Below are 57,671 nucleotides of genomic sequence, written 5' to 3'. Positions count from 1 at the left end.
TGGGGCAAATACATAGTTGTCTGAATAAATCTCTGGAAGCCGCGGGAGCGGACTTCGTTCAGGAGTATTGCCAGAATGATCGGTGCAGGAAAAGCAAAGATCAGCTGGTACATGTTCAGAAGGAGCGTATTTTTAAGGAGACGGTAAAAGTCGCTGCTATGAAACAATTCCTGAAAGTGTTGGAAGCCCACCCAGGGACTTCCCCATATTCCATCCACAACCCGGAAATCCTTGAAGGCAATGATCACGCCGTAGAGCGGACCATATTTAAAGATGACGAAGAAGATAAAGGCAAACAGAAACAAAGCCATTAGTTCTCCATGCTTTCTTATGGTTTTCATACTGCACTCCCCTGAAACCCCGACCGGCCATTCCGCAAGAACCTTTTTTTGCACTTGCGGAATCACCGTAACCGGATTTATTTATTTTTTAAATTGAGCCTGGTACATCGCATTAGCTTCTTTAGTCAACTCATCGCCGCCTCTGGATTTCCACTCTGTAACGAACTTATCGAAGTCATCGAGTGGAATTTCACCGCTGATGATTTGGGCGAAATATTTTTGCATCAGCGAAGTCAGGTCGTTCTTGTATTTGCCATCGGAAGGCAGCGCCGAGAAGAGCAGCGCATCCGTCATATTTGGAGCGGAGGAGTAGGTTTTGATAGCTTCATTCAAATCCGGATTAGAGTATTTCTCACGGTAAGCCTGCGTCGTGATGTTACCGAAAGAGAAGAGCCTAACGCCGATCTGATCGCGTGCTTCCTGCTTCTCGAAGCCAGTCAGGAACGTAGTGGCTCCAGAGGTGGCTCCGCTCTCAACGAAGTCCCAATGAGTACCCTTCACCCCGAGGCTGGTCATGTTGATGGTTTCTTCGTCACTGCTTTCTGCTCTCAGTATTTCGAACAGCTTCTCAAGCTTTTCCGGTTGATCCTTCACTTTGTTGCTGATGACGACAAAGTTGCTCTTCACTCCCCAGTCCCAAGAACCGTCACCGCCGGGTCCCTTAGGATTCTTAGCGAAGACCAGCTCCGAATTAGGATTCAAAGACTTCATTTCCGTCACAGTTCCCGAAGTCGGGAGCGCACCTTTGGCAATCTGCTCCTCAATGACACCAATCCGGTTATTGTAAAGCTTCTTGCGGTAGGAATCCTGTGTATCCGTGATAAACTCAGGGTCAATGACCCCGTCGGCATACCACTGCCGAAGTTTGGCCAGCGCTTCCTTCGTTTCCGGCATCACGGAGCCGTTCATCAGTTCTCCGTTCTTCTCGTGCCACATGGTCGGTTCCACGCCGAACGCACCGAAGATAGAATAGAAGCCGGATGACCAGGTGGAAGTCGCCGTACCCGTCAAGCCGTAGGTATCTTTTTTGCCATTTCCGTCCGGATCCTTCTCAGCAAATGCATAGACTGCCTTCTCGAACTCCTCCAGTGTCTCCGGAGCCTTTGTGATGCCTACCTTATCCAGCCAATCCTTGCGCCAAAGCATCGCCAGATCATATGGCTTCAGATCAATAAACATTGGGATGGCCCATAACTTGTCGTCTACAGTAACGGTTTGAAACAGCGCGTTATTTTTTTCAATATCTTTGGAATACTCCGGCATTTTTTCCTTCAGCATGTTCGGATCAATGTCCATTAGAACACCCTGATTCATATACGCCGTCACGTTGGAGGGATCGCCAAGCATGAAGATGTCAGGAATCTCTCCGGATGCGATGCTGGCATCGGTCACTTTCACCGGTTTGATCTTTACATTAAATTTCTCTTCAAGCCACTTCTGAACAGCGGAGTCCTCTACAACTCCCTGAGCCTGGAAGTGGATACCCCATGTAATCTCCACCGGCTTTGCCGCCGCTTTTTCGGTATTTGCGGTGTTTGTGCTCTTGCTTGCTTCTGGCGAAGCCGCGTTCTTTCCGTTGTTTGCGCTGTTCCCGTTATCTCCGCCATTGCCGCACCCGGCAAGCAAGCCTGCCACAACGATCACCGGCATCATGACATTGCCTAGTTTCTTAAGTTTTGTCTGCACATGAATGTCCCCCTAATCGAAACTGTATTGGACCGCATCCTGACGATAGCTCCCGGCCGGGGTTATGGTAGCGGTTACAACATTTACGATAGCCTGCTCTGACCAAGTACACAATCCTCTCTTTCGCTTCTTTTTATGTTTTTGGCCATTTCTGTCCCAGAAAGCGGATTATGTTTTTCTTTTTTTTATATGTTTTTCGGTCTTCCCCTTGCCGGAAAACCCATCTGTGATATAATCCCCCTGTACCTCGCTGAGTTGCTGGTTAAATATGTAAGCGTAATCATCTTAGAGAAGTGGAGTGAGTGCCTTGCTGAGAAACCGCTCGATCAAACATAATACGATGTTCGTCAAGCTGCTTCTATCCTTCACTGCTATTGCCGTGATCACCGTCATTCTCATTTCCACCATTACTTACTCCATTTCAGCGGACAATAACATTCAGAACGCCATTGCGTACAACGAATCCATATTGACACAGCAGCAGGAGCTCATCCACAAGGAACTGACCGCCATCAAATATGCCGCCACCGGCATGATTACGACCCAATCCTACCTGTATCATACGAACGGCAGCAAGTTAAGCGTCAGCTCCCTCATTGATCTCACCGGCTTCGTGGAAGAACAGAAGAAGGTCAGCCCCTACATCGATTCCATCTATTTATATTACGCCCCCTTGGAGCTTATCCTGACCTCGCGTCCCGAGATCAAGGCATCACCCATCTCCACCTTCGTGGACACCTCTTGGATTGAGGTCTGGAATAAGCCTTCTGACAGCCGCACAATCTGGGTTACCGGCCGGCAAGACGGCTTCTCCCCGGATCACCCTGCCGCCAGCCTGCTTCAAAAAATGCCTTTAATCGGTCAAGTGAACGGTGCCATCGTCATGAATTTGAAGCTTCAACTGCTATTCGACGATTATTTAAGCCATTATCATAATAAAAAAGGCAACACCCTTGTCTTAGGGCCGGATTCCGAGCTGCTCTATTCCGATGCTGCTGCCGGGGAATCCCTGCTTCAACAGCTGGACCCCGACAGGCTGACCGGGGCAAGCGGCTTCTACATTGATGATTCCGACCGGATCGTCTCCTACACAACCTCGGAGCTGACCGGCTGGAGATTCGTGGACATTACCAAACGTTCCGCTCTTCTGCAGGGGATGGACCGGATCAAGGTCATTGTCATCACGGTTGCAGCGGCATACCTTATAGCCGCGTTCACCTTATCCTTTTTCCTGTCCAGAAGATTGTATCGGCCGCTCCAAAGTGTAATTTCCTATATCGGCGGCTCCCAAGCCAGTCAGAAGGACGGAGAATCCCCCCAACTGCCTGCCGGTGACGAAGCCGGCTTCATCCGTCATATCTTTGATCAGCTGGCCCGCAACTGGGAGACGCTGATGACGGAGAAGGGGAAGGTCGATTCCCTTCTTACCGATAACCGGACAGCGATCAAGGAGAAGTATTTGAACGACCTCATCCAGGGAGGCAGTACAGATCAGGCGGCAGAGCTGCTGGGGCTCCGGCTGGACTTCACCCGGTTTGCCGTGCTGACCCTTGAGCTGGAGGAGCCTTATCCGTTGAACGGACCGGATGGTAACCTCCAATTCCACCTGTTCCGCTACGGGCTGATGGAAGAGCTGGGAGGCGATATCAATGGTGAAATCTTCGCCAAGGATGAGAAGCGGACGGTGATTCTCCTGACTGTTCCTCCGGGCGACGACGAATTCCCGCTGGAGCAAGCCAAGAAGCTGAAGCAGCTTCTGCTGAGCCGGTACAGCATGAACGCGACCTTCGCCGTCAGTCCAATTTACAAGGGAGAAGAAAAGGTCCGTTTGGCATACGAGAATACTTTGGAAGCTCTGAATCTGAAAATGTACATCGGCAAAGGCGAAATACTGTCCTATGACATTCTCGCCGACTGGAAATCAGAAGAAGAGGCTTATTATTATCCCTACGAGCTGGAAACAAAACTGCTGCAGGCGCTGCTGCAGACGGATAAAGAGGAATGCTTCAATGCCGTTCGGCAGATCACCCGGACCGTGATTGACAAGAAGCTGGGGAAGGCCAATATCCAGCAGCTGTTCTTCCAGCTGAGCGGGGAAATTATGAAGACACTTGTCCAGACCCGGGGCGATATGTCCGCAGTGTTCGGGGACAGACCGGCTTACGCAGATGTACTGGCGCGTGCCGAGACCCTGTCCGATATGGAAGAGTGCCTGCTGGACATGTGCGGCAGGATCATCACCTACCACAAGGAGAAACGTTCCAAGATGACGGATGTGACCCTGCAGCTGGCAACAGACTATATGGATGCGAACTTCAATAATAATATTTCTGTGGACACGGTAGCCGAATATGTTCAGCGCAGCTCATCCTACTTAAGCCGTATCTTCAAGGAGTCCACAGGGATGACCGTCAACGATTATTTGATCCAGCTTCGCATGAAGCGGGCTATGGAGCTATTGAAGCAGCTCGACCTTTCTATTGAGGAGATCTGCCGGGAAATCGGATATGCGAACGTAAGCTATTTCAATAAGATGTTTAAGAGCCGGACGGGGCTGACTCCCGGACAATACCGGCAGCAGCAGGCGGCCGATAAGCTTCTCGCTCAAGGGAAGGAAAAGGCGGAATAATCCGGCAAAAAGCCGCCGGGAAAATTCCCAGCGGCTTTATTTGCAGATCAGGCTATTTATGCATTGTGTGATTATCGCCACGGACTCCTACTTCAAATCAATCGTCTCATTGAGATTCGATTGCTCCGTATCCTGCTTCGTTAGCCGTTTAAACAGGTAAGTCACTTTCTCAGCCAGATTGCCGCTCTTCCAATATTCAGCCGCTTCAGCTTGGACCCGGATCAGAATCACGTCGGGGTCATCATAGCTGGTTTGGAGAAAAGCATCGTAGCCTGGATTCCAAAATTCTTTTTTCTTCTCCACATCCTGCACGAGCTTGGCTGTTCCACGGATGGAGACATAGGATTTATCAGCGTATATGACATTAACCCTCGGGTCATGAAGAATTTCCTCGAATTTGCTGGTATCCTTCTTGGTAAGAAACCATAAATCTCCATCGAACTCGACTTCCTGTGTCTTCATGGGACGGGATACCAGTCCTTCGGCCGATATCGTTGTTAACATGGCCGTATCAATGCCTTTGATCAAATCTCTAACCGTCTCGACAGCTTCCTGATGACTGTTGTTCAAATTAGACATGCTTATCGCCTCATTTCTTCCGGGTTATGGATAGGTTATCCAAATGCATATCAATTATTACCCAGAAAGCGCAAAACATTACCTGTTCATTTCAGCTCTGCGGCGTGATGGGTGTGTACATGCTAACCTATAACCGAGCCTGCTTCTTGTATTCTGTCGGGTAGCAGCCTTCGGATTCTATAAATAATTTGACGAAATGCCTGGTGCTGTAATATCCCACTTGCAGGGCGATATCTTTTACCGGAAGGTTGGTCGTACTTAAAAGCTCCTTGGCCCGGTGAATCCGCAGACGAGTCAAATATTTCGTAAATGTGGTCCCTGTCTTCTTGTGGAAGGTAGAGCTCAGATAATTAGGTGTGATTCTTAGCCTCTCCGCCAACTGGGCAATGGAGATATCGCTGGCATAATGTTGTTCAATAGAATAGATCACTTCTGAGATCATATCCGGAGGCTCGCCCTCCAGTTTTTTCTTGTCCGTTAACAGCTTATCCGCATGGCGGGTAAGCAGGGCCGTCAGCTCAACAGTTTCAAGCTCAGCACTATCATTCATTCCATATTGAATAAAACTCCGCATATGCTTTATTTGTTGCTTGGAGTGTTGTTCCGTCCTTAACAGGGTCGTAATTTCTTCCAGCTCCCAACAGTAATCCATATAGAGATGGTGATGATAATCATCGACCAGCTTGGTTAATACAAGTCCCATATGAGCTGCTGCAGGAGGCTGCTTCTGAAGTTCTTCAAGCGAAAATCTGTGGTTAATTCCTATGACGGCACGCAGCGGCAGCAACCGGCGAATGTCCTGCAGACCTGCCAGCATGCCGCCAATATTTGCATATATGCTGCTATCAACCTGAGTATAGGCAATTCTTTGGTCTGTCAGACGGTTTATTCGGTGATATATGCTGTCAGTAATCGCTTCCATCTTCACGCCGTCTTTAGGATTCCCCTCCTGCCAACACATCGCCACCGCCGTTTCCCCGCTAGTCAGCGTAAATATTGCCACACGGCAAGTTAAAGTGGACCATCCACTGACTGTCTCCTGAATTGCACTGTATAAACGGCGCTTGGCTTGTTCCATTTGTCCCGGGAACGCATGGGTATCTGTCGCAATCAGTAACACTTTATATTTCGTATAACGGGCTTCGGAGATGAATTCTGCCAAGCCGGGGGACTGCCCGTTAGTCAAAGCTGCCAGCAGGTAATGCTCAAATTCGTCGTCAAGCCTTTGGTAGGTCTGATCAAGCTTAGTAAAAAGTGAATCCAGGACCGATCCCAGCTCCTCCATCCCCAGAGGCTTTAATAAATACATAAAGGCTCCCAGGCTAAGCGCCTTGCGGGCATAATCAAACTCGGAGAAACCCGACAAAATGACCCATTGGGTATGGGGTGAAAGCTTGCGGCCGTGTTCAATCGCTTCCAGTCCGTTCATTTTGGGCATTCGGATATCGACAAAAGCTACATCGGGCTGCATTTTTGACAAAGCATTCAGCAGGTCCTCCCCGTTGGTTGCCTCACCGGCAATTGAAATGTCGCGCTCCGATTCCTCCAGCATGCTGATCAATGAGACTCTGGATAGCTTCTCATCATCTGCAACAAGCACTCTCATTTCTCCACATCCTTAAGCGGTATTCGAATGGTCACGGTGGTCCCCATTCCGGGCGAGCTGTGAATATCAAAGGCAGCGGACGGATAAGCAAATTTCAAACGCTCCTGCACATTACGCAGTCCAATGCTATCCTCTAATTCAGCGGCTGGTTCCAGGAACCCCACTCCGCTATCTTCTATTTTTATGATTAGGCAATCTTCGCCCTCCTGCTCCAGACCCGCATTGACAACAAGGCGGCAGGGCATGGCTGAAGGTTCAATCCCGTGAATAATCGCATTCTCGACCAGTGGCTGAAGCAGCAGTTTCGGAATCTTGAATTCTGAAATCCGCGGATCGAACTGCAGGCTGAACTCCAGACGTTCATCAAAGCGCAATTTCTGCAAGCCGCAATATTTGTGCAGAAAAGTAAAGGTTTCCCCTATGGTAGTCCAATTTTCCTGAACAAGCGTATATCGCAGCAGCGAGCTGAGAGAAAGGATGGCCTCCTCCAGTTTTTTCTTCTCGCCGATCCTGTTCAGCGCGAAAAATCCATTTAACGTATTGAACAGAAAATGCGGCTCAATCTGGGCTTGCAACGCCCGGAATCTCATCTCCTTTTCATTCAAGACGGCGACGTATTCTTTTTGGATCAGCTCGTTAATGGTGTCAATCATATGGTTAAAGGAGTATCCCAGACTGGCGATTTCGTCTTTGCCGACGGGCTCCAGCCGGACCTGGAAATCCCCTCTTTCCACCTGCTTCATCGCCTGTTTCATTTGAAGAAAGGGACCCACAATCCAGCGCGAAACATAACGAAGCAGCAGCAATGTGAGCAGCAGGCCGATAAAGGCGAATAGCAGCCCTACAATATACATCCATTCCACCTTTTCCCTCAGCTCTGATTTCGAAAGCAGGGCAACCATTTTCCAATTGGCCTGGCGAATCGGTTTGGAGATGACGACATAAGATTCTCCGGAATCTTTAACCTGAGATACCCCTGCACTGGAGATCTCCTGGAGAATGTGCTCTGACAAAGGGGCCGTGGAATAAAAGACCTCTCCCTTTTCATTAAGAATGGCACTAATGGACCGCACGCCAAAATCCTTGATCACAATCTCGTCCAGCAAGCTTGTCTCCGCATCAGCCATAATGACAGCCAGCGGACGAAGGGATTCAGGATCTTTAATAACGCGGGCTACGGAAAATACACGTTTGGTCAGCGGGGCTGTAAAATAATCCTGATGGTGGGTGCTAATAAAGGTTGCTTTGCCATCCGCCTGTACCGTTTGAAGATACCACGGCTGATCAAAAAACGGATAATCTTCAACAACATCCGACAGACCGTTGGTCTGGCTGTAGACGTCACCATTCTGAGTCAGCAGCAAGGCGGCTGATAAATTGTTGCCGTAGGTCAGCAGAAATGCCGGCAGGAAGGTATTTAAGGATAGCTCCACCGGGTATTTGACGGAATCGGTATTGGAAGAATAATCAGAAGTATTCTTAGTAATCAATGCTTGCATTAATTCCGGGCTAAAATAGGGAAGATAAGTGATTTGCTCTAACTGTTCCAGATAGGTCACAATATGTTCAGTCATGGAGGTAAGCGTGTTCCGCGTCAGCGCTTCGGTCTCCCGTTCCAATAGGTACTGATAATAAGCCGGCATGCAAACCATGATAATCGCCACGGGGATGGCAATGATCAACGCGTAAGAAAGGGTTAATTTGGATCGCAGCGTATGCAGTTTCATGGAAAGCCCCTCCTTTACTACAACAAGAATAAGGAAAGTACAACAAGAAGTCAATTCGAGAAATGAGCGCATAAATCGTAGAATGGTGTCATTTGTTAGCGCTTTTATAAATGCTATTCTTTTGTATGTAAGCGCGTTAATTAATAATTGGGGGATGAAAAAAATGAAGAAGAAATATCTAAGTTCTGTACTGGCCGCCGGTCTCTGTCTCGGACTAGCTGCCTGCAGCAATAACGAAAACAAGAATGTGGAAGGTGCAGCAGAAAACGTCAAGCTGACCATGATGCTGACCGTAGGTGAACAGGGTGTGCGGGATGTCATCCAGGAAATTGTAGCGAACTATCAAACGGAACATCCGGAGACACAAATTGAGGTTCAATTTCCAGGCTCCAACTATGAAAGTATTATGAAAATGAAAATGGCCTCCAACGAATTGCCGGATATTTTCGATACCCATGGCTGGGCCAAGCTCCGTTACGGGGATTACACCATGGATCTTAAAAACGAACCTTGGGCAGCAAAAATGACAGATACGATCAAACCCACGCTTACGGATGAAAGCGGTAAAGTCTACGCGCTGCCGCTCAACGAAGCGAAAGACGGCCTTTTCTATAATGTTAATGTACTTGAGAAATACGGTGTGACGCCGCCGGCTACCCTGGATGAGCTGCTGGCTTCCGCTGAAAAAATCAAAACAGAAAGCAAAGGCGAAGTCATTCCGATGTTCTTCTCCGGGCTTGATCCTTGGACCATCGGCCAGTTCTTTGATATGATGGCAAATCCGCTTCTGATTACTCCGCCGCAGAATGAAGCCCAGGCACTTCTTGACGGCACCTTCGACTGGAATAAATGGACCTATCTGCCTGAGAAATTCAAGGAAATATATGACAAGGGCTATACGAACAACGACTTGCTGACGGCAAAATATGCGGATGAAGCCCGCCTTTTCGCTGAAGACAAGCTGGCATTTGCGTTCCACACTCCTTCGTCCTATGCAGATATCCAAAAGATCAATCCTGATGTGAAAATGGGAATCGCTCCGCTGCCGGCTATTGCTGCAGGCGACGAGCCTACCTTTGCCGGAGGCGAGCGCCTTGCACTGGGGGCATGGAAGGACACCAATTATCCAGAGCAAACGAAAGATTTCCTGAATTATATGGCACAGCCGGACAATGTCAAGAAAGTATCTGATGCCACCCTTTCTCCAGCCGCCCTCAAGGATGTATCCGGCGGTGGCGCTTTCAGTGATTACTATGATCAATATAAAGACACTAAAGTACTGCCTTATTTTGACCGGATCTACCTTCCTAACGGCATGTGGGATGTAATGATTACGAACGCCCAGGAATTGTTGGCCGGAAATATCACCGCTAAGAAATACAGCGAGAATATGAAGTCAGAAGTAGAACGGCTAAAAGCTCAGCAGAAATAGATATAGAGCAGGAACAGAGAGTCCTCACTGAAGAGAGGGCTCTCTATTCCTCATAGAGGAGGGAATTGTGTGAAGAAATCATTACTCGGAATCAATATGATGTACGTGCCGGCATTGATTTTGTTTGCTGCATTTATTTTTTACCCGTTTATGAACGGCATACGGATCTCTTTTACAAACTGGGACGGCTATTCGCAAAATTCCGCCTGGGTTGGCTTAGCCAACTATAAACGCTTATTTACAGATCCGAATATAGGAACGGTTGTCAAAAATACATTAACCTACGGTTTGGGCAGCACAATTCTGCAAAACTTGTTTGGCTTGCTGTACGCGCTTTTGCTGAACCAGAGCATTAAAGGCAGAGGGATCGTTAGAACAATCATCTATTTGCCGGTCATTATCAGCCCTTTGATCATGGGTTACATTTGGTATTTTATCTTCCAGATGAACGGCGGCGCCTTGAACGATCTGGTTAAGCTATTTGGCGAAGATCCGGTTAATTTCCTGGCCAATCCGCAGCTGAATGTCTGGCTGATTACACTGGTCAACACTTTTCAATTTGTCGGTACGGCCATGATTATTTATTTGGCAGGCCTGCAGTCCATTTCTCCCGATTATTATGAAGCAGCTTCATTGGACGGCGCATCCGCTTGGCAGCGTTTCAAGAATGTCACCTTCCCCCTGCTAGCCCCGTCAATTACTATCAATGTGGTCATTAATATCATTGGCGGACTGAAGCTGTTTGACGTAATCATCGCTCTAACCAACGGAGGTCCCGGCTACGCCTCACAGTCTCTGTCGACGATGATGTACCAAATGTATTTTGCCAGACAGGACGCTGGATACGCGGCATCTATGGGTAACTTAATGTTCTTTATTACTAGCATTATCGGCATAGCTGCATTGATTCTGCTGCGGAGAAAGGAGAATGCATAATAATGGCAACCCCCAAAATAAATAAGTGGCAAATCGCGTTGATGGCGCTGATTGGCGTAGTTCATATTGTTCCGCTGTACCTATTAGTCAGCACCGCATTCAAAAAGGAAAGTGATTTAAGTTCGAAGTGGGTTCTTCCGGGTTATTTCAATCTGGACAATTTCAAGAATGCTTGGCAATATGCCAATCTGGACCGTGCCTTTATTAATAATATAATCATCACGTTTTTTGCAGTTCTCATTATTCTGGTTGTCGGTTCGCTTGCCTCCTACCCGTTGTCCCGTTTTCAGACACGCTTGAATAAATTCGTTTATATTCTGTTCATTTCCGCGCTGATCGTCCCCCCCTTGACCGTGTTAGTGCCGCTATACCAGTTCATCGTGGACTTGAATGGTCTAAATACGTATTGGGGTGTGATCCTGCTCAATGTAACCTTCAATCTTCCGATGACCATTTTCTTGTACACCGGTTTTATCAGCACCATCCCCAAAGAATTGGATGAAGCCGGGATGATTGACGGAACCTCCAGAGTAGGACTATTTTTCAAAATCATTTTGCCGCTGCTGCAGCCCGTAACGGTGACGGCGATTATTTTATCAGGGGTTTCGATCTGGAATGACTATCAATTCTCTCTTTTCTTCCTGCAATCGTCCAGCATGCATACACTGACAGTGGCCTTATCCGCATTTTTCTCCCAGTTTACCAGCAATCTGAGCTGGGTAGCCGCCGGATCTCTGATGTCCATGCTGCCGCTTACGCTGTTGTATCTTTTCCTCCAGCGTTTTTTCATTGCCGGCTTATCCGCCGGGGCTGTAAAAAGCTGAACCTCGTTAATTAACCGTTAAAGGAGTGAGCCCAGATGAGTATACAATTCGATGCCGAATCCCGTACGTTCCATTTAACAGCGGCTGAGACCAGCTATATACTGCGAATTATTGATGGGGGCTATCTGGCCCATCTCTATTGGGGCAAACGTCTGCGCCGATATGATGGCAGCAATGCGCTGCAATATTTGGACCGGGGATTCTCCCCTAACCCCAACCCGGATGACCGCACGTTCTCCCTTGACACACTTCCGCAGGAATATCCGGCTTACGGAGGCACTGATTTCCGCAATCCGGCCTATCAAATTCAGGGCATGGATGGTACAACCGTCTCCGATCTGCGGGTGATCTCCTATCAGATTATACAGGGAAAACCGTCCTTAGACGGTCTTCCCGCTACTTATGTGGAAGACGAAGATGAAGCGCAGACCCTGCAAATCCATCTGCTGGATCCTATCCTTGATCTCTCCGTTACGTTGTCTTATACCGTTTACGAAAGACGAAATGTAATTGCCCGCTCCGTCCGGCTGCTGAATAAAGGAGCAGAACCCTTGCAGGTCCTGCGGGCTTTCAGCGCCAATGTCGATTTCCGCGATGACCATTTTGACATGGTACATCTTCCCGGCGCCTGGGCCAGAGAACGGCATATTGAACGACAACCGCTGCATAAGGGAATCCAGTCTATTGAGAGCCGCCGGGGCGCCAGCAGCCACCAGCATAATCCCTTTCTTGCCTTGGCACGAAAAGGAGCTACAGAAGCATGCGGTGAGATCTTTGCATTCAGTCTGGTGTACAGCGGAAGCTTTACAGCCTCAGCGGAAGTGGATCAGTTCTCGACCACGAGGGTCTCTATGGGGATCAATGATTTTGACTTCAGCTGGAGACTTGAGCCTGGCGGGACATTTCAATGTCCTGAAGCGATCCTTGTCTACTCGGCGAATGGGTTGGGAGAAATGTCCCGGACGTTTCATGGTTTGTTCAGAGAACGTTTATGCCGCGGGGAATACCGCGACCAGGTCCGCCCCATTCTGATTAACAACTGGGAAGGAACCTACTTTGACTTTACTGCAGACAGTATTGAACGGATCGCAGAAGCCGGCAGCTCACTTGGCATGGAGCTGTTTGTCTTGGATGACGGCTGGTTTGGCAAACGCGATGATGATAAGTCTTCCCTCGGAGACTGGTTTGTCAATGAGAACAAGCTGGAGGGCGGATTGAACAGGCTGGCCGGGCGAATCGTGGACAAGGATATGCAATTCGGCTTATGGTTCGAGCCGGAAATGGTCTCACAGGAAAGTGAGCTGTACCGCATGCATCCTGATTGGTGTCTGCATGTTCCCGGCCGCAACCGTTCAGAGGGACGCAACCAGCTGGTTCTTGACTTCTCGCGGACGGAAGTATGCGACGAAATCATCTCCATGGTTTCGGGCATCCTGTCGTCCGCCCCGATTACCTATGTCAAATGGGACATGAATAGACATATGACAGAGATCGGCTCGGCGACCCTTCCGCCGGTAAGACAACGCGAAACCGCTCACCGCTATATCCTTGGCTTGTATAGAGTAATGGAGGAACTGACGGCAACATTCCCGCATGTCCTATTCGAAAGCTGTTCAGGCGGAGGCGGGCGTTTTGATCCAGGCATGCTGTATTATATGCCTCAGACCTGGACAAGCGATAACACAGATGCCGTGTCCCGCTTGAAGATTCAATATGGAACAAGCCTTGTCTATCCGATTATCTCCATGGGTGCCCATGTCTCCGCGGTTCCGAATCATCAAGTCCACCGCAGCACTTCACTGGACATCCGCGGGCATGTCGCCATGAGCGGGAACTTCGGATACGAGCTTGACGTAACCGTGTTAAGCGAAGAAGAAAAAGCTGAGATTCGGAGGCAAATTGAGCTGTATAAAACAAACCGGATGTTAATCCAATTTGGCGGTTTTTACCGGCTGCTCAGCCCGTTTGAAGGGAATGAAACGTCATGGATGTTTGTTTCCGCCGACCAAAGCGAAGCGCTAGTCTTTTATTTCAGAACCGGAGCGGAGGCAAACAGCCGGGTGAGCTCGGTTCGATTGCAAGGTCTGGATGAGAGCAGCGATTACTCCTGCAACAAAGGCGGCGTCTATGGCGCGGATGAACTGATGAACAGCGGGCTTGCTATTCCCGCATTATGGAATGACGATTATGAAAGCATCATGTGGAAATTAACACGAGAAACGAACATCACCCGCTAACAAAACTTACAGGGCAGAGAGGAACATTTTATTATGCAAATCAAAAATGAAGCTATGCTGATCACCTATGCCGATAGCTTGGGACGCAATTTACAAGAATTGAATGAAATATTAGACGAGCATTTGAAAGGAGTGGTCGGCGGGGTCCATTTACTGCCCTTCTATCCTTCGTCCGGCGACCGCGGATTTGCACCCATGGATTATACCCAAGTGGATGAAGCCTTTGGATCATGGTCTGAGGTTGAAGAGATGAGCGGGAAATTCTATATGATGTACGACTTTATGATCAATCACATTTCCAGACAGTCGCCTTATTTCCGGGATTTTCTGGATAAAAAGGAGGATTCGGAATATGCTGATCTGTTCATCCGCTATAAGGACTTCTGGCCCGGCGGCGAACCCACAGATGCGGATGTCGATCTGATCTATAAACGCAAGCCCCGTGCTCCGTACGTTGAAGTCACATTTAAAGACGGCACTACGGAGAAAGTCTGGTGTACCTTTGATGAGCAGCAAATTGATCTGGATGTGACAACAGAAACCACGAAGAAGTTTGTCCGGGACAATCTGACTTTTCTCGCCGGAAAGGGAGCCTCAATTATCCGCTTAGATGCTTTTGCTTATGCTAACAAAAAGATTGGAACGAACTGCTTTTTTGTAGAGCCGGAGATCTGGGAAATGCTCAAGTATTCCGAAGATATTGTAAATCCAACCGGTATCACCGTGCTGCCGGAAATTCACGAGCATTACAGCATTCAGCTGAAGATTGCCGAGCAGGGTTATTATGTCTACGATTTTGCGCTCCCGATGCTTGTGCTGCATGCGCTGTTCAGCGGGAATGTCCATCGTCTGGCCCACTGGCTGCAGATTTGTCCGCGCAAACAATTCACCACCCTGGATACTCATGACGGTATCGGAGTCGTTGATGTGAAGGACTTATTATCGGATGAGGAAGCGGAAATGACCCGTGAACATCTCTACAGCCAAGGCGCCAATGTTAAGAAAATTTACAGTACGGAAGCATACAACAATCTCGATATTTATCAGATTAATTGCACTTATTATTCTGCACTCGGAAACGACGATCAGGCCTATCTGCTGGCGAGGGCTCTTCAGTGTTTTGCACCGGGTATCCCGCAAATCTATTATGTAGGCTTGCTGGCCGGAGAGAATGATATTGAACTGCTGGAGAGCACGAAGGAAGGACGCAATATTAACCGGCACTATTATACCAAAGAGGAAATTGAAGTTGAGACCAAACGCCCCGTTGTTCAAAAGTTGTTCCAGTTGCTGAAATTCAGAAACAGCTGCCCTGCCTTCAGTGGCGATATTGCCATTCAAGAGAAAAGCAGTCATGAGCTGGAAATCACGTGGAAACATCAAGCTAGTGAGGCAAAGCTTGCAGCGAATCTTCTGACCAAGCAATTTACCATTCTGGCTAGAGAACAGGCAGCAGAGTGGACTGAGGTATTTGTGTAGGGTAGAATATAAATAACCAGCGCGCACGGATGCAACCCGTGCGCGCTGGTTCATTTTTTGTATCCGATAAAATAAAATCAGCTATCATACATCATGGAGCAGATGATAGAACGTTGAAGATCTAATTCTCTTTTTACAATCTTATAAACTTCTTCCAGCGATGAGGCAAACACTAAATCTTCTTGAGCGAAATAAGCTAGTGTTACTGCTATACTCTCTTCATACGTTATAAAATAAGGACTATCCTTACTTTGCAGGGTCTCTCGTGCCATTTCAATTAAGTCTATGTAATCCGCATATAGGCGCTCTCGGATGGATACTGCATCTGCACTTAAGGGACTCCAAGAATAAGCTCCTCCTTCAACAACTGCAGTTGAACCTTCAAGAAAAGTTAATCCCGAATATTTGTTAATAAGTTCTGCATAACGTTTTTCAATCCCCAAATATGTCTGTACAAGGATGCTCACAGTGCTCAAACAAACTTGCCTCCTATCTTAATAATTAATATGAAGACAAGATTCTATTTCTTTTTTCAAAAATGATCTCAAGAGCTTCATTTTAGCTGACTCAAGTATATATGTATTTAAAGTTTCTGTACATATATATGAATATTTTAATATTTGAAAAATAAGCTTTTTTTTAAACTCCAATATACGAAGAAACACGCATACGGCGGACCATCGTGGAAGAACGCTCAAATCATTTATAACTGAGGATAAGATCAGCGCTCCTGGATTTTGGAGAGCTCCTTTTTCGTTTACTGGTTGGGATTGTATAACATATTTGTAACATTAATCTCAAATAATGTTAATATAATGAGGGTCAGCATCATGAACGCTCCGCGCTGCTATGCTTATCATCAAGCCGGCATGCTGCATGGGATTAAGCTGCCCGTCTCCCTGAAATAGCCGGAGAACAGAAGGTTCAGGCAACAAAAAAAATCGAAACAAAAAGAGATCAACGGAGTAATACCATTGATCTCTTTTCTGTTTAATTAGAGCAATTACAATTTCAAGTACATTTTTAGAGGAGAATCATATTGTCACGTCGAATGAGAGGTTCATTATGAAGAAAACTAAAATATGGCTAATATCTATAATATTCATGGCCATCTTAACCGGCTTACGTTTGGAATGGCTGCAATTTAATCTGGCTGCAAACTATCCTGTTGCGGAACAAGGAGTACTGGATCTGCGGGGATGGGATTCTCTGACCGAACACTCTCTTCCGCTGAATGGCGAATGGGAATTCTATCCCGGTGTGCTCCCTTTCAGGAATGGCAGTTCATTGTCTCAACCTCAACCACCAAGCCAATGGATCCAAGTTCCGGCCTCTTGGAATTTAGAGGATGATTTATATGGCAAGGACAAATATGGGTCCGGCACTTACCGCTTGAGGATTCGAGTAGACCCAGACAAGGGAAAGTCTTATGGCGTCCACATCACTAGGATAAAAAGTTCGTCAGAAGTATACATAAACCGGCAGCTGCTAGGTCACTCAGGACAGCCGGGAATGACCAAAGACAACTACATACCACTAGAAAAACCCTACACAATGTATTTTTCATTAAAAGATGAGACAGAAATTGAACTTATCATACAAGTCTCCAATTTTGAAGAAATTCGTAGTGGAGGGATTGTTCATTCCGTTGAATTCGGACTGGAAAACGCACTTAGAAAAAACTTGAAAATAGAAGAAAATGTACTTTGGATCGCCTGTGTGGCTTATGCCCTTCATGCCCTTTACGGACTTATATTATATATTTTAGGAGCCCGGAACAAGCAATTGATTTCTTTCTCAATGATGATAGTTTGTATTATTTTCGCTACGTTACTAACCGATGCAAGGTTATTGTATAAGTGGCTTCCCTTCACCTATATCTGGGGACAAAAAATTGTTTATATCGTCATGCTGGCAGGTGCATTTTTTTTGCAGCAATTGATTAAGGACAAGCTTCCTTCCTGGGTACCCCTCCGGGCGGTTCGACTCTACAATCTTCTGTGCTGTGTTGCAATCCTGGCAGTGTGCCTTCTGCCTCTACATCTTGTGAAGGATCATGAAATACTGTATTTCGCTCTTATGTTCATTCCTTGTCTGCTTACACCTTATGTGATGTACAGATTGACGGTTAAACAGGTTTCAGATAATATTTTTCTGTTCCTAGCGGCTCTTGCTGCTATCAGCAGTATGATTTGGCTTCTTATTTATGAAAAAGCCCGGATTGAGGTACCTTCATACCCGTTCGACCTTGTCATTGCGATGATTTGTATTGCAGCCTTTTGGTTCAAGCGCTTTATCGGGGTGTCACGGGACGCTCAGGAGCTGGCAGGTATACTGCAAAAGGCAGACAAACAAAAGGACGAGTTTCTGTTTACTGTGGCCCATGAACTACGTAATCCACTGCACGGTATGATTAACCTCTCAGAGTCGGTATTCGACAGAGAACAGAACAAGCTGGGGATAAACAGTGCTAACGACCTTCATTTGCTGGTCAAGGTTGGCCGGCGTATGTCTTATATGCTGAACGATCTGCTGGATATCGCCAGACTTAAGGAAAATCAGATTCATTTAAACTTTGAGGCTATCTCCGTACATGGCGTTGCTTCAACTGTTCTCGATATGCTTCGCTTTATGATAGAGGGCAAGCCTATTCAGTTGGTTAATTGTATACCGGCAGATTTCCCGCCAGTATTTGCTGATGAGTATAGATTGAATCAAATTCTGTTCAATCTTTTACATAACGCTATAAAGTACTCCGAAGCAGGCGAGGTTTCAGTGTATGCCGAAATTAAAGGCGAATGGGCGAGCATTTCGGTTGCAGATCCGGGGATGGGGATGGATTCGGAAACAATGAGCAGAGTATTCGAGGCGTACGTTCAGGCACCTTTAGACTCGACTTCATTCAGGGGGGGAGTTGGCCTGGGGCTTAACATATGTAAGCAGCTTGTTGAAATGCATGGTGGAACGATAGAGGTACGGTCGGAGAGCAATATCGGCTCAATTTTCACTTTCACATTAAAGCTTGCTACAGATGGAGCTGCTGGAAAGCTTACTGCACGGGTACCTGAAGCTCCAGAAAATAGTACTGTAAGCAATGATGTTAGAGCTTCTCTTGATGCGAAACCTCCTTACACAGAGCTAAATCCCCTTTCGTCTACTGATAGGATACAATTGATGATTGTTGATGATGATCCTGTTAATCTAAATGTGCTTAAATCAATTTTCGTGAATGAGCATTATGATCTGTTTTCAGCAAACAACGGCGCGGAAGCATTAGTGCTGCTGGAAACAGGCGTATGGGACCTAATCATTTCCGATGTAACCATGCCGATAATGTCCGGCTACGAACTGACTGCGCGGATTCGCGAACGTTTTTCTATTGCAGAGCTTCCAGTCCTTCTCTTAACAGCCAGTAATCGAGAAAAGGATATTGAAACGGGATTCCGGTCCGGGGCAAATGATTATGTAACCAAACCAGTGAATGCAACCGAACTGAAATCCAGAGTAAGATCGCTGACAAATCTCAAAAAATCGGTAAATGAAGGACTGCGGATGGAAGCTGCATTGCTGCAGGCTCAAATCAAACCTCATTTCCTGATTAATACGTTTAATGCTGTATCTGCTCTCAGTAAGATCGATCGGGGAAAAATGGATGATTTAATCGATGAACTCACCAACTATTTCAGGCTTGGCATAGATTTCCAAAACTCTGACCGCCTTGTAACACTTGATCGGGAGCTTAGTCTTATTCGTTCCTATCTGTATATCCAGCAAAAGCGATTCCAGGACAGGCTTCAGGTGGTATGGGAGATCGACGATAACATACAAGTCGAAATTCCTCCTTTGACTGTTCAACCGCTTGTAGATAATGCCGTTACCCATGGCATATTAAAGAGGCCCGAGGGCGGGGTAGTACGAATTAGAGTAGCCGATATTGGCCAGGCTGTCGAGATTTCCGTTTCCGATAATGGTATGGGGATTGATGAAGAAACCCTCAAACATATTCTAGATATAAAGACAAACAGCCGAACGGGTATTGGTCTGTTAAATACCGACCGGCGGTTAAAACGATTCTGCGGGAGTACGCTGAGAGTGCAGAGCGTAGTCGAATCAGGAACTGTGGTCTCATTCAGTGTGGCGAAAAAACTTTAAGTTAACTGAAACAACTTATTTTGTAAATAGGTGGTGAATGATAATGATTCAAGCTTTGCTTGTAGACGATGAGTATCTGGCCCTAATGAATCTGGAACTGATGCTGAACGAAATGCCCATGGTTAACGTTGTCGGAGCTTATACGGATCCGGCCAAGGCTGTACAAGCATCTGCACAGTTGAATCCAGACGTCATATTTCTGGATATCGAAATGCCGGGGCTGAACGGCATGATGGTTGCAGAGCTGCTGCAAATACAGTCTCCGCGAACCAAGATAGTCTTTTTGACCGCCTATAATAACTATGCTGTGGGTGCTTTTGAGCTGAATGCACTGGATTATTTGATGAAGCCTGTAAAGCTGGAGCGATTGCTCAAAACCATTCAGCGTCTTGAGGAGCAAAAGATTGAGGAATCTGCCGGTAAGCACGAAAATAAAACCGTGATCCGCAGTTTTCAGTCGCTCCGGTTCGAACGCTGCGGACAGCCGCTTCCAAATATCCGCTGGCGCACCTTAAAGTCTCAGGAATTATTCGCTTATTTACTACATAACCGCAACCGTTTTGTCGGAAAAAATCATCTCATTGAGATGTTATGGCCCAATATCTCATACAAGAAGGCTTCCACTTTACTGTACACAACAATTTACCAGGTGCGGAATGGTTTGAAACAAGCTGAAATGGATCTGCAAATTAACAGTGTCAGTACCGAAGGAGGATATATCCTAGAGACAGACAACTTGCTTATCGACGTTATAGAATGGGAAAAAGGCATTCAGGCGCTCTCCGCCATTAATCACGATAATTATCACGAACATCAGCAGTTATTTGATTTTTATGCAGGAGACTATTTGGGGGATTATGATTACTTATGGGCGGAAAGTGAACGGCAGCGCTTAAGATCTATCTGGCTGCATCATGCAATGGGCATGGCGGAGTTCTGCACCAATAGCGATAAAATCCCCGAGGCGCTTACTGTATACCAGCGGGTTGTTCAGATGTATCCCTATTTCGAGCAGGCCCATTTCGGACTAATGAAAGTTTATAACAGCATTGGAGAACGCGCGGCAGTCGAGGAGCGCTACAACCTGCTAGCAGAGCTGCTTAACAGAGATCTCAGCATCGGCCCCCCAGCAGAAATAACAAACTGGTATGAAGAATGGAAGCAACTTAATTTAAGAAAGCTCTAGTCTTCTTTTCCTCACAAAACATACGAAGACACCCGCTCTTCAGCTGGGTGTCTTCGTATGTTCCTATGAGTTCTCAATTATTTATTGCGTGTCTTATATCTTCTGGAGAGTCCTGCACCCAGAATAACCAAGACAACTCCGGTCAAATAAAACGATAGTGGACTTTCTTCTCCGGTCTGAGGCAGCCTGTTTGGCCCTTCTTGATTTCCAGGCTTTTGCACTGTGCCTGTAGGCACTTCATCGACCAGAATCTCAATCTCTACCTCCTCGGAGTTCCCATCCTCATCGGTAATGATAATCGTAAACTTATCTTTTCCGGTAAAGCCCTGGTCAGGCACATACTTCCACTTGCCATCAGGTTTAAGCACTATTGTCCCATGTTCAGGATCACTTCCGATACTTGGTACGCCGCCAAGCGGAATTTCCCCTTCAATCGGTATTTCTTTCAATGTGCTGACCTCGGTCCGCTGCGGAGCAGGTGTGATGGCAGGTTGGGTCGGAACCGCTGACGGTACTGTAGAAGGTACGACCGACGGGGTCACTGTTGATGTCGGCGGAGCCGATTCCGTTGGTATTGGTGCTACCGTTGGTGTTGGTGTCACGGTCGGCGTCGGCGTCTGTGGTTCCGCCGGTGTCAGCGGTGCCGATGGCGCTACCGTTGGCGTTGGCGTTGGTGTCGGCGGCGTTGGTGTCGGTGTCGGTGTTGGTGTCGGCGTTGGTGTCGGCGTCGGTGTTGGTGTCGGCGTCGGCGTTGGTGTCGGTGTCGGCGTTGGTGTCGGTGTCGGTGTTGGTGTCGGTGTCGGTGTCGGTGTCGGTGTCGGCGTTGGTGTCGGCGTCGGTGTTGGTGTCGGCGTCGGCGTTGGTGTCGGTGTCGGCGTTGGTGTCGGTGTTGGTGTCGGTGTCGGTGTCGGTGTCGGCGTTGGTGTCGGCGTCGGTGTTGGTGTCGGCGTCGGCGTTGGTGTCGGTGTCGGCGTTGGTGTCGGCGTTGGTGTCGGTGTCGGCGTTGGTGTCGGCGTCGGCGTTGGTGTCGGCGTCGGCGTTGGTGTCGGTGTCGGTGTCGGCGTTGGTGTCGGCGTTGGTGTCGGTGTCGGCGTTGGCGTCGGCGTTGGTGTCGGCGTCGGCGTTGGTGTCGGCGTCGGTGTTGGTGTCGGCGTTGGTGTCGGTGTCGGCGTTGGTGTCGGTGTTGGCGTCGGCGTTGGTGTCGGCGTCGGCGTTGGTGTCGGCGTCGGCGTTGGTGTCGGCGTCGGTGTCGGCGTTGGTGTCGGCGTCGGCGTTGGTGTCGGTGTCGGCGTTGGTGTCGGCGTTGGTGTCGGCGTTGGTGTCGGCGTTGGTGTCGGCGTCGGCGTTGGTGTCGGCGTCGCAGCTTTTTTGTTGGTAATCAGTTGCTCTACGCCTGTTGTTGAATTAATTGTGACCCTATGAGGTTTGGTATCCAGCAGATAGCCACCGGGTGCTGTTTTTTCAATCACAGCATAATTTCCCCCGATCAGTTTAGTGAATTCCAGCTTACCCTCTGCGTCCGTTACCCCCTCACTGATCCAAACCATCTCATCATCAAATACACGGAAGAGATCAAAGGCTGCACCGCTTAACTTCTTGCCAGGATCACTGTAATCCATTTTAATGATGCGTAAAGGTCCTCTGACACCGTTGCCTGTGCCGGAGCCGCTTGAGAGCTTGACCGTGATTTCGCGGTTACTCTCATTCGTAATTTCTTTTACATTTTTACCTTCAAAGCTTACTTTGTTGCTGACCTTTTCATTGTTTTGTGCAGTGATCAGCGACTGGTATTTCAGAATATACGCCTCCGAAATATCCTTCTCAAACTTCAGTGTGAAACTTTCCTTCCCGTCGCTGTCTTTTTGAAGAGCCAGCGTATAATCCGAATCTTTCTCCAGCTCCTCCCCGGTTGGACTAATCGTTCCATCGCTGGAAACCGTTGTTTTGTAGAGATGAAATGTGCTGCTGAGCAGGATTTGATTCTCACTCGGGATGTCCTTAATCAGAGCCTCTTTTACAAGTGATTGGTTACGGTTGATGTTGATGGCCCAGTCAATTTTATTGCCGTTTTGGGTCCCCGTCTTGTTGATATATTCTCCCCCTTGAGGGATATTAACGGAGGCTATCAGGTTTGCAGACTCCTTCACTGTGTCGTTATACAATACAGCCGTATTGTCAACCCTATTCAGATCAATGGCCTGGTCGGCAAACGATGTTTGGAAGGAAACATAAAATGCATAATTGATGTCCTTGTTAAAGCTTATTTTCAGCTTGCCACTATCCATTACTACTGCATAGTCATCTTTACTTACACTGGAGCTTGTAGATGGATTTCCATTCGCACCGTAAACCCATTTGAAGACCTTAACCGAACCCATATCAACGATCTGTCCGCCGGCAATGGTATCCTCCAAAATGGCATTAGCCAGCGTCTTCATATTGTAGTTAGCACCAATATTCCAGGTAATTCTCTTCGTAGTTGCATCATAAGAACCGTTCTTGAGTCCGTTATTCTTCACTTCATCTCTTGGATTCAAAGTAGAAGTCACCGTTTTCCCGCTTGGAGTCGCGACTCCATTCTCGTACCATTCCAGCCCGGCAGTGTTGATAAATCTGTCTTTGCCTGCGGACAGCCAATCATAATTGAATGTTGTGGTATAAGAAATTACATAGGGTACGGAGATCGGATCATTAAAGGTAATGGTGAAGCCGTCATTCGCAGCTGCAGGATCATGTGCTGTGTAGACCACGTCATTGCTGACTGCAGCTCCGCCGCCAATAGGTTGAATTACAAGCGAACCCTTAACAAGCTTTAGCCCCGCATTGCTGAATATATCCTTAACAATCAGGTCGTTCATAATTTTGGAATCCTTGTTAACGGTTATCGTCCATTTTACAGTCTTGTTCAAATAATCAATATTGCTGTAGTTCTTAAATAGAATTTGCTGACTTATACCTTGCCAGGCCGATACAGTTTCTCCATTGTAAGTTACTTTATTGGTAATCGTATCATTGTCAAAGACACGATTCTTCGCTTTCGTCTGATACTCGATCCGGTAGGCAGACTTAACGTTATTGTTAAATTTCATTTCAATATCATAGGTGCTTGCAGTTACAGAGGTGGTTATCGTGTAATCAGTATCAGGAAGCGGCGTACCACCCTTTACTACCTTTCCATTAGGCTCAATTGTAACCGGGAATACCTTTAGCGAGCTTGGGATGAGCTCCTGCGTAGCATTCAAGGAATCCTTCAGTACTGCATTGCTTGCCGGAATCAATTTTTGATTGTAATTGTATTCTATCGCCCAGGAAATAGTCTGACTGGCCTCATCGTAGCCTGCTGCCATTTTGTTTAGTGGTTTTCCCCTTCCCGCCGTTACAGTGACCCTAGATTCCTTGGAGAAACCGTTACCTCCACTAAAAATTGCAGTATTGGAATAGCTGGTAGCATCGGCACCCGCACTTGTAATATCCGTAACGAATTCTATCCGGTATGCCTTGGTCATCGGACTCTCTGTGAATTTCAAGTTCAATTCATCCGGAGTTGAAGATGTAAGATCATATTTGCTGCTGTCAAGTATATTACCCACTGTGACCGAACCATCCAGATTCACATCAAGTTCATGTACCAGGATTGAAGGCGTATCCAGCGACAACCCGTCTGGAAGGTCATCCTTCACAGCTGCATTATCAACACTATCCAAGGCCTTGTTCACATCCACAGTCCAGGCAATTTGGGTCGGATTGTAGAACTGCGGAAGAGTTGTGCCTTTCTTCTCTATGGTTGAACCAACTTTCGGCTTGAACTGCAGTTCAATGATCTCAGTACCGCCATGGATTGGAAAAGTCAGAATCTGCTTAGAAGAGCCATGGATTTTCTTCGAGCTGAGAAGAGAATGGACCGTAAAGGTTCCACCTACCCGGTCATGTTTTTCAATATAATCATTGAATGTGAAGATAACATGATTGTTGTCTTTATTGACTGTATAAGTGCCGACGGATTCACCTTCTAACAGAAGATCTCCGTTCAGGTCGTTGTAAAGTTCAAATTGCCCGGGAAGATCAAATTCAAATGTTGATCCCGCCCCGTACCCATGTCCATCAGCAAGCGCCCATGTATAGTTCAGCTCGGTAAAGGAGTCAAGCTGATATACATTTCCCGTCACGGTCTCCGTGTAATTATCATCGGTGTACACAGCCAGAGTAACGCTTGTGATCAAATTATCCGTAATATTTTTTGGCTCTGCATACACGCGGTCATTAAACCCAAAGCTGTAGGTCCACTGCGTTAACAGTAGAATAACAATTAGCCAGATATTTAACTTCCTTCTTCTCACTTGTGAACTGTCCTCCATTTCGTAAAATCCCTCTTTTACTGCTAGCCGCGTCTCAATGAGACGATTCATTTCCGTGATTCCCCCGTTACACTCCATCCCCCCTGTCCCTTTGACCTCTACAAGTACCCAACTGTATAGATGCCTGATACTGTAATAGTAAATTCCCGGTTTGGACAATTTCTGAACATTTCCCCAAAATACAATTAAAAACTTTCATTTTCCGACAAACGCCAACTATTCATCCTTACGTTACTTCCTTCCGAAACGACAAATAACCGCATAAAAAGGATGCCTCCGCGTCATTTCATAGTACGCGGGGCATCCCTTTCAACGGATAATGATACATCATTATAAATCTGTCGGTGTACAGTTCAGACTGGTCAAGAAAACTAGCCTGCAATTCCTTTTGCGGTGAGACGGACGGTCAGCATCTTACATGCTTACGTTTAAATCCAACCCGGCCTTTGCCGACTGCCTGTTGAATATTTTCATAAGCGTAAATAAATTTGCTTTTGGCCTTATCCTTATTGACTTCTACCGGGCCTACGGCCCTTGCGGTCTCACACACCTGATCATGAAGCGGCAGATAGGATACCGCCACGGTGTATAAAAAGTTGTTCATCGCGTATTTGGTGCGTTCCGGCGATTCATGAATCGTTTTTTTCACAAGCTCAAGCATACCGGCAATTTTGCTTTCGGAAAATTCATCGTCCGGCCGGTTGCCGAGCAGCCAGCAGTAACAGTTCCAGCCCCCTGACATTCTCAGCTCCTCACCGCTCGCGATCCATTTATCGGCAACCTCTTGCGCAATATCCGCTTCTGCCAAAGTTACTGCAACTACAAAATCAGACAACATATAAAAATAAGCCGCATCCATCCACCGGTCATAATCGGCTTCTGTCATTGCATTGGGGTCGGCAATAATGCCGGCAAAATACATGGCGTCGTAATTCCCTGTCGCGTATAGCTGCTCAGCCAGCGGCTGATTTATTTTGGTTTTCTTAAAGATAGGCTTCATAGCTCCGGTGGCCACGCCAAAAAGCGGTTCCTGCGCGCCATTCGAGCTGTATATTTTCTTGGTTCGTTCCTTGCCGAGCGCCTCAAGCTCCTGCATGACCATCTCTGCATTCATTGTTTAACACTTCCTTTTTTACTGGATACAGAAAGTGTACTTCACAGATTCCTCTATCGCAAGCTTGTCCCTAGTAGAATGGGTTGGACAATTTTTCATTTCCCTTAATAAAGTCGGGGCAGCTTGTCTAAAGTAACTGCATAGGGATGGTCATAAGCACGCCGAAGCTCCTCTTTCGTTGTCCATTCCTCGGAAGCGCCGAAATCATTGGACCATGTCATATACCAAACCCACGGAATACGTGTCTCAGACAGCATAGGGAGGCTCGGGACCACACCGATCTCCCCCAGTGCTGTGAGCTTATTGGCCGGTGTAATTGCCGTCAGCTCCATGTATTCTTTATCTAAGTCAGTATGGGTATGCTTTGGAGGATACACATCCAGTGAGATCACATCGCAGACGTCGTCGCCGACATAGCCTTCCGGATTAGGGGAATTCCAGACCCATATTAAGTTGTTCAAGCCATGATAAACCGTATACCGCTCATACATCATACGATACAGCTGTTTGGCAACTTCCGGCCCTTTGGCTCCCCACCAGAACCAGTCACCTTCAGATTCGTGGAATGGACGCCACAAAATCGGGATAGATTTCTCGCAAAAAGGTTTAAGCAATTCTGCCATATGATCCATGTCGGCAATTAGCCTCTTGTGCTCTTCCGTTCCTCCTAGAATTGCACGGGAGGCATCAAAAGTGGTGTGCTCACTATAGAATCCTTTGTCCCGGCTGCCGAACGGTGAGAACCAGTGCCAGGTAAATGTAATTAGCCCCCGCATGTATAGCGCCCAGTCCCATGCATTGTCTAACGTATTTTTATTTTCCTCTACCTCTATTAAACAAGCTTCACTGGCATCGCCGTAGTTGATGTTAGGGGAATACGCGAGAAGCTCGAAGCCGCATAAGGCAGGGAGTTTGCCGGTCACCTCTTCGATATATCGCAGTTCCTTCTGTACGGTGGTTTGTGTATGCTGCCCGGTAATCATCCCCTTGCCGGACAGTTCGCTTAAATAACGAAGAACGGCCTTTACCTCATTACTCGCTTTATCATTGCAGGGTGCCGGATTAATACGTTTGTTCATTGATTGATACTCCTATCTGTGAAAACGTCCCGATTTATTAAAATGAATTAGTTAGTGGACCACAGCTTAATCCGGTCTTGGATATGCTTGGTATAGGCTTCTTCCATTTCTTTAACTCCAGCCTTATCCAGGTCTGCCATATAGGCGTCCCAAATCTTATCGAATTCCCCCGGCTTGGACATAACCGCTTCCGGAATGCGTTTCCAAGTAATATCCTTCATTTTAGCTCCTAGTATAACAGCAGGATCATCGTTAGCCAGCGGCATGGTGTAAGCTGCACCGTAAGCTCTTGGCTGGAATTCCTCTTCCTTTGGGAAAAGATCTTTCCAATGCTCCGCCTTGTAAGCCTTTAGAGTTTCCTTTTCAGGTTCGCTATAAGTTGTGGTCAACATTTCCGGATAATTACGTGTGAAATAGTTACCGGTTGAATCCTTAATTCCATCCCCGTAATGAACCATCATGTTCCAGTAAAGTCCAACACCGGATTCTTTTTGGAAACTCGCATTGTCTGTGTCCATCCGTTTCTGTACAGCCGGAATAACCACCCGTTTGCCAGCTTCAACCGTGTAATGCTTTCCTTCAATACCCCAGTTATTCAGGATTTGTCCCTCTTCTGATGCCAGAAAGTCTAGGAACTGAATCGCACGTACCGGGTCCTTACACTTGCTGGAAATCGAGATTCCGTAACCTCCGTCAAAGCCGGCAGACCAGAAACTGGTATCCTTGTACTCATTACTCATCGTAACCGGATAATGACCGTAAGTTTGATCGAATTTTCCTGCAGACTTTAGCGCATTCTGTGCGTCACCATAATCCCATTCCGGATCAGCCAAGCCGAGAACACGGCCCGAAGCCACTTTAGCCTTAAACTGGTCGGTCTTTTGCACGAAGCTTTCCGGATCAAGCAGCCCGATGTCGTTCATGTGATTCAACCAGCGAAAATATTCTTTCTCTTCCGGACGGCGGAAATGATAAGTTGCCTGATGCGTTTCTTGATCAATGTAATATTCGCCGTCATCCGGTCCTCCGGTTGTCTGGAATCCCGAGTTGGTGACCTGGTACATATGCCAATCGTCCCCATTCAGCGAAAGCCCGATATTTTTGTTGCCGTTTTCGTCCTTCGGATGCTTGGTGATATAATCCTGGATAACTTTTTCGAAATCCTTTACCGTACGTATTTCAGGATATCCAGCCTCCTTGACGACACGGTGTTGGAGTTCAAAGCCCCCGTCGGCTTTAATTTTCTTCTCATCAACGGAGGACCAGGTTGGAATAGCATAAATCGCTTGATCGTCCAAATTGTACTTTGTGCGGACAATCTTATCTCCCAGCATTTTTTTGATGTTAGGAGCATGCTCCTCAATCAAATCTGTAAGATCGAGAATAGCACCAGCGTCGACAAGTTTACCGACATCCGCCTTTGCCGCTATCAAATCAGGATAGTTGCCTGTCGCGGCAATCAGTGAAATCTTTTGTACCGGGTCACCGACGGCAAACTCGGCATCCAGGGTTACACCGGTTTTTTCAGCAATAATCTTACCGACTTCATCCTTCATGTTATTCCAGTTCGTGCTGGAGTCCTCCGAAAAATAAGTGAGCGTAATCGGCTTCGAATTTGTCCCGGACGTAGACCCTCCTTCTGCATTGTTTCCCTCTCCGGCAGCCGAATTGTTATTTCCACTACAACCTCCAAGTGTCGACGCTAAAGTCAGCGCCAGTATGGAAGACATGACCATCCGTTTTTTTCCCATCTTCATGAAGCTCCCCCCAAAATAATGAATTAGTTAATAATTTGGATCGTTTTAACTCTTTACTGCGCCGAGCGTCATCCCTTTGACAAAGTATTTTTGCAAAAAAGGATAAACGATAAGAATCGGCACCGTAACAATAATAGTGATTGCCATTTTAACGGATTCCGGCGAAATTTGTGACATGCGCTCAGCCATATTAGCGGCATCTTGAGAATTGTTTGCACTTGTTGTAGTACTTTGCAAAATTTTCATTAACTCATATTGCAGAGTTGTCAAAGCTTCGTTAGACCCGTTAAAAAGATAAGTATCGAACCACGAATTCCATTGCCCCACCGCCAAGAACAGAGCCACAGTAGCTAATGCGGGTTTGCAAAGAGGAAGAATAACGCGCCAGTATATAGTGAAATCATTGGCGCCGTCCAGCTTAGCTGATTCTTGCAGCGCATAAGGCAGACCGTCTATAAAGGAACGGATAACGAAGACATTAAATGCACTTACAAGACCTGGCAGAATGTAGACAGCAAACGTATCAATCAAGTGCAGATCCCTCATCAGGATAAAACCCGGAATCAAGCCCCCGGTGACATACATAGTGACAGCAAGAAAAATCGAAATAAATCTTCTCGCCTGAAAATCACTCCTCGCAAGCGTGTAAGCCAGCATAGAACCGCTGATCAAGCCTGCTATGGTACCAATGACGGTCCGCAGTAAGGAAATTTTGAACCCGGTAATCAGGCTTCCATAAGTGAAAATCAGGCTATAGTTATCCAACGTGAATTGCCTTGGCCAGATGGTGATTCCTCCTCTAACGGTATCTACTGAATCGTTAAAGGATATGGCCAGTACGTTTAAGAATGGATAGATCGTCAGAATGGTTACGACAATCATTGAAAGATAAACGATTACTTCAAGAATCCGATCTTGTGGCGCTTTCGCCTGAAGGCTCTGTTTTACCCGGCCGACCGGCGCATTGCTATTAACAACCCCCATGTCACCCTTCCTCCTTACATAATACTTTCATTTGTAAAGCGCTTAAAAATTCCGTTAGCCGCAAACAATAGGATTAGGCTTATCAACGAATTGAAGATATTGATAGCCGTTCCGAAGGAGTATCGTCCCATAGCCAGACCATAATTAAGCGCATACAAATCAAGCACTTCAGAGTAATCAATGACCAGGTGATTCCCTAGCAGAAATTGTTTCTCAAAGCCTGTGCCTAGCAGATGACCAATGGACATAATCAAAAGGACGATCATTGTCGGCCGGATACCCGGCAACGTAATATGCCATATTTGTCTCAATCGGCTCGCGCCGTCCACCCGTGCAGCTTCATACAATTCAGGCCCAATACCGGATATAGCAGCCAAGTAAATAATGGCGTTCCAGCCTGTTTCCTTCCAAATATCCGCACCGGTTACAATCCCCCAAAATAAGTGACCTTTTGCCATAAACTGAATCGGCTGGTCAATGAGGTTCAGGCCAAGGAGGATATCATTCACTACTCCGCCGTCCGTCGAGAGCATTTTTGCGACGATCCCTGCAGCAACCACCCAGGAAACAAAGTGTGGAAGATAAGATACGGTCTGGACAAACCGTTTCAAAGCCTGAACACGGACCTCATTTAGGAGCAGAGCAAAGACGACCGGTACGATGAAACCGGCGATCAATCCCATAAAACTCATAGCCAGCGTGTTACGCAGCACTTGGTAGAAGTGGTCATCCCTGAACAAGGTGCGGAAATGCTCCAAGCCCACCCATTTCTGTTCAAAAAAACTTAATCCAGGTTTATATTTCTGGAAGGCCATGGTCCAGCCCCATAAGGGTAAATACTGGAACACAAAGACCCAAAGAACGAAGGGTATAGACATGTAGTACAGATACTTCTGATTTTTAAACTCCTTCCAGGCACTCTTTTTTCTCTTTTTGTATGCGTTTTCCGCATTTACTGTTATCGTTTTCATAGTTCCTCCCCTCTCTTGAATCCATAATAAATCAGAAGGGAGGCATGGCCCATACTAAGAATTTCGGGGAAAATCATCCACTAATTATGGATTTTTATAATCCGACGGAGAACGGCCCTCGTATTTTTTGAATTTGCTGTGAAAGTAATTAACATTCGTGTAACCGACATGTTCGGCCACTTCGTATACCTTCATTCCTTGGCCCAGCAGCTCTTTTGCTTTTTGGATGCGGACCCTGTCCAGATAAGTGTTAAAGTACTCCCCGGTTACGTTCCTGAACAGCTGTCCTAAATAAGGGGTGCTATAGTTTAGCAGTCCGGCAAGCGATGACAGCCTTATGTCTTCTCCATAATGTCTCTGAATGAAGTCGAGCATTTTCTTAATTTCCTGATCCTTGCCTTTAGGCTCGAAGTCCTCTGCAAACTCTGACAAGAAACAGTGGATCTCTTCCAAGAGATCCTGCAGATGATCATGCTGGTATATCCCGTTTAAAAATCGTGAGACTGTCTCTGTTTCCTTTAGTTCGATCCGGGAGGCAGCGGCCAGTTTATGAATGATCGCGTTGGAAAGAAAAAAGAAGGATTGTTTAACTGACTTCTCATCTTGTCCCTGCTTGAGAAAAAATGCTGCAGCCTCGTTTAACAGCTGCAGTACCATTGTCTTGTTTCCTGCATCCAGGCAATAATACAAGCGGAATATTAAATCCTCTATCCTCTCTTCATAGTTGTCATCGGGCAGCCGAGACAATACCGGCGAAGACAAATAAGAAATATCCGGCTCCAGAAGACTATCCTTAGTGCTGAAAAAAGCTTGTTTTACCGCTTCCTGGGCTTTTAAATAAGAGCTGCTAATATGTTCCGGTTCGGTAACAGCCCCCCCGGTTGCAGCAGCGAATCGGGTATCGCCTGCGATGCTCCGAATCTCACCGTACAGATTATCGCGCCGTTGTCTTCCGTGCAGCGGCACGTTGAGCAGTAGAATGACATAGGGGGAGATAACGGTCACAATCCCCCTACTCCGTCCCTCTATCCCTTGTTTCAGTCCAACCGAAAGCCGGTTTAATTCTTCAGAACGCTCCGCATCGGAAACCCGCGGATAGATGACCGCTACTTCGTAACTGCCCCACAACAAATCCGCTTGTTTTGTCTTACTTCTCAACTTTGCCGGATCTCCCGTCTTCTCCTGAGGAACGAGTAGACACTGCAGATACAAATCCCGGTTCACAACCTCTGTCTGACGCCCTTCGTTCGAAAGGGATTCCTTTTCGATCTGCTCGCGAACCAGTTTCAAGCTAGCCGACATTTCGCTGATGTTTACTGGTTTAAGGAGATAACCAGCGACCCCATACTTGATCGCTTGTTTGGCGTACTCGAAATCGGCATATCCGCTGAGAATAATAACATGCAAATGTTTACCGGCCGTTCTCAAGTGCTGAATCAATTGTAAGCCGTCCATAACGGGCATACGGATATCTGCAAGTACGACCTCAGGGCTTTCTTCCTCGATGATTTTCAATGCTTCTTTACCATTGCCTGCTGTAGCTATAACTGTAAAACCGAGACTCTCCCACGGAATTAGCGTTCGAAGTCCTTGCCGAAGCTTCGGTTCATCGTCCACGATCACTACCTTAATCATTGGATGCACCTCCAGGAATGAAAAACGTGATGTAAGTACCTTTCCCGGGCTCGCTTTCGATACACAAGGCACTGGATGCCCCGTACAGCATGACGAGCCGATCGTTTACATTTCTAATACCGATCCGCTTGCTCTCCTGTTCATGTACGGATACGGCAAGTTCCGCCCGAATACTAGCGAGACGTTCTGCCGGGAAGCCTGCGCCGTTGTCCCATACCTTAACTCGAACTCCCTTCGGGATTCTCTTCACTTCAACTTTAATGACAGCTCCTTCTTCGCGGTTATCAAGACCATGAACGATGGAATTTTCCACTAAAGGCTGAATAATCAACGGAGGGATGGGCATCTCCTCCAAATCAGGATCAACCGTCAAGCTATATTTCAACCGGTCTTCATAGCGGAACTTTTGCATACCCAGATAACAGCGCACACGCTCAAGTTCTTCCCGAAGCGGAATGTTGCCGTTACCAGCCTCCAGACTGCTGCGCAATAGCGTGCTCAGAAGCCACACGGCCTCTGCAATATCATCCTGCTTGCGAATGTGAGCCTCCATTCGTATGGATTCTAAAGAGTTGAAGAGAAAATGCGGATTAATCTGGCTTGCCAGCATTTTGAACTTAATTTCGTTTTGTCTTTGCTCTACAAGATTTTTCTGATGATTCGTTTCTTGGACTTCTTGGACCAGATCATGCACGCTTCTAACGAGCGCATTAAATTGCTTGGACAACAAGCCAACTTCATCTTTACCGTCAATATGGAGATACGTTTCCCAAGATCCCAGTCCCACTTTGGACATATGTTTGCTTAGGCGAAGCAGCCTTCCGGATAATAGCGAAGCCGAAGCATAGATTAGTAATACTGCAAACACCAGGCTGACCGTTATCACAACTACGCCGAGCCGGATCACTTGATTGGCATCACGGGTAATCTCGGAAACGGAAAAAACAGAAATGATCCGAAGTCCATTCCAGCTATTCTCCGGATTGAGATTTGCGATAACCACTTTGGAAGCTTTGCCGCCCACAACCGTGTTATAACTTCCTTCCTGACGCGAAAGAATCTTTTCTTCCCCATCAATTTCTGACAGGTTCTTCCCGAAAAACTCCGCTTCGTTGGATCCGACGACCCGATTCCGGTTATCCACGATAAGCGTAGTGAACGACTCCTGGTCCAGAATCGAACTTAATTGCTGTTTATCTACATTAATGACCAGAACACCTTTTTGCTCTATTGAATCCACAGGGAATGAACGTATGAGACTAAGCTGCTCGGTATCGTTACGTTCATCCTTGATTAGGTTCCAACCGGCAAGTCCTTTCTGGTCTATGGCCTCCTTGTACCAAGCTTCAGCTGTAATGGTAGTGTCCGGCTGGATAAATTCCCAGTTGTTGAGTGCTTCCGGATTAACGACATATACGCGAATGCCCGATATCTCCTTGTACAATTGGATGTAGTCGCGAATATCCGTATATTCCCGGTATGCCTGAATAACCTCTGTGTAACTTTCATATTTTTTGGCGGCCACCCTCTTCATCCGGTTATCAATGGTTAACCGGTAGGAAATGTCCAGCGGTACCTTAATCAGCTCTTCCGTACGTTTTCTGACGCGCTCCACATTGTCAGATACCTGCGAAGAGGCGTCATTAATGACAATCTCCCGAAGCTTCCCGGTCAAAAACAAGCTGGATAACACTAACGGAAGAACAGCTGCTGAAATGAATGTAAGCGCCAGTTTCTTCTTCATTTTCATGTCATTCATCATTCGGATAAAATTCATAGAATCATCCTCCCGGGCCAATACGGCCACTGCACGCAAAATGCCCCTTTTCACACAAAAAGGGGCAGAGATTTATTTGATGTATTGTTACTCTTTCGGATAGTGAAAGCGCCTTTACATCAAGCTTTGTCAGGACTTACAGCTCGGACACGGAACCATCCGCTTTCATGATCCTTTTGTTCATAGGGAAGGGACAGTCCCAACTGCATTAACCTATCTCCCCCAAGGATAGACTGTTCTCCGCTGTATCCCGGCTGAATCTCGTATGCAAGTTCAGGATGAAGTCCGGCTAGACGCAAAAATCTCTGGGGCGCGTTTGGCACGGCCATCACTTGAAAATAGTAGACCAGCGCCTCCTCTTTATTCTCGGAAACAAACATCCAAGCAGACTCATTTCCTTCGAAAGGGCTCTTCAAACGGTACAAATCACCCCTCTGTACTAATCCGCGAATCTCCTTGTAGGTTACGATTTGGCGTTTGACCGTCTCTTTGTCCTCTTCAGAGAATTTCGTAAGATCAAGCTCATAACCAAAGTTTCCAGACATCGCGACATCGCCCCGGAAATCAAGGGGTGTCACCCTGCCAACTTGATGGTTCGGCACGGCCGACACATGTGCTCCGATTGCGCTTACGGGGTAAACCAGGCTGGTGCCGTATTGAATCTTCAGCCGTTCCACGGCGTCAGTATTATCACTGGTCCAGGTTTGCGGCATGTAATAAAGCATGCCTGGATCAAACCGGCCGCCTCCGCTGGAGCAACTCTCGAAAAGAATATGCGGGAATGCGGTAGTAATGCGCTCTAACAGCTCGTACAATCCCAGAACATAACGATGGGCAGTCTCGGATTGACGTTCCGGCGGCAGATCAGCCGAACCTATTTCTGTTAAGCAGCGGTTCATATCCCACTTCACATAAGAGACCGGCACACTGGAAAAAATAGCGGACAGCGAGTCATAGATATAATCGCGCACTTCTTTGCGGGTATAATCCAGCACTAGCTGACATCTTGCTTCACTGCGTCTCCGCCCCGGAACATGAAGGCACCAGTCTGGATGCTCCCGGTACAGCACACTGTCCGGCGAGATCATCTCAGGCTCAACCCAGAGCCCGAATTTTAGGCCAAGCTTATTGATGCGTTCCGCAACCTCCTGAAGACCACCTGGGAGCTTCCGGCGATCCTCGTACCAATCACCAAGCGACGAATTGTCAGAATCCCTTTTCCCGAACCAGCCGTCATCCAAAACAAACAGCTCGATCCCCAGCTTGGCTCCCTCTTCCGCTATCGATACCAGCTTATCGCTATTAAAGTCAAAGTAGGTAGCTTCCCAGTTGTTGACTAGAACAGGACGTTCTTCGTCGCGATATTCCCCCCGGCAAAGCCGGGTCCGATACAAACGGTGATACGTGCGGGACATGTCTCCCAGTCCTTGCCCAGAGTAAACCATAACTGTTTCCGGGGTCTGGAAGCACTCCCCTGGACTGAGCAACCACGCAAAATCAAACGAATTTATCCCGATGCTAAACCGCGTAGAGCCAAACGAGTCCACTTCCGCATCTGCTTCAAAGCCACCGCTATAGACAAGGCTAAAACCGAAAGCCTCACCGTGATGCTCCGTCGTTTCCGGAGTGACCAACGCGGCAAAGGGGTTGAATTGATGGCCGCTCATGCCTCTTTTACTGTCGATGCGGGTCTCCCCTTGATGAAGCGCTTTGCGGGTAATATTACCTTCCCGGGCCCAGGCACCTGAAAGATACGTTATCTCAAAATCGCGTTTGCCCGGAAAATCGACACTGGCACTCAGGGCACGCCGAAGCCGCAACTTTGTGTCCCCCTCATTACTCAGCCGGGCCGAGCGAATGATGACGTCACGATCTGCGAAGATGCTATAACTAAGCACAACTTTAAGCCCTGAATAAGCATCAGTTAAGTCCAGTTCCAGCGTATCTGCTTCCGTTTCTTCCTCGGTATAAACGGCCGGTAGCCCGGCTAGGGCAGGCTTTCCCTTAGTCATCCGGTAACCTTCATATTTCAGCTCAGTGATGCGTGTTCCATCCTCAAGTTCAACCTGGTACGCCGGATTCCGGAAGTCCCCGCTCCCATATTGCGGGTATTCTTGCGGCAACCGGTCTATTCCAGCCTTCTTCGGGGTAGCAATTAGCAGATCGGACATGGGTTCCCGGTGTTTCAGTCTGCTCCCCCAATATACATGTACAGGGTGACCATCTACTATCTGTAAAATGTAGCTCATGCCGGACGACTGCAGATGAAATAGCCCTGCTTGCTCTTGTACGATTATGCCCATAACAAAATATCCCTTCCTTCCAGTAAATACTGTCTACATGGTTTAATACTTGATAAGTCCATGCATTAGAACAGGCAGTTCTATAGAAATAATATATTAAACTCAGATATAGAGTACATGGCATGGTACTCACTAAATATGTTATGATACTAGATATTTTATATTAAGGAGATTTATTATGATTGAGTATCTGCCACGTAGTAAACAGCATACAGAATTACAACTCAACCAATTCGGCATTGAGGATTGTATACCGGGTCATTTTTTTGGGCCAGCTGTGAGGAGTCACTATTTACTCCATTATGTTTTGAGCGGGGAAGGATTCTTTGAAGTGGGTGGAATTAAATACCGGTTGCGGAAGGGACAGGGGTTTTTAATTTTTCCCGATGTATTCACTTATTATCAAGCTGATACAGCAAATCCTTGGTCCTATTGCTGGGTTGGTTTTAACGGGACATCGGCGGAACTGCTCCTCAAGCAAGCAGGGCTGACAAAGGATTCCCCTATCTTCCGCTACGACAGAGATGATATGATTTACCAGTACTTGCAGTTGATGAACGAGTCGCGGGGATTCCGTAAAGCCCGGGAAACCAGACTGACGGGGCTGCTTTATTTATTGTTATCGCTGCTCGTGGAGTTCAGTCCGGCTACATCCCCTGAATTAAAAGAAACCCGTGCCGAGATTTACGTTGAAAAGGTAAAGGATTTTATCGAGATGAATTATCCTGAAAAAATAACCATTTCGGACATTGCCCAATTTATCGGACTCAATAGAAGCTATTTATGCTCGCTATTCAATCAGCGGATGCATATAAGCATCCAGGATTATTTGATTCGCTATAGAATCAATAGAGCATGTGAGATCATGGGAAACGCGGAACTTTCAATCGCTGACATTTCCCGGTCCGTAGGCTATAGCGATGCTTTGCTATTCTCAAAAATGTTCAAAAAGCTAAAGGGCTCCTCTCCTAAACATTACCGGGCGGAGGTTTTTGCCCTAACCCAGGACGATTCCCCAAAGCAAATTCAGCAAATTGAAGAGGAACATCTTTTTTATAGCGGATTCACACCATGAGAAATAGAAGAAATAGATATGCCGAAGCCAGTAAACTATTCTGTAAAGTTATATAATGTGATTAATTGTAAATTAGGACGGTGTATATTAATGAAAAAGGATCGTTGGGGAATATTTATATGTATAGTAATCATCTTAGAAATTATTGATGTGTTTTATAGTTTAATATTTAAACAATCTATAGAATGGTTTTCTTTAATTATCTTAACTCTCCTTTTATTTTTTATTTTTACTTCTTATAAAACTGGAAAGTGAAAAGTTCTAATCTTTAAGAAGCCAGCGAACCGGCATCAAATTCACTGTTTCCTTATTTGGCTTGGATTATTTTCGTTATGGATAAGTGCGGGTTACAAGCAAACATGCGATAAATAGATTTGCGTAAATAAGCCATGACCGTTAAAGCGGTATCCGTACAAGCGAAGTCTATGATTAGAATATGGCTCATTGAATCACCACTATCTTTTAGATTGTGAATTTATGTTCAAACTTAATACGAACCATAGTATAGCATAAATTATTATTTGATCGAAACATTCATTCCTTATCGTTTCCTTATAATCGCTTGGTATTCTGACAGCAGATCAACAAACAAGACGATTTTATTGATTCGAGGAGGAATACATATGATTACGAAAGCTAGAACGTTAAAGTGTTTAATGGTAGTTGGGATTAGCATTTCCTTAATGCATAATGCGGTTTCTGCCTCGGCAGCGAGCCAATCCCATTTCATATCGAGCCAGACAGATGACTTGCTCCCGCTCAGGCAAGTAGTAGAGAAGCTGGGCATGAAGATGCAGTGGGATAAGGCAACGCGTACGGTCAAGGTTATTAACTGGGCTGGTGGGCTGCAGATTCAACAACAGGCTAACAAATTGGTTGCCAAGCTGAATGGTGAGCCTGTTCAGAACGCTGGCAAGATTGAAATGAAGCAGGGGAAGACGTATATGTCGGAGCAGCTTTTCAATACCATTATGAAGTCGAAGCTGGATTGGGTACCAGAGACGAAAAATTTCCATTTGAGCCAAAGTGATTTAACAATGAGAACTGCAGCTTTTCTGACTAATATGCAACGGGGACAACTGATAGAGGCCCTAGCGTATGCTGATCAGAAGCTCGTTCAGACTTCCATCCCGACTCCTGTTACCATGATGCTTAACCAGCTTGTTGGGGCATCCATCATAGAAATAAATAGGACGAATAATGCTGTGCATCAGGTGGTAACAGCAATTTTAGAGCTGCAGGGCAGCAAGTTTGATGTGGAGATACGCTATAATAACCAGGGATTGATAGATGATATTTATGTCAATATGCATGTTCCAAACAGTTATAAGCTACCAGACTATGCAGATCCCTCTTCTTACACAGAGAAGGCAGTCGTTATTAACGAAGGAAAATATACTGTACCAGGCACTTTGACGATGCCGCAAGGCAAGGGACCTTATCCGGCGGTTGTATTGATTCAAGGCGATGGAGAGTCGGATCAGGATAACACATTTATGGCGGTTAAACCTTTCAAAGATATGGCTGCTGGTCTTGCAAGTCGTGGTATAGCAGTAATAAGAGCTGAGAAGATTACTCGTGAGCATTACGCACAATCCTATTCCACTTATACCGTGCAAGAAGAGTTTGTAGATCCTGCGTTATCAGCGATCAACATCTTGCAGAAAACTGAAGGTATCGATTCGAGTCGAATCTATTTAGCAGGCCACAGCCGTGGTGGGTTGATGGTACCACAGATTGTTGCACAGGCAGAGCCAAACTCTATTGCCGGTGCTTTCATTCTGTCATCACCGAACCCTCAGTTGACGGAAATTGATACTTACTTTGAAGCGAGTGCCGAAGACCAGGTAGAAGCGGATACACTGGCGATCTATCGAGAACAGTTAGGCCTAGTGCTTCAACCAGACTTTGATCCGCATCATGCTGCGGCGTTTCAGTTGACACCAAATGCATACTGGTGGAACAGTTTGAAGAACTATGTGCCAGGACAGGTGCTGATCAAGCATCCTATTCCGCTTCTTATCCTGCAGGGGGGCAGAGATGCACAGGTTACCTCAACTGAACTGGAACTATGGAAGGAGACGTTGTCAGGTCTTTCAGATACAAGCTATAAGCTCTACCCTGAATTGAATCATGCCTATATCGAAAGTGGCAAGGGTGATCCGATGTATGAATTCCTTGTTCCTGGCAATGTGCCAACATATGTGATTGATGATCTGGAGAGCTGGATCAAGAGTCATTAGGTCAGTAACTGGACAGTGAAAAGTTGTTCTATGAGAACTATTCACTGTCCAGTTACAAAGTAAAGATAAAAGAATTGATTAAATATCACTGCCCAGTGATACTCTTATGAGATGGTAAATTCCGAGATACAAGTGTCGTTATACTTAGAGCCTAGGTTGACTTCTAATATGGTGAACGTAATGCTGGTTGTTGCTTTAACTTTTGGCAGATCCCATACGGATTCCTTCGTGAAATCAGCAATGACAGAGGTTCCATCGGAGAAGGTTATTTTTGCTTTACGCACACTGTTGTTCTCCAGATAAGCGGAGACGGATTTACCATACCCCGGAAAAACCTTCAAGCTGCTAACCTCAGTTTTTTGGGGGAAGCTAATCGTAAAGCTTTGTCCTATTCCACTCCCTTTAACTCCTTCGCACCAGCATGTGGCTGTATCCCCATCGATTACTTGATTTGCATTATAAGAGCCGGCCTTCGATTTAGGTAATGTGGATGATGCTGTGATTTTGGAAACCTTAACTTTGTTAGCAAAATGAGAGGATTGCGACCATAAATCCTTGATTTCTGTTGCCTTATAGGTGTGCAAATTCACTTTATATTCGGTTAAGAGAATCCCTCTTACATACACTTCGACATAAGCAATCCAATTTTTATTGCTTTCATTGTCTGCAGCAGGGTAAATGAATTTCACCAGATTGGATTCTTTGCATTTGCAGTATTGGGATACAACAGCTAAGGCATCCCCTGGCTTTGGAACCCGGTTCGCATAAGGATCACGAATGAAGGTCTGCGGCTGAGCAAAAATTTTGTCCATGTCCGGGGGAAGTGCTCCCATTTTAAGCACGATTGTACCAGTTTTGAATTCAATGATACCCTCTCCGCGCATAGTCCTTGGATTTTCATGCTCGGTATAGTCCAGATATTCGTAGGTGAATGTCACGGGTTTCTGTTCATTATTAGTTTTCGAATTGCCATCGCATCCTCGCTTCTTTTCTTATAAATTCTATTGATGAACAAATACTCATTTAATATAGTAGTACATAAAATATAAAAAGTTTGTCGAATGTTAGCGATTTTTAACCCTTCGCCTCAAAAAAAGTCACCAGAAGAAAGATCGGATCCGGAATCACCCGCGACAAGGGAAATGTACTTTTGTTATCTTTTGTTTACATATTGACCAAACTTTAGCCACATGTGCCCGATATAGTGGAAAACAATAACAATCAAAGGGCAAGTATACTTTGCTCCTAAGAGGAGGAATATCCTATTGTCAACCATATCTCGGTCACAAAATGATTCCGGCCATGTGAAGAATGGACAAGGTAATATGCGGGGAACGGGGCGTCTGATACTATCGGATGGACGAAGGCTTAAATGCATTCTCAACACTAACTGTGTTGGAGATGTTGTACCTTTCCTCATTAATAAAAGCGCATTAATTTATCTGAAAGGAAGGTTAAGAAATGAATACAAACATTATAGAACGTGAGTTTTGCTGCACAAGAGACGGGGGAACAACTATGCAGCGTATTGTTTTGATTTCTGCGGTGGCTGTACGCATGGGGAAGGTAGAAGTGACGGAGAAACAACCGATATGACGGTGCAGACTGAATGCGAGGACCTTAAAGCCGTCATGGATTATGTCAAAAGTTTATCCTATGTAGATGCAAGTAAAGTATCGCTTATGGGCTTTAGCCAAGGCGGATTTATTTCGGCGCTCACAGTAGCGCAACGCGCAAATGAAGTCGAAGCGTTAATTCTCCTTTACCCGGCACTCTGCATACCAGATGATGTTCAGGATCATGTGGACAATCAATTAGTCAAAATCCGGGCAGCTTACACATTAAAGGGAACTGATTATTAGGGTGAGAAGTGCCTGTTACATATCGTTAACCAGAGCGTGAACGGGGAATGGTAGCCTACTGTAAATACAGACAGCAAGGCACTCGCTTTGGGGTTTTAATTTCAATAGTTCTCGAAGGAAGCGGTCAGAAGGAAACAACTGAACTATAGACGAATCAGAGTTTCCCTCTCCTTTCAGTTATGAAATATTGCTAGACCGGCTTGCCGCTGGGGCAGCAGATGATTGAAATCCGCTAAATAACCGGTCGAAGCGCCGCATCATTGTCTCAAGCGGACTAATTGAGAAGCGCACAAGCAGCCCACCTGCAATGAGTGTTATCAGTACGACACTTACGACACCAAATGTATAGTCCATACCACTAATTATGAGCACCCAGGCAAGAACAAACTGAGCAGCATATAGAGTTAACGCTACTTGTCCAACTGCGGCAAAAGGTGTAAGTATAGCAGCCCCCTTCTTCGCTATAAGACATGTCAGTCCCAGCACTAGAAGAGAAGTACCCAGCCCAATCAGGAGTTGAAATGTTGACCCGCTCTGCGGACCTGAGGTCAGAAGCATTTGCCACAGGGGCGGTGCTACATTGTGTGGCCAGATTGCATATGGATCTGGCTGAGTAGTGGCGATATTCGTATAATCTAGAAGCCATTTCTCAAAAGAATGGGCCAGCCCAGGAAGCACCCGGTTGGAAAACAGCTTAGAGATGACAAGTAGAATTATGCCGCTGATGATAAGCCACGTTGCATTACGTAGACTATGAAGGTTAAGTCGCCCGATCACCATGCCAGCAACGAAAACCGGAGCGACCCCAAGCGCAGATAATGGACCGCCAGCTATGTCTCCTAGGAAGTAGGCTTCTGACAACACACTGCCACCTAGAATCATCAGTGGAGGTCCAGCCACAAGCAGTACTAATGATATTGTAAAAAGTGTACGCCTAGAGCAACGAACCAACACTAAAGCCAATACGAATAATGTAGCATAGGCAGGTAAAATAACCCCAAAAGGACCATTTAACATAATAAGAAGATAACCAATAAGATCAATGAATATTGCCCGTGCCAGCATCTGTGCCCTGAATGCAGCCATCTCCACTCCTTTTTCAATCATGCGCTGTGTCATGATCGAGTAGGAGATGCCGGAACAAAGTATGAATAATATCATTGTGTTCCCTGAGACAATAGAAGCAATAACATCGTTTGAAGTAAAGTGCTGCAAAAACATTCCTATTACCGCTAGCCCTCGTGCTGCGTCCAGTGCAATTAGACGCCGTGTACCCTGCGAATTTATACGGCTTGACAACTAAATTCCCCCTCAAAAATATGTTCGTGCCCCGGTCAACTTATCGACAGCTTCTCTGGCATACGATCGGTGAATATGGCCAGCGATTCATTAGAACTAGGAACCAGCAGCTGCAGATTGCCCGGTTTCTGCACTGAATATTGAATTCGCCAGCAAACGGTATTGATGCTGTGAATGGCCGTTATTTGTCAAGTCGTTAGCGAATACCGTCAGATTTTTATTATTTTCTTTGTACGTAAAAGCCATGATCTGACCCTTGGCGGCAGCGTGTTTCGGCCACCAGCCTGCTTTGTAAAAATTCTCTTTGTCGCTTATTTTAGCAAGTACTTCTGCCGTTTTCGGCACAGCTGTAATATATGAACCACTGACAGTATAAAAATCCTCCTGTTCTTTGTAAGGTGCAGTAATAACGTTGTCTTGACTAACGTCTGCCAGGAATACCCCTTCATAACGCTCCCAGTCAGGTCCGGCAAAGGCGAACCCGGGAATCCAGTCCTGGATATTCTTCATCCCCATATTTCCATATGCGATATAAGGTTTTCCGTTCCTTACCAGCTCAGCAGAATCAAACGTATTTACGAGGATGTCAGCCTTCTTCTGGTCTGCTGTCACATCAAAGCCCAAATCTTCCAATACAAACTCAGGTTCACCCAGAGCGGCTACAGTCAGGCGTTTAAGGTGTTGTCCAACTGGCTTACTTTCCCCAAATGTATCCACGTCAAGAACATATTTGGAAGCTAATGGTTCTAGGTCCTGATAGGAAACGACAAAATCTCCTGCTTCGTGCCCCTCTTCACTTGCTGTAAGCATCGTCACTGCTTTGCCTGATAAGAGCAGATCGTTGACCGCTCTGATCGCATCATTATTCGTGTTGCGAATGAGGACGTACGCAATGTTGTTTGGCATTGTCGTCCCCGGTACCGGGACGGATGTTACCGGCATCGTTTTGCTTGCAAATACGCGTGGCTCCCGGATCACATAACGATCGAACCCGCGCAGATCAGGGAAATTCTGAACAATCTCTCCGGCAACCGATTTATAGTCCGATACATCAATTCCATCATACAAGACGAGATTTGCCATGCCTCGCATCGACTGATGCATATTCACAACAAATGATCCTGCAGGGTATGTCGTACCGTCAACGGTTACTGTTTCTGTTGAATGCTCAACCTGAACCCCGTTTCGCAGGAAATATTCAACCATACGATAAACTTCAAGCGCATTTTTCTGTACGCTTTTATCAACTGGCAGTACGTAATACTCCGGAAAGAAATTTGCATTCCCTTGACGCGGGCGGCCGATTTCTTTATTTTTGGCATTGACCAAATACTTATCTACTGCACGATTATCAATATTATCCACACCGCGTTCATAGACTTTGAGTTGATTCAGGAACAATTTTTTCTGATTATTCATGACATAGGATGTTGCTGCTGCCACGCTATAGTATAGTGCTTTCGTAGACTCTTCGTTATTCTCCGGAATTTCCAGCGTGTGTCCGAGCGCCCCATGATGCATGGCAAATACGGCGGTATACATCGGAGAAGCGTCATCCCATCCCAAAGCCGTACCTTTTGAAACATACTTCGAATCTTTCACAGATTTCCGGTGTTCCTCGTAGGGAATATGATAATAATCATACTTGGTGTTGGCGATGCCGGCTTCGCCCATGGCTTTTGCTTGCTCCACCATACTGTCAATGAGCAGGTCGTATTCGATGTTAGGATCATGCGGCGGCGTAGCCGGTTCAATCAGGAAGCCTCTATCAAACCCATGCAAATCAAGAAAAGAAAGCGGGGACCATTTCGCAATTTGTTCTGTTACGCTGCGCGTCTCCGGTTGCGTCTGATAAGAGTTGTCCCGGTTCAAATCAAAATAATTGGCATTGCCCCGTTCCGTATGAACGCGGCCATCCGGATTATCCGTATAAACCAGCAGGAAGAACACATGCTTTAACGCATCATCTACATTGAAGTTGACCTTGCTTGCTTTGCCATCGGACAGCGTGGTGTTATACGTAATCCGATCGTCCAATGCCATAGACTTAAAATAATTAAAAATGGCATCGACACCCGGCGATTCATTCGGATGAATATTATTCAGCCAGATGGGCACGGCATAGTCGCTGAATACACCTGATTTAATATCGGCTTGCAGCTGCTTGGGATTATTCAACATGGCAGCATGAGTTACATTCTGATATTTGTCGACCGCTGCTTTGTCCTTAGCGACGATCGTGAAGTAAATATCCCTTCCTTCGACCGACTTTCCAATGGATTCGGTATGAATGTACCGTTTGTTTTTGATTGCGGCTTGCTTTGTAACAGCATCAATCTGCGGCTTCAACTCCTCGTAAGTCAGGAAGCTGTCATATGGCGTTAATTTCACCGGAGCCTGGGCAATAACATGTCCGTTAGCTTTTGCCGCCAGATCATAGGTTCCCATCAGTGAAGCGAATAACGGCTGCTGCAGGCGGGGTTCAGCCAGATTGTCCGTACTGTAAGGCAGGTCAAAGGTAATGCTGGCCGTGAGTACCACTCCTTTCGTCTTTACATTGTTAACTGTGATAAAAGACGGACCGGTGTAATTACGTTTTTCAAACGCAAATTTCTTCCATTCGGATAACGGTTTGCCTCCATAGGTCCAGCTGATCCTTTTTGAATCTACACCTTTCGGCAGATTAAAACGGACTTGGATTGTTTTCTTTTCCGTCATGGATGCCACATTGTTATTCATTTTTAAGACTTGGACAGGTTTAACTTCACTCAAAGACTTTTCACCGTGAGCCGTCGTGCCGGTCAGCAGCGACAGTGAAATTAATATCGCCAGTGTGCCTTTATTTAATAGCTTCTTCAACATTCTGTTTCCCCTCTTCTGACTGTTCCGATGCATCGTTTTCAATGATATTCCGGACATATTCTTTCAATTCATTGCTGCTTGAGACGCCCAGAACCGCCGCTCTTCCAACATAGGTTTCTTTAACCAGGTTCATTGGAGGAATTTGCTCACTTGCCTCCATTTTGCTTCGGTATCCCACTGACGCCAGTTTCCACATATCGTTTACCGATAGGTTGGTATCAATATAAGGACTGACCTCCTCAAGTATGGAAGGCAGCTTCATGATAGAGGTAGTGCTTTTCATTTTTTCGACGATGGCATTGGTGAATTCCCGCTGGCGTTTCGTCCGGGAGTAATCGGACATAGCATCATGACGAAAACGAACATACTGCAGTGCTGTTGTCCCGTCCAGATGCTGCTGACCCTCTTTCAGGTCAATGTCATATTCATGCTTATCGGCTTTACTCTCATAGTTCATATTCTTCTCGACATAGAAATCGACTCCACCTACAGCATCCACAAGCTTAATAAAGCCCTGAAAGTCTGTGTATACGTAAAATTGAATCGGAATTCCCAGTAGATCACTTATTGCACTCATCGCCGTATTGGGTCCATATGTGATCGCCGTATTGATACGGTTCTTGCCATGCTCCGGAATTTCGGTATAGGTGTCGCGGAGAATGGAAAACACATGAATACGATCACGGACCGGGTCGAGCGTTACCACCATCATGCTGTCGGATCTGGGAATCTCCCCTTTGGAGGTTCCGCGGGCATCCACTCCCATCAATAATATATTGACGGGTTCCTTGCCAGTCCATTTCGGAGGTTCTACGATCTTCTCATCGTTTGCTTTCACCTCATAAAAAGGAGAGTTATCCGCAGTTTTCCTTAAACCCTCCAGCCCTTTATAAATAGAAGAGACATAATAGAACACAAACGCGATAACCCCAACGAGAAAAATGGATGCCACTATTACAATTCTTTTCTTTTTCAACTTCATGTCGAATCCTCTTTTCTTTGTATTCCTCCCTTCATCATCCTTACTGTTCTTGCAAAGCTTGCAGGAGAAGAGAAGCGTAATATCTGCTGCCATCCGGCTTAAGATGCACTCCGTCTTTATAGAAGTAATTCTTTTCCCCCTCGCTTGCTGCGTACCAATCCACAACTTTGGCGTTATCGAATTCAGGAACCACATCTTTAATAGTTGAATTCACGGTATCCTGCCATCCTTTTGGAACCCTGGTAGTTACCACAAGCACCTGTTTGGCGTCGGACAGTGAAGTTAACACCTTGCGGAGTTGTTCCTTATTGAATGGACCATTCGTTCCAAGCTCTAAAATGACGTAATCGCCCAACGCCCCTTTTGCTTTTAATTCGTCAGTTACTTTCTTCGCTTGCGACATCTGTCTGCCCACCTTCCCGTCAACCGTGATTTTAGGAAGCAGTTCTTTCAGGTAGGGTTCGACTCCCACAATAACCGAATCCCCAATGACGGTAACCTCTTCTCCTTTTTGAATATCATCTTCTTCCCCGGCATTAGTTTGCTGCTGTTGCGGAGTGTTTTTTGAAATCTGCTGACTTTGTACAATCGGTTGATTGGCCACTTCTTTTTCAATTGAATCCGAGGAAGCTTCCCGATGTATCCCCAGGTATCCCAAAGCGAAAATCAGAATTACAAGACACCATACCATCCCTGTTTTTTTAAATTTCATCTGCATTTCATCCTTTCGGGCGTCTCTCGCCTCATCATGTGTTGTTAACTTTGATCACTAGCAGAATACCAATCGATGATGTTCACATTTTGAAACTCACCGGCAACCTCTTTCAAAGCCTCATTTACGGAATCCTGCCAATTCTCCGGTACCCGGGTGGTTACAAGGTAAACCTGTTTGGCGTCTTGTAAAGATTCCAGCAGCAGCCGGAGCTTATCTTTGTTAAAAGAGCCGTTGGTCCCCAGTTCCAATATGATACGGTTCCCCAGTTTTCCTCTTGCCCGCAGTTCATTTACAACATCCTGGACACTGGACATCTGCCTTCCCACCTCACCGTCGATGACGATGCCAGGAAGTATTTCTTCCAAAGATGAAGCGACATTCAAAATTAATGAGTCTCCGATAGCGGTAACTCCCTCTCCTTGTTCAGGAGGTTCTCCCCCTGCATCCTTGCTGCTAGAGTCCTGATGTTCATTCAAAGTAATCTTCTCGGCAATTACAGGACTAGAAATTTCAGGCTGCTTCTCGGCTGAGGCCGTTATCCAAGAAACAAACCGAAAGAAGACTAGAATCGTCAAAACTAATCCGGCCATTGGTTTGAACGAAAACTTGCTCTTCACGGATTGCAGTTGAGCGTGAAATCTGCCCCTCCGAACCGGCTCTTCAATGTACTTGTAGGAGAAGACGGACAACATCAGGATGACCGAGAGCTGCAGCAAAATTCTTGTAAACCCCAGCTCTTCGTTAGCTGCATTCGTATTCATCAAAATAATCACCGGATAATGCCAAATGTAGAGACTATAGGAGCGTTTACCAATCCAGGCTAGCGGCCGGCAACCCAATATTCCGCCTAGGCGGCTGGCGGGGTGCACCAGCACTGCGATAACAGCCGCAGAAATCACAGACAAGAAAAGAAAACCGAATGGGTACAACGAGTCATCGTATTTTTTGGTTAGATAAATCAGTACAAGGATAATAAGCAAGCCTAATCCGCCTGTAATATCAAGCATTGACCGTCCGAAAGATGAGATCCTCCCGCTCAGCTTCCAGCTTGGCCAGCCGACTGCTAAGACCGCTCCAATCAGGATAGCGAATGCCCGGGTATCTGTTCCGTAATAGACCCTGCTTGGATCGGTTCCCGGTACATACAATATAGCCATGGCTATTGTAGATAAAAAGATTAAAACCAGGATATACAGCATTAACTTCCCCCGGCGCGGTGAAAGCCTTAAGCCAACGCGCAACGCAAGGGGCCAAACAATATAAAACTGTTCCTCAACGGAAAGCGACCATAGATGCCCAATCGGTGAAGCTGGACCAAAACTCTCAAAGTAGGAAACCTCATGAAATATGAGGTACCAGTTATTCATGTAGAAGATTGAAGAGAGCATATCCCCTTTTAGTGAAAGCAGCCTTGAAGGATCCGTAAACATAAGCCAGAGCCCAACCGTAATCAGCATGAATACCATGGCAGGCAGCAGCCTGCGAAATCTTCTCATCCAGAAATTCCAGATAGAAAGGCTATGATTCGTTTTCCATTCCTGAAGTATTTGATCCGTAATCAGGTATCCCGATAGCACGAAAAATACTCCAACCCCCAACAAACCACCCTGTGCCCACTTCAAATTAAAATGATAAGCAATGACTGCCAGGACAGAAATAGCTCTGAGGCCATCTATTCCCGGCATATAACGCTTCGTAAGATGATCCTGTTTCCCATTCATTCTGTTCAGTCCTTGTTTGTTATTGGGCTTTATCCTCTTTATTCACTATAGAGCCGAGATGTCGCCAAAGTTTGATCAGGATGTAAACAAGTTGTCACAAGCATGCCTGCTTTATTGAACAAAAAAAGGGGGCGGTTTCTTTGTACAATGCAGCCGCCAATGACCAAAAACGCAAAGCAGCGATCCTCCACTAACCGGAGGATCGCTGCTTTGCTAACTTTTTATGGCTTTACAATAATTACTCAAGTTCAATAATAAACGACGGTCCTCTCGTGAAATCGGTTTGCACGGCATAAGAATTTACGAAAGCATTGGACCCCTGAATCAACAGCTTTGTATTATCCATGTTCCAATACGTATCCAACGGCACGATCCCATGGTATACAGGTTCTCTGTACAAAACATTTCTACCTTGCATTTTGCCGACGTATACAGCATCTTCACCCTTCAAGGAGTAAGCAATGATTTTTCTGTTATCTGAAAATTTAAATGCAGATACGTTTTCCAGAATCACGGAAAGCTCACTGTTTCTCTGATCATATTCATACAGAGTTCCATCCGGTCCGAGAAATGCAAATTGATCGTTGCTAATCCATGTATTTTGTTCCCGCCCAATTTCATGTTTATAGATGATCTCAATGTTAGAACCCGTCACCCTTCCGAACTTAATAACGGTTTTCTCCGGCCGGTTGGATTCAAACAAGGTAAACAATGCGCTGCGGCCATCATCTGAAACATTTATGCTGAGAAGAGTATCCCCTTTCTCAAAATCCTTAAATTCATACTTTTTGGAAGCATGGGTCTGCATATCATAGATGTGTACGCTGCTTTTTTCACCTTCAGAGGCATTCAGTACTAAATAACTTAGATATTGACTGTTGCCAGACCAGGATATATCCTGCACATACTCTTGATCGCCGATGCTGAGTGTTTTGATCTCCGTTTCTTTTTCGTCCTTCAACGAGACTATTTTCAAGCCAGTATTGGAGGCGGTTGTCTGAGCGGCATATTTCCCGTCCGGAGAAAGCTCCATTTGAGGATTGCTTCTGATCTCTTTAATATTCCCGCTGTGTTCATAAGGATAGGTTAACCGTTTTAAGTTAAATTGTTCAGGTATGCCTGAAGTCTTGAATAAACCGACAATCGAATCGGCCGAGTCCCAGCCCAGCCAGTACCCCTCATTCATATATTCATCCGGCAGCCGGTAAATGGCTTTAACCTGGAAAGAGCTTGAACTCTGAGGCGCATGATCGGTTTCCTCGTTATCCGGAATAATTACGGTTTCGCTTTGAACTCCTGCCCTGCAGCCGGATAACAAAATTATTAGAAGAAAAGTTCCGAACATCCATCCCGAATATCTCCTGGTCATAGACTGTTCCCCTCCTCTGCCGCTTTCAGACTGCCGAATTCTACAGTAACAACCGTATGGTTGTTTTGGCTGATGACGGAAATCACTCCCTCTTGTTCATCAACAATAGACTTAACAATGCTTAGTCCTAGCCCGACACTTCCCTTTTCTGAGTCCTCGGAATGGGCCAAATAGAAGGGTTCGAAAAGTTTGGATAGTTGATCCTCGCTGATTGCATCACTTGGATTATCAAAGACAAACCGGACTTTGCCGTCAGCGTAAAGACCTTTCACTTCTATTTCCGAGAATGCCCAGCTGTATTTAATGGCGTTATCGATCAGATTAATGAAAAGCTGGCGTATCCGGTTAGTCTGACCCATGATCCATAAGTCACTTTCGATGTCAGCCCGGATCCTTTTTTTATATCGCTGCGCCCGCATAGCCATAGAGTCACAGACATCCCGAAGGATAGCGCCGGCATCCACTGCCTCTAAACCATCGCTCTTCACCTGACGTGAGACTTCAAGCAGCTTCAGCACCATCGCATGCAGCCGTTTACTTTCTTCTATGATGTGATTCATGCCTTTTTCAAAAAAGCTCCGGTCACGCTCTCCGTTAATCTTAATTAACTCGGCATATCCAAGTATTGAGGTTAAAGGCGTTTTAAGCTCATGGGTAATATTATCAAAGAAACGTTTTTCCTGTTGATGAAGCTCTTTGAGATGGTCGCGGTCTTTGCTGATAATATTGACCTGCCGGCTGATTTGCTCGATCATATCATTAAAGTTTTCCGCCAGCCGGCCGATTTCATCCTTTCGTTTAAACCGGATGCGGACGTCCAGATTTCCGTTTTTCACTTGGGAAGAGGCATGGGCAAGCTTGCCAAGCGGAAGTGTAATATGCCGGGACAAAATGTATGAAAATAGAAAGGCGGCTGAGAATATTGCCAAGGTGATATAGAGTGTTATATCCAGAATTCGATTACTCTGCTGATAAAGCTGGGTGAAATCCTTATAATATCGCAAAATGCCGACTTTAGCCCCGTCAATAACCACGGGATAAGAAAACATAACAGAGGTTTGATTCTCATTGTCCCGGATACTGTATGCGGTTTTGCCTGATACTGCTTCCTGCAGATCTTTGCTTTCCGTCTGCTGGAAGACGGACTTGTCCGAAGCATACAGCAGTTCACCTTTAACCGTGTATACGCCTACGGTATTCCCTGTCGCATGATTCAGACTGCTCCCCAATTCCTCGGCCATTTCCCCAAAATACAATTCATTGCTAGAATAATGATTGATCAGAAACGCTTGGCGGACATACACATTACTGTTTGTTTTGAGTCCCACCAGCTCCGAAGTAATCAGGTCCTGATTGCTTGTCCGAATGAATGCTTGTACCGTTTGGCTCAGCACCATAAAAGAAATGAGGAAAATAAACAATAACCCGAGCAGGAACTTATGGCTGATTTTACGTATCATGCTGAAGCACCTGTTTTTTAAACTTATATCCGATTCCGAATACCGTCGTAATATATTCCGGCGCATCCAGTTTTTTGCGAAGCCGCTGGATATGCGTATCCACGGTGCGGGTATCCCCTGCAAAATGATATCCCCATACGCTGTCAAGCAATTCGGATCGGGTGAAGGTTCTTCCCGGATTTCTGACCAGCATCAGCAGCAGGTCATACTCCTTCGGAGTCAGTTCAATATCACGGCTGTTTTTCTTTACTACCCGTTCTTCAGCAAGAATTTCGATATCATGGAAACTATAACCTTCTGTATTTGCCTCGCCTTTATGTCCGGTGTTTGCTTGCTCAATTCTGCGAAGAATTGTCCGCACGCGTGCGATCACTTCGCGCAGGTCGAAAGGTTTGGTAATGTAATCGTCTGCTCCAAATTCAAGACCCAGCACTTTATCGGTAATATCTGATTTAGCGGTAATCATAAGGATGGGAATGTTATATTCGGAGGTTACCTTCTTACATATCTCCAGCCCGCTTTGATCAGGAAGCATCCAGTCCAGAAGCAGCAGATCCGGCTGAAATAACTGTATTTCACTCATTCCTGAGGCGCCGCTTGCTGCAATACGAGTGTTAAAACCCTCCATGGAGAGCCCGTATGAAAGCAAATCCGCAATTGGTGCGTCATCCTCAATGATAAGAATTTTTGCATTATTCATTAGAATCCCCTTCCTTGTAGTACTCATGCCTAGTTTGACATTGATATTTATGTTACCTATTTGTATGGAAATAATCAATTTGAATATAAATAAAACCGGCGGCCGCTAATTTTAGAAGCCAACGGTTTTATTCTTAAGTCTCAACATTCTCGCATATCCACATTAGTCTGCCGCCTGTTATAGTCTCTTCCTTGAAGGATATACCGCTCTCCTCATCACGGCCGATTTAAGTGAGCAGATAAAAACTTCCCCGTGATGTCAAGCACCTGAGGATTCCAGAAGCCTGGTCCATGATCTGCGCCTGCTACTTTATAAAATAAAACGCTCTGTCCATGCGCTTTCAAAGCTTTGTACATCTCTATACTCTGATTGATATGTACAACTTGGTCACTGTCTCCATGCACGATCAGAAACGGCGGAAGCGGTTTATTCAAATCCTGATGAAGGGGACTCGCCTTCTTCGCCAATTCCATATGTTCCTGTACCTTTCCGCCAATAAACAAGCCTTCAGGGGAATCGGCTGCATCGTGGTCAAGAATATGATTGTACTTCCCTAAGGTCAGCAGATCCGAGACCCCATAATAATCAATCACTGCACTGACTTCGTCTGACTGTTCACTATAAAGGCCATTATCATAGTCGCCCATAGTAAGTCCCGTCATTAAGGATAGGTGTCCGCCGGATGAATCACCCCATACCGCTACGCGGTCCGGATTAACACCATATTCCTCAGCATTCCTGCGCATGAACCGGATCGCACACTTCACATCCTCGACGGCAGCCGGGAAACGTGCAATACCGGTGTCTCTGATTTCCACACTGGCCACCACGTAACCCTTTGCCGCAATATGAGAGAGATTAGGAATGCCGGAATAAACATCCTGTTGTCTCCATGCAGAACCTTGGATAAAGACGACTAGAGGAAATTTGTATTCACTGCGGCTTGGCATAATAATTTGCAGTTTTCTGTCCAAATCGCCGTATGTTGCGTAAACTACATCAGGGCGGTAAGTACAGGAATAATAGGTACCTCCCTCCGCAAATTCCCCATATAGAATCTGTGTTCCTTCTGGTGTTTCATTGGCTGCAATATCCGCTGCTTTCTGATCCACTGTTAACAGCTCCTTGTATATAAGTAGCATTACTAATCTTCTATATCGAGCAGTGTATCATACTTATGTATGAAATAGCATTGAGCGCCGTATAACTCCAACAGCCGCTTCCGATATCAATATCTACTGAAGAACTACAGTGCTTTCCAACATTGCTGTCATTCATGAGGGAGACCTTTCTTATGTTATGCTGGATAAAGGTAACGGAAAAATAGAACGAAAAGAAATAAAAATCGGATGGATACAACTTTGCAGCAGCATGCTTCTTTTTGGAGGGATTCCATTGCCTGGAAAAAAGTCAAAAAGCAACTTATCCGCAGACAAGTCGCTTTTTGAACGCTGTATTTTCTAGAATAATAACTCTACACCTCACTCTTTAAGCGAACCTACTACAATTCCTGTAACAAAATATTTTTGCATAAAAGGATAAATTAAGAGCAGCGGCAATGTTGAGACAACGATTTTGGCGGCATTTAGTGTCCGGTTTGAAATCTTGGCGTATTCTATCAGCTTTTGCGGATCGGTTATATTTTGCGCGTCTACGCTGAGCTGCTGGATATAAGTCTGCAACGGATAATTTGACGTCTTATTTATATACACCAGAGCACCGAAATAATCATTCCAATGCCCAACAATCGTGAACAGCGTTACTGTAGCAATTGTAGGCAACACCACAGGCACGTATATGGTTGAGAGAATTCTCCACTGCGAAGCCCCATCAATGGTTGCAGCTTCCTCCAAGGATTTGGGCACTGCCCGGAACGCGTTCATCAATAGAATGACATTCCCGACCGCCACGGCTCCCGGCAGAATCAGCGCCCATATGGAATCGAGGAGATGAAGCCCTTTGACTACCATAAAGGTTGGAATTAGCCCCCCGGAGAACAGCATGGCGATAATCACAATATTCATGTACACCTTCTGCGCCCGGAATTGTTTTGAGCTTTTGGATAACGGATAAGCGGCCAGAATCATCAGACTCATGTTGACAATCAAACCAAGGACAACCCGCTCTACCGAAATCATAAATGAGCGCCAAAACTGGCTGTCCGAGAATAGCTTCTCATAGGAACTGAACGTAGGATGAACCGGAAAAATACTTACCATGTTGGCAGAAACCGCCGCGTTGTCACTGAACGAAATAGCAACCAGATTAATTAAAGGAATCAGGCAGGACAAAGTGAGAGCTATCAGCAATATCCAGATCATGATGTCCGCAATTCGGCTTTTTATGGAATGCGCGTAAATGTAAAACACCTCCCTCATTAGAAAATTCGATAATCTGTTAACTTTTGAGCTAGCTTATTGGCAGAAAGAATGAGGACGATTCCGACAACAGACCGTAAGAGCCCGATAGCTGTACCTAAGCTGTATTGTCTCTCCACTAAGCCTACCCGGTATACATAAGTGTCAATAATATCGGAGGTTGCGTAAACCAAGGGATTATAAAGATTGAAAATTTGGTCAAAACCGGCATTGAGTACATTGGGCAAATTTAAAGTCGTAACAAGTAATATGGTAGGCATCAAGCCGGGCAAAGTCACATACCACAGCTGTTTAAAACGATTGGCTCCGTCGATGGAAGACGCCTCATAAAGTCCCGGATCAATAGCCGTCAATGAGGCTAAGTATATGATGGAGCCATACCCAAACCCTTTCCACACATCCGTCAGCACCAGCATAGGTCTAAACCAATGATTGCTGGCCATAAACAAAACCGGATCAATGCCAAGCCATCCCAATAATGCGTTGACCGGACCTTCGTACGAAAAAATATTCATCACGACTGTAGCCAATACGGCCCAGGAAAGAAAATTGGGCAAATACACAACGGTCTGCATAAACTTTTTGGCAAACCGCACGCGGATTTCATTTAACAATAAGGCGAATACAATCGAAACAAAGGTTCCCACAATAATTTTCCATATCGCGATTACCATTGTGTTGATTAAAATCTGCCGGCTGTCGGGAATTTGAAACATAAACTTGAAATTATCAAGTCCCACCCATGCTGATCCGCTGATACCTTTGGCCGGAATGTAATTTTGAAAAGCCATTACGATGCCGAACATCGGTATGAAGGAGAAAATAATCAAGAATACCATACTCGGTGCGAGCATAAGGTGGAACGCCGTTTGGTCTTTTTTATTTTTCATCAAGAATCATCTCTTTCAGCATCATTTGGAGGTGAGTGCTTCGTTGACTTCCTTTGTAATCGTATCGCCGCCGGTTTTTTTCCAGCTGCTCACAAAACTATCAAATGCATCAGGGGTTTGCTCTCCGGTAATGATTTTCAAATACATTTCAAGCTCCATTTTCGTCAATGTCGGCCACTTCAGCGCCATGGAAGGCGTTGTTCCAAAAAAGATAGGGTTAATCTCCTTAACCTTTGAATTCTTGACCAGGTTGGCAGTTGTAATGCTTGAAGTATACCCAGCCCACGCTGTCGGGTCCGGCTTCTCTCCGTTTTTCACGCTGTCCAGATATTTTTTGTAGGAGCGGTAGGAGTTCTTATCAATGTTGCTGATCAATTTGCTGCTGTCACCAGTCTTTAGCGCATCCTCATAAATCCCGACATTACGGTAAAATGCATCATAGTAATCGATATTCATGGCCAGCGGAGATCCACCGATATTATTGCTGCTGTAGTCCTCAAACTGCTTCAAAATGGTTGCGTCTTTTTCCAGATAACGCTGGTAATCAAACTGAAGGCTGGCCATTTTCACAGCAACCTCCGGATGCTCGAACCCCTTCCGGACCACAAGGTAACTACTCGCAGGATTTCCGGTGAACATCGTAACCGAGCCATCCTCCGATTGTGGAGCCACATAGGAAACCCAATTGGCATCCGGGTTCAATTTAAGCGTATCCGCCACCGTCCAGCTTCCCCACCAGTTGTCCATGAACGAACCGCTCTTTCCGCTGGTAAGCAGCGCCTTTCGGTCGTCCGGTGTCCGCACTGCAAATTGTTGGTCAATCAATCCCTTGTTGTATAGCTCCGCCAGCTTTGCAAGGGCAGGTTTCATTTCAGGCTGCACGGAACCATAAGCCGCCTTGCCGCTTCCATCCTTAATCCATTGTTTTGGGAAAGCGCCATACAGCGCAAAAATGTTGTTCAATTCGTACTGCCCCCCGGATATTCCGGCAACATTTTCATTATCGACCACAAGACCAACCGTTTTTCCGGCTCCATTGCCGCCGGGATCTTTCTCCAGAAATTGAGTAATAATATTTTCTACATCATCCATCGTTTTGGGCTCGGAGAGGCCCAGTTTGTCCATCCAGTCTTTACGCAACCAAAGTACACCCGGGCCGTGTGAAATTTCAGTAGTGGGCAGCGCCATTATTTTATCGTCAAATCTGGCGGTCTCCAGAACACGGCCATCATAGGAATCGTAAATCTCCTTAATTCGGTCGCTGGCACAGTTTTTATAGGCATCCGTTAAATCCGCAATCAGATCGTTCTCATAGAGCTGTTGTAG

The 57,671-nt window shown here is 46.1% G+C and carries 40 protein-coding genes (2 of these 40 cut by a window edge); 12 read left to right on the top strand and 28 right to left on the bottom strand.

From position 1 onward, the window contains the following. Nucleotides 1-341, bottom strand: partial view of an ABC transporter permease gene (locus NST99_RS07985; RefSeq protein ID WP_341090920.1) — the start only. It extends 559 nt beyond the left edge of the window; the window shows 341 of its 900 coding nt (coding positions 1-341); the start codon lies at nt 339-341; its stop codon lies beyond the left edge, outside the window. 81 nt (nt 342-422) lie between these two features. Further along, on the bottom strand, nt 423-2,027 hold the full coding sequence (locus NST99_RS07980) for an extracellular solute-binding protein (protein ID WP_341090919.1): 1,605 nt from the start codon (nt 2,025-2,027) through the stop codon (nt 423-425). A gap of 307 nt (nt 2,028-2,334) precedes the next feature. Here NST99_RS07980 and NST99_RS07975 point away from each other — a divergent pair, with 307 nt between their 5' ends. Further along, nucleotides 2,335-4,656, top strand: a complete 2,322-nt coding sequence (locus NST99_RS07975; RefSeq protein WP_341090917.1) for a helix-turn-helix domain-containing protein — start codon at nt 2,335-2,337, stop codon at nt 4,654-4,656. An 87-nt stretch (nt 4,657-4,743) separates the two neighbouring features. Here NST99_RS07975 and NST99_RS07970 read toward each other — a convergent pair whose 3' ends face one another. The 3 genes from NST99_RS07970 to NST99_RS07960 form a co-directional block, all read right to left on the bottom strand. Further along, nucleotides 4,744-5,235, bottom strand: coding sequence for a pyridoxamine 5'-phosphate oxidase family protein (locus NST99_RS07970; RefSeq protein WP_076110475.1), 492 nt, complete (start codon nt 5,233-5,235; stop codon nt 4,744-4,746). 127 nt (nt 5,236-5,362) lie between these two features. Further along, nucleotides 5,363-6,841, bottom strand: coding sequence for a response regulator (locus tag NST99_RS07965; protein ID WP_341090915.1), 1,479 nt, complete (start codon nt 6,839-6,841; stop codon nt 5,363-5,365). Beyond that, complete coding sequence (locus tag NST99_RS07960; protein ID WP_341090913.1) at nt 6,838-8,568, bottom strand: cache domain-containing sensor histidine kinase; 1,731 nt, start codon at nt 8,566-8,568, stop codon at nt 6,838-6,840. The genes NST99_RS07965 and NST99_RS07960 overlap by 4 nt, the downstream gene beginning before the upstream one ends. Before the next feature lie 163 nt (nt 8,569-8,731). On the opposite strand from NST99_RS07960, the gene NST99_RS07955 reads away from it, so the two are divergent. The 5 genes from NST99_RS07955 (at nt 8,732) to gtfA (ending at nt 15,476) form a co-directional block, all read left to right on the top strand. Further along, complete coding sequence (locus NST99_RS07955) at nt 8,732-10,000, top strand: ABC transporter substrate-binding protein (RefSeq protein WP_341090912.1); 1,269 nt, start codon at nt 8,732-8,734, stop codon at nt 9,998-10,000. A 96-nt stretch (nt 10,001-10,096) separates the two neighbouring features. Further along, nucleotides 10,097-10,936 carry a carbohydrate ABC transporter permease gene (locus NST99_RS07950; RefSeq protein ID WP_341097588.1) on the top strand — a complete coding sequence of 280 codons (840 nt, stop codon included), beginning with the start codon at nt 10,097-10,099 and terminating at the stop codon, nt 10,934-10,936. 2 nt (nt 10,937-10,938) lie between these two features. After that, nucleotides 10,939-11,760: a carbohydrate ABC transporter permease gene (locus NST99_RS07945; RefSeq protein ID WP_341090910.1), complete on the top strand. Its 822-nt coding sequence runs from the start codon at nt 10,939-10,941 to the stop codon at nt 11,758-11,760. Nucleotides 11,761-11,795: 35 nt separating this feature from the next. Further along, complete coding sequence (locus NST99_RS07940) at nt 11,796-13,997, top strand: alpha-galactosidase (protein ID WP_341090909.1); 2,202 nt, start codon at nt 11,796-11,798, stop codon at nt 13,995-13,997. 33 nt (nt 13,998-14,030) lie between these two features. Beyond that, a complete protein-coding gene (gtfA, locus tag NST99_RS07935) occupies nt 14,031-15,476 on the top strand; it encodes a sucrose phosphorylase (RefSeq protein ID WP_341090908.1) in 1,446 nt (481 codons plus the stop codon). Between the two features lie 77 nt (nt 15,477-15,553). On the opposite strand, the gene NST99_RS07930 is transcribed toward gtfA, so the two are convergent. Further along, nucleotides 15,554-15,952: a hypothetical protein gene (locus tag NST99_RS07930; protein ID WP_341090906.1), complete on the bottom strand. Its 399-nt coding sequence runs from the start codon at nt 15,950-15,952 to the stop codon at nt 15,554-15,556. 589 nt (nt 15,953-16,541) lie between these two features. Between NST99_RS07930 and NST99_RS07925 the strand changes: the two genes are divergently transcribed. Both NST99_RS07925 and NST99_RS07920 read left to right on the top strand, forming a co-directional pair. Further along, nucleotides 16,542-19,628, top strand: coding sequence for a hybrid sensor histidine kinase/response regulator (locus NST99_RS07925; protein WP_341090905.1), 3,087 nt, complete (start codon nt 16,542-16,544; stop codon nt 19,626-19,628). A gap of 43 nt (nt 19,629-19,671) precedes the next feature. Continuing rightward, complete coding sequence (locus NST99_RS07920; RefSeq protein ID WP_341090904.1) at nt 19,672-20,814, top strand: response regulator; 1,143 nt, start codon at nt 19,672-19,674, stop codon at nt 20,812-20,814. A gap of 77 nt (nt 20,815-20,891) precedes the next feature. On the opposite strand, the gene NST99_RS07915 is transcribed toward NST99_RS07920, so the two are convergent. The 9 genes from NST99_RS07915 to NST99_RS07875 all read right to left on the bottom strand — a co-directional run bounded on the left by NST99_RS07915 (nt 20,892) and on the right by NST99_RS07875 (nt 36,789). Further along, a complete protein-coding gene (locus NST99_RS07915) occupies nt 20,892-25,220 on the bottom strand; it encodes a collagen binding domain-containing protein (RefSeq protein WP_341090902.1) in 4,329 nt (1,442 codons plus the stop codon). 355 nt (nt 25,221-25,575) lie between these two features. After that, the gene (locus NST99_RS07910) at nt 25,576-26,283 is read right to left on the bottom strand and encodes a DNA alkylation repair protein (protein WP_341090900.1); all 708 of its coding nucleotides are present in this window, start codon (nt 26,281-26,283) and stop codon (nt 25,576-25,578) included. A gap of 104 nt (nt 26,284-26,387) precedes the next feature. Then, nucleotides 26,388-27,362, bottom strand: a complete 975-nt coding sequence (locus NST99_RS07905) for a glycosyl hydrolase (RefSeq protein WP_341090899.1) — start codon at nt 27,360-27,362, stop codon at nt 26,388-26,390. A gap of 47 nt (nt 27,363-27,409) precedes the next feature. Then, nucleotides 27,410-29,119 carry an ABC transporter substrate-binding protein gene (locus NST99_RS07900; protein ID WP_341090898.1) on the bottom strand — a complete coding sequence of 570 codons (1,710 nt, stop codon included), beginning with the start codon at nt 29,117-29,119 and terminating at the stop codon, nt 27,410-27,412. Between the two features lie 45 nt (nt 29,120-29,164). After that, nucleotides 29,165-30,103: a carbohydrate ABC transporter permease gene (locus tag NST99_RS07895; protein ID WP_341090897.1), complete on the bottom strand. Its 939-nt coding sequence runs from the start codon at nt 30,101-30,103 to the stop codon at nt 29,165-29,167. Nucleotides 30,104-30,117: 14 nt separating this feature from the next. Next, nucleotides 30,118-31,074: an ABC transporter permease gene (locus NST99_RS07890; protein ID WP_341090896.1), complete on the bottom strand. Its 957-nt coding sequence runs from the start codon at nt 31,072-31,074 to the stop codon at nt 30,118-30,120. 84 nt (nt 31,075-31,158) lie between these two features. Next, nucleotides 31,159-32,709: a response regulator transcription factor gene (locus NST99_RS07885; RefSeq protein WP_341090895.1), complete on the bottom strand. Its 1,551-nt coding sequence runs from the start codon at nt 32,707-32,709 to the stop codon at nt 31,159-31,161. Beyond that, the gene (locus NST99_RS07880) at nt 32,702-34,486 is read right to left on the bottom strand and encodes a cache domain-containing sensor histidine kinase (protein ID WP_341090893.1); all 1,785 of its coding nucleotides are present in this window, start codon (nt 34,484-34,486) and stop codon (nt 32,702-32,704) included. The genes NST99_RS07885 and NST99_RS07880 overlap by 8 nt, the downstream gene beginning before the upstream one ends. A gap of 119 nt (nt 34,487-34,605) precedes the next feature. Beyond that, on the bottom strand, nt 34,606-36,789 hold the full coding sequence (locus NST99_RS07875) for an alpha-galactosidase (RefSeq protein ID WP_341090891.1): 2,184 nt from the start codon (nt 36,787-36,789) through the stop codon (nt 34,606-34,608). A 178-nt stretch (nt 36,790-36,967) separates the two neighbouring features. Between NST99_RS07875 and NST99_RS07870 the strand changes: the two genes are divergently transcribed. Then, the gene (locus NST99_RS07870) at nt 36,968-37,864 is read left to right on the top strand and encodes an AraC family transcriptional regulator (protein ID WP_341090889.1); all 897 of its coding nucleotides are present in this window, start codon (nt 36,968-36,970) and stop codon (nt 37,862-37,864) included. 623 nt (nt 37,865-38,487) lie between these two features. Further along, complete coding sequence (locus NST99_RS07865; protein WP_341090887.1) at nt 38,488-40,107, top strand: alpha/beta hydrolase family protein; 1,620 nt, start codon at nt 38,488-38,490, stop codon at nt 40,105-40,107. A gap of 104 nt (nt 40,108-40,211) precedes the next feature. Here NST99_RS07865 and NST99_RS07860 read toward each other — a convergent pair whose 3' ends face one another. Continuing rightward, entirely contained in the window at nt 40,212-41,045 is an 834-nt protein-coding gene (locus tag NST99_RS07860; protein ID WP_341090885.1) for a discoidin domain-containing protein, read from the bottom strand. A 552-nt stretch (nt 41,046-41,597) separates the two neighbouring features. On the opposite strand from NST99_RS07860, the gene NST99_RS07855 reads away from it, so the two are divergent. Further along, complete coding sequence (locus NST99_RS07855; protein ID WP_341090884.1) at nt 41,598-41,969, top strand: alpha/beta hydrolase family protein; 372 nt, start codon at nt 41,598-41,600, stop codon at nt 41,967-41,969. Nucleotides 41,970-42,146: 177 nt separating this feature from the next. On the opposite strand, the gene NST99_RS07850 is transcribed toward NST99_RS07855, so the two are convergent. The 9 genes from NST99_RS07850 to NST99_RS07810 form a co-directional block, all read right to left on the bottom strand. Then, nucleotides 42,147-43,268 carry a hypothetical protein gene (locus tag NST99_RS07850; protein WP_341090883.1) on the bottom strand — a complete coding sequence of 374 codons (1,122 nt, stop codon included), beginning with the start codon at nt 43,266-43,268 and terminating at the stop codon, nt 42,147-42,149. Between the two features lie 96 nt (nt 43,269-43,364). Then, the gene (locus NST99_RS07845; protein ID WP_341090882.1) at nt 43,365-46,130 is read right to left on the bottom strand and encodes a M14 family metallopeptidase; all 2,766 of its coding nucleotides are present in this window, start codon (nt 46,128-46,130) and stop codon (nt 43,365-43,367) included. Further along, entirely contained in the window at nt 46,108-47,112 is a 1,005-nt protein-coding gene (locus NST99_RS07840) for an LCP family protein (RefSeq protein WP_341090881.1), read from the bottom strand. The genes NST99_RS07845 and NST99_RS07840 overlap by 23 nt, the downstream gene beginning before the upstream one ends. A gap of 40 nt (nt 47,113-47,152) precedes the next feature. Continuing rightward, complete coding sequence (locus NST99_RS07835) at nt 47,153-47,824, bottom strand: SGNH/GDSL hydrolase family protein (protein ID WP_341090880.1); 672 nt, start codon at nt 47,822-47,824, stop codon at nt 47,153-47,155. A gap of 44 nt (nt 47,825-47,868) precedes the next feature. Further along, a complete protein-coding gene (locus NST99_RS07830) occupies nt 47,869-49,548 on the bottom strand; it encodes an acyltransferase family protein (RefSeq protein ID WP_341090879.1) in 1,680 nt (559 codons plus the stop codon). 238 nt (nt 49,549-49,786) lie between these two features. Next, nucleotides 49,787-50,917 carry a hypothetical protein gene (locus NST99_RS07825; protein WP_341090877.1) on the bottom strand — a complete coding sequence of 377 codons (1,131 nt, stop codon included), beginning with the start codon at nt 50,915-50,917 and terminating at the stop codon, nt 49,787-49,789. Then, nucleotides 50,914-52,377, bottom strand: a complete 1,464-nt coding sequence (locus NST99_RS07820) for a sensor histidine kinase (RefSeq protein ID WP_341090875.1) — start codon at nt 52,375-52,377, stop codon at nt 50,914-50,916. The genes NST99_RS07825 and NST99_RS07820 overlap by 4 nt, the downstream gene beginning before the upstream one ends. Next, on the bottom strand, nt 52,367-53,077 hold the full coding sequence (locus NST99_RS07815; RefSeq protein WP_341090874.1) for a response regulator transcription factor: 711 nt from the start codon (nt 53,075-53,077) through the stop codon (nt 52,367-52,369). The genes NST99_RS07820 and NST99_RS07815 overlap by 11 nt, the downstream gene beginning before the upstream one ends. A 215-nt stretch (nt 53,078-53,292) precedes the next feature. After that, nucleotides 53,293-54,189, bottom strand: coding sequence for an alpha/beta hydrolase (locus NST99_RS07810; RefSeq protein WP_341090873.1), 897 nt, complete (start codon nt 54,187-54,189; stop codon nt 53,293-53,295). Between the two features lie 139 nt (nt 54,190-54,328). Between NST99_RS07810 and NST99_RS07805 the strand changes: the two genes are divergently transcribed. Next, nucleotides 54,329-54,541 carry a hypothetical protein gene (locus tag NST99_RS07805; protein WP_341090871.1) on the top strand — a complete coding sequence of 71 codons (213 nt, stop codon included), beginning with the start codon at nt 54,329-54,331 and terminating at the stop codon, nt 54,539-54,541. A 17-nt stretch (nt 54,542-54,558) separates the two neighbouring features. On the opposite strand, the gene NST99_RS07800 is transcribed toward NST99_RS07805, so the two are convergent. The 3 genes in view from NST99_RS07800 to NST99_RS07790 are tightly spaced (at most 21 nt apart) and all read right to left on the bottom strand, a layout consistent with a single transcriptional unit that may run on beyond the window. Then, complete coding sequence (locus NST99_RS07800; RefSeq protein WP_341090870.1) at nt 54,559-55,455, bottom strand: carbohydrate ABC transporter permease; 897 nt, start codon at nt 55,453-55,455, stop codon at nt 54,559-54,561. Beyond that, a complete protein-coding gene (locus NST99_RS07795; protein WP_038587658.1) occupies nt 55,455-56,345 on the bottom strand; it encodes an ABC transporter permease in 891 nt (296 codons plus the stop codon). Before NST99_RS07795 ends, NST99_RS07800 begins: the two co-directional genes overlap by 1 nt. 21 nt (nt 56,346-56,366) lie before the next feature. Continuing rightward, nucleotides 56,367-57,671 carry the 3' portion of an extracellular solute-binding protein gene (locus NST99_RS07790; RefSeq protein ID WP_341090868.1) on the bottom strand. It continues 411 nt past the right edge of the window, so only the last 1,305 of its 1,716 coding nucleotides appear in the window; its start codon lies beyond the right edge, outside the window; its stop codon occupies nt 56,367-56,369.

This window comes from Paenibacillus sp. FSL L8-0470 (genome assembly GCF_038008625.1).
Lineage (GTDB): Bacteria > Bacillota > Bacilli > Paenibacillales > Paenibacillaceae > Paenibacillus_AQ.
Note: the sequence above shows the minus strand (reverse complement) of the source record. Positions and strands in the feature narration are given on the sequence as shown.

Coding starts and splice junctions, on each gene's coding strand:
- NST99_RS07890 (WP_341090896.1), bottom strand. CDS start 31,074: ATGAAAACGATAACAGTAAATGCGGAAAACGCATACAAAAAGAGAAAA.
- NST99_RS07875 (WP_341090891.1), bottom strand. CDS start 36,789: ATGGGCATAATCGTACAAGAGCAAGCAGGGCTATTTCATCTGCAGTCG.
- NST99_RS07910 (WP_341090900.1), bottom strand. CDS start 26,283: ATGAATGCAGAGATGGTCATGCAGGAGCTTGAGGCGCTCGGCAAGGAA.
- NST99_RS07900 (WP_341090898.1), bottom strand. CDS start 29,119: ATGAAGATGGGAAAAAAACGGATGGTCATGTCTTCCATACTGGCGCTG.
- NST99_RS07835 (WP_341090880.1), bottom strand. CDS start 47,824: ATGAAATTTAAAAAAACAGGGATGGTATGGTGTCTTGTAATTCTGATT.
- NST99_RS07960 (WP_341090913.1), bottom strand. CDS start 8,568: ATGAAACTGCATACGCTGCGATCCAAATTAACCCTTTCTTACGCGTTG.
- NST99_RS07945 (WP_341090910.1), top strand. CDS start 10,939: ATGGCAACCCCCAAAATAAATAAGTGGCAAATCGCGTTGATGGCGCTG.
- NST99_RS07800 (WP_341090870.1), bottom strand. CDS start 55,455: ATGAGGGAGGTGTTTTACATTTACGCGCATTCCATAAAAAGCCGAATT.
- NST99_RS07845 (WP_341090882.1), bottom strand. CDS start 46,130: ATGTTGAAGAAGCTATTAAATAAAGGCACACTGGCGATATTAATTTCA.
- NST99_RS07815 (WP_341090874.1), bottom strand. CDS start 53,077: ATGAATAATGCAAAAATTCTTATCATTGAGGATGACGCACCAATTGCG.
- NST99_RS07920 (WP_341090904.1), top strand. CDS start 19,672: ATGATTCAAGCTTTGCTTGTAGACGATGAGTATCTGGCCCTAATGAAT.
- NST99_RS07885 (WP_341090895.1), bottom strand. CDS start 32,709: ATGATTAAGGTAGTGATCGTGGACGATGAACCGAAGCTTCGGCAAGGA.
- NST99_RS07895 (WP_341090897.1), bottom strand. CDS start 30,103: ATGGGGGTTGTTAATAGCAATGCGCCGGTCGGCCGGGTAAAACAGAGC.
- NST99_RS07905 (WP_341090899.1), bottom strand. CDS start 27,362: ATGAACAAACGTATTAATCCGGCACCCTGCAATGATAAAGCGAGTAAT.
- NST99_RS07915 (WP_341090902.1), bottom strand. CDS start 25,220: ATGAATCGTCTCATTGAGACGCGGCTAGCAGTAAAAGAGGGATTTTAC.
- NST99_RS07940 (WP_341090909.1), top strand. CDS start 11,796: ATGAGTATACAATTCGATGCCGAATCCCGTACGTTCCATTTAACAGCG.
- NST99_RS07965 (WP_341090915.1), bottom strand. CDS start 6,841: ATGAGAGTGCTTGTTGCAGATGATGAGAAGCTATCCAGAGTCTCATTG.
- NST99_RS07955 (WP_341090912.1), top strand. CDS start 8,732: ATGAAGAAGAAATATCTAAGTTCTGTACTGGCCGCCGGTCTCTGTCTC.
- gtfA (WP_341090908.1), top strand. CDS start 14,031: ATGCAAATCAAAAATGAAGCTATGCTGATCACCTATGCCGATAGCTTG.
- NST99_RS07970 (WP_076110475.1), bottom strand. CDS start 5,235: ATGTCTAATTTGAACAACAGTCATCAGGAAGCTGTCGAGACGGTTAGA.
- NST99_RS07795 (WP_038587658.1), bottom strand. CDS start 56,345: ATGAAAAATAAAAAAGACCAAACGGCGTTCCACCTTATGCTCGCACCG.
- NST99_RS07950 (WP_341097588.1), top strand. CDS start 10,097: ATGATGTACGTGCCGGCATTGATTTTGTTTGCTGCATTTATTTTTTAC.
- NST99_RS07870 (WP_341090889.1), top strand. CDS start 36,968: ATGATTGAGTATCTGCCACGTAGTAAACAGCATACAGAATTACAACTC.
- NST99_RS07825 (WP_341090877.1), bottom strand. CDS start 50,917: ATGACCAGGAGATATTCGGGATGGATGTTCGGAACTTTTCTTCTAATA.
- NST99_RS07925 (WP_341090905.1), top strand. CDS start 16,542: ATGAAGAAAACTAAAATATGGCTAATATCTATAATATTCATGGCCATC.
- NST99_RS07840 (WP_341090881.1), bottom strand. CDS start 47,112: ATGAAGTTGAAAAAGAAAAGAATTGTAATAGTGGCATCCATTTTTCTC.
- NST99_RS07830 (WP_341090879.1), bottom strand. CDS start 49,548: ATGAATGGGAAACAGGATCATCTTACGAAGCGTTATATGCCGGGAATA.
- NST99_RS07880 (WP_341090893.1), bottom strand. CDS start 34,486: ATGAATTTTATCCGAATGATGAATGACATGAAAATGAAGAAGAAACTG.
- NST99_RS07865 (WP_341090887.1), top strand. CDS start 38,488: ATGATTACGAAAGCTAGAACGTTAAAGTGTTTAATGGTAGTTGGGATT.
- NST99_RS07820 (WP_341090875.1), bottom strand. CDS start 52,377: ATGATACGTAAAATCAGCCATAAGTTCCTGCTCGGGTTATTGTTTATT.